A 50,532-nucleotide genomic window follows, 5' to 3' on the forward strand; every position below is an offset into this window, starting at 1 on the left:
ATGAAGCGCTCGATGGAAGCGCTGATCCACCACTTCAAGCTCTACACCGAGGGCTTCAAGACGCCGGAAGGCGAGGTCTACGCCTGTGTCGAGGCCCCCAAGGGCGAGTTCGGCGTGTTCGTGGTCTCGGACGGCACCAACAAGCCGTACCGCTGCAAGATCCGCGCGCCGGGCTTCCCGCACCTGGCGGCCATGGACTGGATGAACCGCGGCCACCAGCTGGCCGACGTCTCGGCCATCCTGGGCTCGCTGGACATCGTGTTCGGGGAGATCGACCGTTGAGCCTGGCTGATATCGCCCAGGCGCAGCTCGACGCCTACAACGCTCAGGATCTGGACGCGCACTGCGTCCACTTCGCCGACGACGTCGTCGTGGGCGGCCTGAACGGCGAAGTGGCGCGCACCGGGATCGAGGCCTATCGCGCCTGGTACGAAAAGGTTTTTTCGGACTTTCCGAAGAATAAGGCCCACCTGCTGAACCGCATCGTGGTCGGCTCGAACGTGATCGATCACGAGCGCGTCGACCGCGGCAATGGCGATCCCGTCTTCGAGGTCGCCGCCATCTACACCTTCAAGGGCGACAAGATCGCCCGCGTGGATTTCGCCCGATGAGCGTACGTCGTCTCGCCAAGGAACAGCCCGCCAGCTTCGCCTTCTCGAAGGAAAGCCAGGCCAAGGCCGACTGGTGGAAAGCCAAGTATCCCGCCGCCCGCAAGCAGTCGGCGGTGATCCCGATGCTGTGGCTCGCCCAGAAGCAGGAAGGGTGGGTGTCCGAGCCCGCGATCCAGGAGATCGCCAAGCAGCTCGAGATGCCGGTCATCCGCGTGCTGGAAGTGGCCACCTTCTACGTGATGTTCCAGCTGCAGCCGGTCGGCAAGGTCGCCTTCGTCCAGCTGTGCGGCACCACGCCGTGCCAGCTGCGCGGCGCGCTGGACCTCAAGGCGGTGCTGAAGGACAAGATCGGCGAAGCCAACCACGTCTCGGCCGACGGCAAGTTCAGCTGGGAAGAGGTCGAGTGCCTAGGCGCGTGCTGCAACGCCCCGATGGCCGCGATCAACGACTACTATTACGAGGACCTGACGCCGGAGAGCCTGGCCCAGATCCTCGACGACTTCGCCGCCGGCAAGGCGCCGAAGCCGGGCAGCTATGACGGCCGCGGCGCGTCGGAGCCGAAGGGCAAGATCCAGACCCTGACGGATCCGAAGCTGTACGACGGCTCGGCCGCCAAGAAGATCAAGATCCCGAACCTGCCCGAGAAGCCGAAGGCTTCGAAGGCCAAATCGGAGCCGGCCGCCTAAGATGACCGCCGACGCCGCCCTCCAGAAGAAGCGCCTGACCGCGATGCTCGTCATCAACGCGGTGTGCTTCGTGCTGGCCGGCGTCGCGATCTACGGCGCGGTGTCGCTTCGGATCGACTGGCTGCGGCTGGTCTTCCTGGGCGCGATCGTCGCCGGCCTGGGCTCGCACGTCTGGTTCATCCTGGGCTGGATGCGCGGTTCGAAGGGCGAGGGGAGTTCGTCGTGACCGACAACGCTCTCGACGCCCGCCGCACGGCTTACTTCCATACGGTCAAGAGCGTGGGCCGCCGCGAGCGCGGCCTGGGTCTCGTGGCCTGCCTTGTCGGCGCACTGCTCCTGATCTGGGGCCGCTCCGTGCAGGGCGCACCGTTTTGGGCGGCTTGGGCCGGCCTCGTCACGATTGGCGTGGGTTGGTCGCTTTTCGCCTATGTCATCCTCCGTCGGACGCGCTATGTGCGCGCCCATCCATTCGATCCGCAAAGCTGAGTCATGGTCGGTATCCTCGAAGACAAGGACCGCATCTTCACGAACCTCTACGGTCTCCAGGATTGGGGCCTCGAGGGCGCGAAGAAGCGCGGCTGCTGGAATGGCACCAAGGACATCCTGGACGCCGGGCGCGACTGGATCATCGACAACATGAAGAACTCCGGCCTGCGCGGCCGGGGCGGCGCCGGTTTCTCGACCGGCCTGAAGTGGTCGTTCATGCCCAAGGAAGTGAAGGAAGGTCGTCCTCACTACCTGGTGGTCAACGCCGACGAATCCGAGCCGGGCACCTGCAAGGACCGGGAGATCATGCGGCATGACCCGCACCTCCTGATCGAGGGCTGCCTGATCGCCTCGCGCGCGATGCTGGCCCACGCTTGCTACATCTACATCCGCGGCGAGTACGTCTACGAACGCGAGATCCTGGAAGCGGCGATCAAGCAGGCCTATGAGGCCAAGCTGATCGGCAAGAACAACGTCCACGGCTGGGACTTCGACCTCTACGTCCACCACGGCGCCGGCGCCTATATCTGTGGCGAGGAGACGGCCCTGCTGGAAAGCCTGGAAGGCAAGAAGGGCCAGCCACGCCTGAAGCCGCCGTTCCCGGCCGGCGCTGGCCTCTACGGCATGCCGACCACGGTCAACAACGTCGAGAGCATCGCCGTCGCCGGCACGATCCTTCGCCGCGGCGCGGCTTGGTTCGCGGGTTTCGGCCGTCCGAACAACGCCGGCACCAAGCTCTTCTGTGTCTCGGGCCACGTGAACCTGCCCTGCAACGTCGAAGAAGCCATGAGCATCCCGTTCCGCCAGCTGATCGAGGATCACTGCGGCGGCATCCGGGGCGGCTGGGGCAACCTGAAGGCCGTCATCCCGGGCGGCTCGTCCGTGCCGATGATCCCGGCCGAGCAGTGCGAAGACCTGCCGATGGACTTCGACGCCCTGCGGAACCTCAAGTCCGGCCTCGGCACCGCCGCGGTCATCGTGATGGACAAGTCGACCGACCTCGTCCGCGCCATCGCCCGCCTCTCGTACTTCTACAAGCACGAGAGCTGCGGCCAGTGCACGCCGTGCCGCGAAGGCACCGGCTGGATGTGGCGCGTCATGGAGCGCATGGCGACCGGCGAGGCCGATCCGAAGGAGATCGACACCCTGCTGGACGTCACGACCCAGGTCGAGGGTCACACCATCTGCGCCCTGGGCGACGCGGCCGCCTGGCCGATCCAGGGCCTGTTCCGCCACTTCCGCCACGAGGTGGAGGAGCGGATCGCTTCCTATCGTAGCGGTCGCCTGCACGTGCAGGGCGCCAAGCTGATCGCGGCGGAGTAACAAGAATGGCTATCGCCAAGGTCAACGGCGTCGAAGTCGAGTTCGAACCCGGCATGACGGTTCTGCAGGTCGCGGAACTGGCCGGCGAGGAGATCCCGCGCTTCTGCTATCACGAACGCCTGTCCATCGCCGGCAACTGCCGGATGTGCCTGGTCGAGGTGAAGCCCGGCCCGCCGAAGCCGCAGGCCTCGTGCGCCCTGCCGGCCGCCGAGGGCCAGGAGATCTTCACCAAGACTCCGATGGTCAAGAAGGCCCGCGAAGGGGTGATGGAGTTCCTGCTCATCAACCACCCGCTGGATTGCCCGATCTGCGACCAGGGCGGCGAGTGCGACCTGCAGGACCAGGCCATGGGCTATGGCCGCGACGACAGCCGCTACGAAGAGAACAAGCGCGCGGTCGAAGAAAAGGCCATGGGCCCGCTGATCAAGACCGTGATGACGCGCTGCATCCAGTGCACGCGCTGCGTCCGCTTTATCACCGAGGTCGCCGGTTCGCCGGAAATCGGTCTGATCTCGCGCGGCGAAGACGTTGAAATCACGACCTATCTGGGCGCGGCGGTGACGTCGGAGCTCAGCGCCAACGTGATCGACCTTTGCCCGGTTGGCGCCCTGACCAGCAAGCCCTACGCCTTCGAAGCCCGTCCGTGGGAGCTGAAGAAGACCGAGAGCGTCGACGTCATGGACGCCCTGGGCTCGTCGATCCGGGTCGACGCTCGCGGCAACGCCGTCCTGCGCGTGCTGCCGCGCGTCAATGACGACGTCAACGAAGAGTGGATCTCGGACAAGACCCGCTACGCGGTCGACGGCCTGCAACGCCAGCGCCTGGACCGTCCGTACGTGCGCGGCGCCGACGGCAAGCTGAAGCCGGCTGCGTGGGCCGAGGCCTTCGCGGCCGTGGCCAGCAAGATCAAGGCGGCCAAGCCTGAGCGTATCGGCGTGATCGCCGGCGACCTGCAGGACGCCGAAAGCCTGAAGGCCACCAAGGACCTGTTCACCGCCCTGGGCGTGAAGAACCTCGACAGCCGCCAGGACGGTACGGCCCTGGGTCAAGGTCCGCGCGAGAGCTGGCTGTTCAACTCGACGATCGCCGGCATCGAGAACGCTGACGTGGTGCTGTTCATCGGCGCCAATCCGCGCCTCGAGGCGCCGGTCCTGAACGCCCGCTTCCGCAAGCAGTGGCTGGCCGGCAAGACCCGCTTCGGCGTGATCGGCGAGCAGGCCGACCTGACCTTTGGCTACGACTATCTGGGCGCCGGCGCTCAGACGCTGTCGGGCCTGGCCAAGAGCAAGAGTGACTTTGTCGCCGCCCTGAAGGCCGCCGAGCGTCCCGCCATCATCATCGGCCAGGGCGCCTTGGCCCGCGCCGACGGCGCGGCGATCCTCAAGGCCGCCGCCGGTCTCGCCAAGACGATGAAGGTCGTTCGTGACGGCTGGAACGGCTGGAACGTCCTGCATACCGCCGCCGCGCGCGTGGCCGGCCTCGACATGGGCTTCGTCCCGGCCGAGGGTGGCCTGTCAACCGCCGACATGCTGAAGCCGGGCGCTCTGGACGTTCTCTTCCTGCTGGGCGCCGACGAGTGCGAGACCGCCGCCACGGGCGCCTTCAAGATCTACCTTGGCACGCACGGCGACGCCGGCGCGCACAAGGCCGACGTGATCCTGCCGGGCGCGGCCTACACCGAGAAGAACGGCCTCTACGTGAACCTGGAAGGCCGCGTTCAGATGGGCAAGCGCGCGGTGTTCCCGAAGGGCGAGGCCAAGGAAGACTGGTCGATCCTGCGGGCGCTGTCCGAAGTCCTCGGCCACAAGCTACCCTATGACAGCCTGGACCAGCTGCGCGCCAAGCTGTTCGCCGACCACCCGACCTTCGGCCAGATCGACTACGCGCCGGGCTCTGTCCCGACCGTGTTCGACGTCGGCGCCCTGGGCGGCGCGGGCGAAGTCTCGGACGCGCCGTTCGAGAGCCCGATCAAGGCCTTCCACCTGACCAACCCCATCGCGCGCGCCAGCGTGACCATGGCCGAATGCGCGGCCGTGGCTTCCGGCGCCGCCAAGATCGCCGCGGAGTAAATCGTGGACTCGACCAATCCGCTTCTCTGGTTTGGCCTGACGACCGGCGGGATTCTGCTGGTCGTGATCTGGGTTCTCTTGAGCCTGGCCTTCCTGCTGCTGGCCGACCGCAAGATCTGGGCCGGCGTCCAGATGCGCAAAGGCCCCAACGTCGTGGGTCCCTTCGGCCTGCTGCAATCCTTCGCCGACTTCTTCAAGTTCGTGCTGAAGGAAATCGTGGTCCCCGCCGGCGCCGACAAGGTCGTGTTCCTGCTGGCGCCGCTGATCAGCCTGATCCTGGCCTTCGTCGGCTGGGCGGTCGTGCCTTTCGCGCCGGGCTGGGTCGTCTCGAACCTCAACGTCGGCATTCTCTACCTGCTGGCGATGAGCTCGCTGGGCGTCTACGGCATCATCATGGGCGGCTGGGCTTCGAACTCGAAGTACCCGTTCCTCGGCGCGCTGCGTTCGGCGGCGCAGATGGTGTCGTACGAAGTCTCGATCGGCCTGATCATCATCACGGTGATCCTGCTGGCCGGCTCGATGAACCTGTCGACCATCGTCGAGAAGCAGTCAGGCTGGATCTGGAACTGGAACGTCTTTGGCGGCGGCGGTCTCAAGAACATCATCCTGTTGCCGGTCATGGTCGTGGCCATGGGCATGTTCTACATCTCGGGCCTCGCCGAGACGAACCGTCCGCCCTTCGACCTTCCCGAAGCCGAATCCGAACTCGTGGCCGGTTACCAGGTCGAGTACAGCTCGACCCCGTACCTGCTGTTCATGGTGGCCGAGTATTCGAACATCGTCCTGATGTGCGCCATGATCAGCGTGCTGTTCTTCGGCGGCTGGAACCCGGGCTTCCCGATCGGCTTCACCGCCGGCTGGCCGCCGTTCCTGGTCAACCTGCTGCTGGCCTTGGTGTTCTACGCCAAGATCGTCTTCTGGTTCTTCATGTTCGCCATGGCGAAGGCCATCGTGCCTCGCTACCGCTACGACCAGCTGATGCGCCTGGGTTGGAAGGTGTTCCTGCCGACCTCGCTGGTGCTGGTGGCCGCGGTCGCCGCCTGGCGCGTGTTCGGCGCGGGGGCTTGATGCACCGGAGCGCGCTGATCGCCCTGGGCCTGAGCGGCCTGACCTTGACGGCCTGCCAGGCCGTCTCGGCGCCGGACCGCTCCTATTCCCTGGGCGACGGGGTCGTCAGTTACGACGACCTGCGGCGCGCGGGCGAGAAGTGCAAGGCTGACGGCGGGGTCATCCAGTCCAAGCAGGACGGCGGTGATCCGGCCCAGTTGTCGAACTACACCTGCGTCATTCCCCGGTCGGGGAAATGAGGCGGGGTCTCTTTGGGATCGTGATGGTCGGCCTGCTGGCCGGCTGTGCGACCTGGGGACCGAATATTCCGCGACCGCCGCAGCGGACGCTGGAGGACAAGGTCGAGGCGCGCCGCAAGGAAGACGCCGAGACTCGTAAGTGCGTCCTCGAGCAGACCCTGCGACGGCAGCAGAAAGAGCAGGGAAGGGACGTCCGTCCCTTCCCCAAGGAAAAGTGTTAGGAGAGCTCTGGTGTTCCAGCGCATCACTCAGGCGGTCAAGGGCGCGGCCCTTCTGGACTTCGCGGGCGCCTTCGGCCTGGCTATGAAGTACATGGTCGCGCCGAAGAAGACCGTGATCTATCCGAACGAGCGCAACCCGCAATCGCCCCGCTTCCGCGGCGAGCACGCCCTGCGTCGCTATCCGTCGGGCGAAGAGCGCTGCATCGCCTGCAAGCTCTGCGAAGCCGTGTGCCCGGCTCAGGCCATCACGATCGAGGCCGAGCCTCGCGAGGACGGCAGCCGCCGGACGACCCGCTACGACATCGACATGGTCAAGTGCATCTACTGTGGTCTGTGCCAGGAGGCCTGCCCGGTCGACGCCATCGTGGAAGGTCCGAACATCGAGTTCGCGACCGAGACCCGCGAAGAGCTCTATTACGACAAGGAACGTCTTCTCGATAACGGCGACCGCTGGGAGCGCCTGATCGCGAAGAATCTGGAGTTGGACGCGCCCTACCGCTAAAGACGGGGCGAATCCGGGGGAGCTTGATAGCCGAAAGTGGTTTGCGGTTTCGGCGGCCATCAAGCTCCAGCTAGACAAACCGGAATTTCCCGGCTCCTAGAGCCGGAAAATTCCACGGGGCGTTGCGCCGTAAGGCGTCGCGCCATTGGACTTTAAGTTTTCAGGGGAGCCCTGGGCCGATGCCCTTGCAGGCGATCGCATTCTATCTGCTGGCTTTTGTGACCATCGCGGCGGGTCTTCTCGTCGTGTCGGCCCGAAACCCGGTGCACTCGGTGCTCTTCCTGATCACCGCCTTCTTCTCGGCCGCCGGCCTCTTCGTCCTCTTGGGCGCGGAGTTCCTCGCGATGCTGCTGATCGTCGTCTATGTGGGCGCGGTCGCGGTGCTGTTCCTGTTCGTCGTCATGATGCTGGACGTGGACTTCGCGGCGCTCCGCCAGGGCTTCGCCCAGTACCTGCCGATCGGCGGTCTGGTCGGCGGGATCCTGACGCTGGAGATGATCTTCGTCGCGGCGACCGTGGCGAGCAACGGCGCGGCCGCCAAGAACGCCCTGCCGAACGCCTCTCCGGGCGGTGTCCCGAACACCGAGGTGATCGGTCGCGTGCTCTACACCGACTACATCTTCTTCTTCCAACTGGCGGGCCTGGTGCTGCTGGTCGCCATGATCGGCGCCATCGTGCTGACCCTGCGCCACAAGCCGGGCGTCAAGCGCCAGGACATCGGCAAGCAGGTCGCCCGCACGCCCAAGACCGGCATGACGCTGGTCCAGATCAAGCCGGGTGAGGGGATCTCCGAATGATCGGCCTTCCGCACTATCTCGTCGTCGCCGCCATCCTGTTCACGATCGGCGTCTTCGGCATCTTCGTGAACCGCAAGAACATCATCGTCATCCTGATGTCGATCGAATTGATCCTGCTGGCGGTGAACGTGAATCTCGTGGCGTTCTCGGCCTATCTGCACGACGTGGCGGGCCAGATCTTCGCCCTGTTCGTGCTGACCGTAGCCGCCGCCGAGGCGGCCGTGGGTCTGGCCATCCTCGTCACCTTCTTCCGCAACCGCGGCGACATCGCGGTTGACGACGCCAGCATGATGAAGGGCTAAGCGACGTCATGCAGACGCTTGTCACCATTCTCGTTTTCGCACCGATCATCGCCGCGGCGATCGCCGGCCTGTTCGGCCGCCGCATCGGCGACGTGGCCTCGCAGTCGGTCACGACCGGCGCGCTGATCCTGTCGTGCGCGCTGTCCTGGTACACGTTCAGCCAGTGGACCTGGGGGCATATGGAGGCCTTCACGGTCAATCTGCTGCCGTTCATCCACATCGGCGACTTCCAGGCCAACTGGTCGATCCGCATCGACGCCCTGTCGGCGACCATGCTGATCGTGGTCACGACGGTCTCGGCCCTCGTGCACATCTATTCCTGGGGCTACATGGCCGAGGACGACAGCAAGCCGCGCTTCTTCGCGTACCTGTCGCTGTTCACCTTCGCCATGCTGTCGCTGGTCACCGCCGCCGACTTCATGCAGCTGTTCTTCGGCTGGGAAGGCGTGGGCCTGGCCTCGTATCTGCTGATCGGCTTCTGGTACAAGAAGCCTTCGGCCAGCGCCGCCGCCATCAAGGCCTTCGTGGTCAACCGCGTCGGCGACTTCGGCTTCGCCCTGGGCATCATGACCACCTACTGGGCGTTCGGCACGATCCAGTTCGCCGAGCTGTTCCCGATGATCGCCAGCCATGCCGGCAAGACCTGGGAATTCGCCGGTCACGTCTGGCCGCTGATGGATATCGCCTGCTTCCTGGTGTTCATCGGCGCGATGGGCAAGTCGGCGCAGTTCTTCCTGCACACCTGGCTACCGGACGCCATGGAAGGCCCGACCCCGGTGTCGGCCCTGATCCACGCGGCCACCATGGTGACCGCCGGCGTCTACATGCTGTGCCTGATGTCGCCGATGTTCGAATACGCGCCCGTCGCCAAGAACATCGTCACGGTGATCGGCGCGGTGACGGCCCTGTTCGCCGCCACGGTCGGCCTGACCCAGAACGACATCAAGCGCGTGATCGCCTACTCGACCTGTTCGCAGCTGGGCTACATGTTCTTCGCGGCCGGCGTCGGCGCCTATCAGGCGGCCATGTTCCACCTGTTCACGCACGCCTTCTTCAAGGCCCTGCTGTTCCTGGGCGCCGGTTCGGTGATCCACGGCATGCACCACGAGCAGGACATGCGAAAGTACGGCGCTCTCGCCAAGCTGCTGCCGATCACCTTCATCGCCATGACGATCGGCACGATCGCGATCACGGGCCTCGGCTTCCCGCCGCTGCACCTGGGCTTCGCCGGCTTCTACTCGAAGGACACCATCATCGAGGCGGCCTTCGCCGCTGGTGGCCACAATTCGATCGCCATGTTCGCCTGGGTGATCGGCGTGCTGGTGGCGGGCCTGACCTCGTTCTACTCGTGGCGCCTGGCGTTCTTCACCTTCAACGGCAAGGCGCGCTGGGGTCATGACGATCACCACGCTCATGACGCTCATGGGCACGACGCCCATGGCCATGACGACCATGCGCACGAAGATCACGGCCACGGCCACGATCACAAGCCGCACGAGAGCCCCGCGGTCATGCTGTTCCCGCTGATCGTGCTGTCGATCGGCGCGATCGCCGCCGGCTTCGTGTTCAACGGCTACTTCGTCGGCCACCACCAGGAAGAGTTCTGGCGCGGCGCGATCTTCACCGCTCCGAGCAACCAAGTGCTGCACCACGCGCACGAGGTGGCCGAGTGGGTGAAGTGGAGCCCGCTGATCGCTTCGCTGATCGGCCTGCTGATCGCGGTCTATGTCTACCTGATCAAGGGCAATGAGCGCCTGGGCCTGAAGCTGGCCGAGCGCAAGGGCCCGCTGTACGTCTTCTTCTACAACAAGTGGTTCTTCGACGAACTCTACGACGCGACCTTCGTGCGCTTCGCCAAGTTCCTCGGGGACCTGTTCTGGAAGGGCGGCGACCAGAAGATCATCGACGGCCTCGGCCCGGATGGCGTCAGCCACGTCTCGTATGAGGTCGGCAAACGCACCGGCAAGCTGCAGACCGGCTATCTCTACCACTACGCGTTTGTCATGCTGCTCGGCGTCGCCGGCCTGCTGACCTTCGCCCTGTACGCCTTCCGTTGAGGGGGACGGAGCTAATGAGCGGCCTTCTCAGCCTTACGACCTTCGCGCCCATCGTCGGCGTCGCGGTGATCCTCGCCGCGCGCGCCCTGCATGGCGCCGGTGAAAAGACCGACACCCTGGCCAAGTGGATCGCGCTCGTGACCACCCTGGTCACGTTCGGCCTGTCGATTGTCCTGACCGTCCAGTTCGACCCGAAGAACCCGGGCTTCCAGTTCGTGGAAGACTTCGCCTGGTTCGCCGGCCTGCACTACCGCATGGGCGTCGACGGCATCTCGGTGCTGTTCGTCCTGCTGACCGCGTTCCTGCTGCCGATCTGCATCATCGCCAGCTGGAAGTCGGTCGAGAAGCGCGTTGTCGAGTACCTGATCGCCTTCCTGGTCCTCGAGACCCTGGTGATCGGCGTGTTCGCCGCGCTGGATCTCGTGCTGTTCTACCTGTTCTTCGAGTTCGGCCTGGTCCCGATGTTCCTGATCATCGGCATCTGGGGCGGCAAGCGTCGCGTCTACGCGGCCTACAAGTTCTTCCTCTACACGCTGCTCGGCTCGGTGCTGATGCTGGCGGCGATCCTGGCGATGATCTCGATCTCGGGCACCTCGTCGATCCCCGACCTGATGCACTACAAGTTCGCGCCGTGGCTCCAGACCTGGCTGTGGCTGGCTTTCTTCGCCTCGTTCGCGGTGAAGATGCCGATGTGGCCGGTGCACACCTGGCTGCCCGACGCGCACGTGGAAGCCCCGACGGCCGGCTCGGTCATCCTGGCGGGCATTCTGCTGAAGATGGGCGGCTATGGCTTCATGCGCTTCAGCCTGCCGATGTTCCCGAACGCGTCGGAGATGTTCCAGCCGCTGGTGTTTGCGATGTCGGCCATCGCCATCGTCTACACCTCGCTGGTCGCCTTCCGTCAGACCGACATCAAGAAGCTGATCGCCTATTCGTCGGTCGCCCACATGGGCTTCGTGACCATGGGCATCTTCTCGGGCAACGCCGCCGGCGAGCAGGGCGCTCTCTTCCAGATGCTGAGCCACGGGGTGATCTCCGGCGCGCTCTTCCTCTGCGTCGGCGTCGTCTACGACCGCATGCACACCCGCGAGATCGCCTTCTACGGCGGCCTGACCAACCGCATGCCGCACTACGCCTTCGTGTTCCTGCTGTTCACGATGGGCAATGTCGGCCTGCCGGGCACTTCGGGCTTCGTCGGTGAAATCCTGACCATGACCGGCGTCTACAAGGCCTCGACCTGGACGGCGCTTGTGGCCGCCACCGGCGTGATCCTGTCGGCCATGTACGCCCTGACGCTGTATCGTCGGGTCATGTACGGCGAGATCACCAATCCCGAGCTGAAGACCATCACGGATCTGGACGCTCGCGAGATCCTGCTGTTCGTTCCGCTCATCATCATGACCCTGGTGCTGGGCATCTATCCCAATCTTGTGTTCAACCTGACCGCGTCTTCCGTCGACGCGTTGGTCGGCGCCTGGCGCGCCGCCCTGGGCGGGTGAGGGGCCTATGACGTTTTTCGCCAACTTCTCGCTCGTGCTGCCTGAGATCGTTCTCGCGGTCGCGGCGCTCGTCCTGCTGGTCGCCGGCGCCTTCCGGGGCAAGGTCGGCGCGATCTTCACCCTCGCGGCCGTCGCCGCGCTGGTGGCGGCCGCCGCCACGGCGGTCCTCGGCCCGCACGGCCGCGCCTTCGGCGGGGTCTACGCGGCCGACGCCGCGGCGACCTACGCCAAGGTCGCCATCTATCTCTCCAGCGCCGTGGCCATCGTGCTCGGCGATCGCTGGCTTGCCCAGCGCGGCGATCAGAAGTTCGAGTTCGCCGTCCTGGTGATCCTGGCCGCCGTCGGCATGGGCGTCACCGCCTCAGCCGGCGACCTGATCAGCCTCTATGTCGGCGTCGAACTGCAGTCGCTGGCCCTGTACGTCCTGGCCGCCATGCGCCGCGACGACGCCAAGTCGTCCGAGGCCGGCCTGAAGTACTTCGTGCTGGGCGCGCTGTCGTCGGGCCTGCTGCTGTACGGCAGCTCCCTGATCTACGGCTTCACCGGCTCGACCCACTTCAGCCAGATCGCTCTGGCCGCCGCCCATGGCGGCACACATGGCGTCGGCCTGCTGTTTGGCCTCGTGTTCCTGATCTGCGGCCTGGCGTTCAAGGTCTCGGCTGCGCCGTTCCACATGTGGACGCCGGACGTCTATGAAGGCGCCCCGACCCCGGTCGTCGGCTTCTTCGCCGCCGCGCCGAAGCTGGCCGCGATGATGATGTTCGCCCGCGTGCTGGGCGACGCCTTCCCGGGCTCTGTCGATCAATGGCGTCAGATCCTGGTGATCGCGGCCCTGCTGTCGGTCTTCGTCGGCGCCTTCGCGGGCCTGGCCCAGACCAACCTCAAGCGCCTGTGGGCCTATTCCTCGATCGCCAACGTCGGCTACGCCCTGCTGGGCGTGGCGGCGGGCGGCGAGGTCGGCCTGCAGTCCATGCTGCTGTTCATGACCCTGTACATGGTCGACGTCACCGGCTTCTTCGCCTGCCTGCAGGCGCTGAACCGCGACGGCAAGCCCATGGAGACGATCGAGGACATGGCGGGCTTGATCAAGGAGCGTCCGGGCGTCGCCATCGCCATGACCGCGTTCTCGCTGTCGGCTCTGGGCCTGCCGCCGTTCTCGGGTTTCTGGTCGAAGTACTATGTCTTCAAGGCCGCCCTGGGCACGGGCGACGTGATGATGCAGTGGGCCGCCGTCCTCGGCCTGGTCGGCTCGGTCGTCGCGGCGTTCTATTACCTGCGCCTGATCAAATCGATGTGGTTCGATGCGCCCGCTGGCGCGGTCGACGCCCCGTCGCCTTCGGCCCGCGCCGTGGGTTACGCCGCCGCGATCTTCTCGTTCCCGATCGTGCTGGTGGCCCTGGTGTGGCTGGATCCGGCCGCCAAGGCTGCCGCGGCCGCCTTTGGTCACGCGTGACGTGACGGGCGTTCCGCCCGTTATCGTCCTCGCCGAAGTCGACTCCACCAACGCCGAGGCCCGTCGTCGGGCCGAGGCGGGCGAGGTTGGCCCCCTGTGGCTGGTCGGCCTGCGCCAGACCGCCGGCCGCGGCCGGCGCGGCCGGGCCTGGGAGACCGGCGAGGGTAACCTCGCCGCGACTTTGCTTTTTCGCACGGACAAGCCGCCGGCCGAGGCTGCGCAAGTCTCGTTCGTCGCGGCCCTGGCCGTCGCGGACATGCTGGCCAAATACGTGCCGGCTTCCCTCATCAGCCTGAAGTGGCCCAACGATCCGCTTCTGGGCGGTCTCAAGGTCAGCGGCATCCTCATCGAGTCCGGCGCCTCGCCGTTGGGCGGTCTGTGGCTGGCCGTCGGGATCGGCGTTAACCTGAAGCGCAAGCCGATCGACTCCGAGCGTCCCGCGACCGCGATCGCCACCTACAGCGAGACCCTGCCGCCGGCTCCGACCGAAGCGATCGAGGTGCTGGCCGAGGCGTTCGATCGCTGGTTCGGCGTCTGGAACACCCTGGGCTTTCCCGCCATCGCCGACGCCTGGACGGCCCGCGCCCACGGTCTGGGCGAGCCTTGCGTCGCTCGGCTTGGCGCCGAAACGGTCGAAGGCGTTGCGGAGGGGCTGGACGGCGACGGCGCGCTGAGGCTCCGTCTGCCCGACGGCCAGTTGCGGCGGATCACCGCCGGCGACGTGTTTTTCGGAGGCGCTTGATGCTGCTCGCGATCGAACAGGGCAACACCAACACCATGTTCGCGATCCACGACGGCCAGTCGTGGGTGGCCCAGTGGCGCTCCGCCACTGAGAGCACCCGCACCGCCGACGAGTACGTGGTGTGGCTGTCGCAGCTGCTGTCGATGCAGGGGCTGGGGTTCCGCGCCATCGACGCGGTGATCATCTCCAGCGTGGTGCCGCAGTCGATCTTCAATCTGCGCAACCTGTCGCGGCGCTATTTCAACGTCGAGCCGCTGGTGATCGGCGAGAACGCCAGGCTGGGCATCGACGTCCGCATCGAGAAGCCTTCGGAGGCCGGCGCCGACCGCCTGGTCAACGCCATCGGCGCGGCCATGATCTATCCGGGGCCGCTGGTCGTGATCGACAGCGGCACGGCCACGACCTTCGACATCGTGGCGGCCGACGGCGCCTTCGAGGGCGGCATCATCTCGCCCGGCATCAATCTATCGATGCAAGCGTTGCACGAAGCGGCGGCGAAGCTGCCCCGCATCGCTATCCAGCGACCGGCCGGTAACAGGATCGTGGGCACCGACACCGTCTCCGCCATGCAATCGGGCGTGTTCTGGGGCTATATCTCGCTGATCGAGGGTCTTGTCTCCCGCATCAAGGCCGAGCGCGGCGAGCCCATGACCGTAATCGCCACCGGCGGCGTCGCCTCCCTGTTCGAGGGCGCCACCGACAGCATCGACCACTTCGACCCGGATCTGACCATCCGGGGCCTCCTAGAAATCTACCGACGAAACACCATTTCCGAGACCTGATGAAAAAATCCAAAGACGACGAACTCGTCTTCCTGCCGCTTGGCGGGTCGAACGAGATCGGCATGAACTTCAACCTGTACGGCTTCGGGCCGGCGCAAGATCGCAAATGGATCGTGGTCGATCTGGGCGTGACGTTTGGCGACCAGACGACGCCGGGCGTCGAGATCATCCTGCCTGATCCCGAGTTCATCGAGCCCTATGCCGACGACATCCTCGGCATCGTCCTCACCCACGCGCACGAAGATCACCTGGGCGCGGTGCACTGGCTGTGGCCGCGCCTGAAGGCGCCGGTGTTCGCCACCCCGTTCACCGCCTTCCTGCTTCGCGAGAAGCTGCGCGACGCGAGCCTGCTCGACGAGGTGCCGATCACTGAGATCCCGCTGGGCGGGACCTTTGAGCTGGGCCCGTTCTCGCTGGAGCTGATCACCCTGACGCATTCGATCCCCGAGCCGAACGGCCTGGCGATCAAGACGCCGCTGGGCACGATCCTGCACACCGGCGACTGGAAGATCGATCCGGAGCCTCAGCTTGGCGCGCCGACCGACGAGGCCGCCATTCGCCGCCTGGGCGACGAAGGCGTGCTGGCCATGGTCTGCGACAGCACCAATGTCTTCGTGGAAGGCACGGCGGGCTCCGAAGCCGACGTGCGCGAAGCCTTGGGCAATCTGATCAAGAGCCTGAAGGGCAAGATCGCCGTCGCCTGCTTCGCCTCGAACGTGGCGCGCATGGACACGGTGATCCGCGCGGCCCAGGCCTGCGGCCGCAAGGTCTGCCTGGCCGGTCGGTCGATGCACCGCATGGCCGCCGCCGCGCGGTCGGTCGGGCTGCTGGAAGGCATCGAGGCGTTCATCAACGACGATCAGGCCAAGCACCTGCCGGAAGACCAGGTTCTGTTCCTCTGCACCGGCAGCCAGGGCGAAGCCCGCGCGGCGTTGTCGCGGATCGCCGACGGCAGCCACCCGCACGTGAAGCTGGGCGCGGGCGACCATGTGATCTTCAGCTCGCGGGTGATCCCGGGCAACGAGATCCCGATCCGCAACCTGCAGAACAAGCTGGCCGATCGGGGCGTGCGCCTGCACACCGAGCGCGACACGCCCGGCATCCACGTCTCGGGCCACCCGTGCCGGGAAGAGCTGCGCCAGATGTACCAATGGGTGCGTCCGCAGATCGCGGTGCCGACCCACGGCGAGCGCCGCCACCTGATCGAGCACGCCGCTTTCGCCAAGGACCTGCAGGTCCCGCAGGCCGTAAGCCCGCGTAACGGCGACATGGTGCGCCTGGCGCCTGGCAAGCCGGAGATCATCGACGAGGTGCCGGCTGGGCGCCTGTATGTCGATGGCGGGGTCGTCACGCCCGAGAATGGCGAGGCGCTGCGCGAGCGTCGCCACGCGGCCTTCAACGGCATGCTGGCCGTGTCGATCGTCCTGGATGGCCGCAACAAGATCGTCTCCGGACCTCAAGTGCGCGGCATCGGCCTGACGGGCGATGACGAATACTCGCTGGACGACGCGCTGGACGATCTCGCCGAAGAGGCCGAGACCGCCTACAAGCGCTTGGACGGCGACGCGCGCGAGATCGACGAGACGATCGAGAGCGCCATCTCGCGGGCGGTCAAGAAGGCCGCGTTCCGGATCTGGGAGCGCAAGCCGGTCGTCGAGACGACCGTCCTGCGGATCTGAAGAAGAGCGCCGCCGCGAAAACGCCGCGGCGGCGCGCTCTTTTCGCGTTGCAGCACTGGTGCTAGGCCATTCGCCAACAACCAGAAAAGCAGCGGGAGTTCCCTTAGATGATCGGCAAGCTCAATCACGTCGGCGTCGCCACGCCCTCCATCGACGAGTCGGTGAAGATGTATCGCGAGCTGCTCGGCGCCACCTCGGTCACCGAGAAGTGGGCGATGCCGGAGCAGGGGGTCTGGGTTTGCTTCGTCAACCTGCCCAACAGCCAGATCGAACTGATCGAGCCTTACGGCGAAAAGTCGCCCATCCACGGGTTCCTCGCCAAGAACCCCAAGGGCGGCCAGCATCACATCTGCTTCGAGGTCGAGAACATCTACGAAGCGCGTGACGCCCTGGTCGCCAAGGGCGCCACCGTGTTGGGCGAGCCCCGCATCGGCGCTCACGGCACGCTGATCATCTTCGTTCACCCCAAGGACATGGGCGGCCTATTGGTCGAGCTCATGGAGACACCCAAGGAAGCGCATCACTGATGAGCCCGATCACCTGGTTCGCGATCTACCTGACCATCTGGTGGACAGTGTTGTTCGCCGTTCTGCCGCTGGGTTCGCGCAGCTTCCATGAGGCCGGCGTCGCGCCGCCGCCGGGCGTCGATCCCGGGGCGCCGATCAACCCGAATCTGAAGCGCAAGTTCATCACCACCACCTGGGTCTCGGCGGTCGTCTTCATCCTTTTCTTCCTCACCGTGCACTTTCACCTGGTGAAGCTTCCGGACCTGCCGGCCGCCGCGTGACGTGCGGTTGCACAAGCCTTGGGCGCACGGCGAGCAATTTGCCGTCAAACGCTTAAGGCTTGGGCGAATGGGCTCATTGTTAGCGCTTCCCATGGATGGCTGTGCCCCAACAGATGTTCGAGCGGTAAAGTGACTTCAGGAGATCGGCCTTGCCGGTCTCGCTCTGTGGCGTCTTCCCCGACGATGACTTCGACAGGCCGCGCGGCGTTCCGCGCGGCCTCTCTTTTTGCCGCAACGGAGCCTTAGTTTAGCCTCGCGCGTTGCCAAGCTGTCGGGGGAGGGGCTATCTCAAGCCCCTCTCGAATTCCCGGAGTTTCCAAGCTGATGCGCTTGTCGCGCTATTTCCTGCCGGTGCTGAAGGAAGCGCCGTCCGACGCCCAGATCGTTTCGCACCAGCTGATGCTCCGCGCCGGCATGATCCGCCAGGAGGCGGCGGGCATCTACGCCTGGCTGCCGCTGGGCCTGCGCGTCCTGAACAAGATCGAGCAGATCGTCCGCGAGGAAATGGATCGCGCCGGCGCCATCGAGCTGCTGATGCCGACGATCCAGCTGGCCGACCTGTGGCGCGAAAGCGGTCGCTATGACGACTATGGCGACGAGATGCTGCGCATCACCGACCGCCACAAGCGCGAGCTGCTGTTCGGTCCCACGGCCGAAGAAGTCGTGACCGACATCTTCCGCGCCTCGATTAAGAGCTACAAGGACCTGCCCAAGAACCTCTACAACATCCAGTGGAAGTTCCGGGACGAGCGTCGCCCGCGCTTCGGCGTGATGCGCGGCCGCGAGTTCTTCATGAAGGACGCCTACAGCTTCGATCTCGACGCCGACGGCGCGCGCAAGTCCTACAACCGCATGTTCGTGGCCTATCTGAACCTGTTCGCGCGGATGGGCCTGAAGGCCGTGCCGATGCGCGCCGACACCGGTCCGATCGGCGGCGACCTGTCCCACGAGTTCATCGTCCTGGCCGAGACTGGCGAAAGCGCCGTCTTCTGCCACAAGGATCTCGTCGAGATGCCGGCTCCGGGGCCGGACCTCGACTGGATCAACGGCGACCTGCAGCCGATCGTGAACCAGCGCACGGCGCTGTACGCCGCGACCGAGGAAATGCACGACGAAGCCGCTTTCAACGCTCTGCCGGAAGCCGACCGCCTGTCGGCCCGCGGCATCGAGGTCGGCCACATCTTCTCGTTCGGCACGAAGTATTCCGAGCCCATGAAGGCCACGGTCCAGGGACCGGACGGCCAGCAGGTGCCGGTGCAGATGGGCAGCTACGGCGTCGGGGTTTCCCGCCTGCTCGGCGCGATCATCGAGGCCAGCCATGACGAGGGCGGCATCATCTGGCCGGAAAGCGTCGCGCCGTTCGACGTCGGCATCGTCAACATGCGCCAGGGCGACGCGGCCTGCGACGCGGCCTGCGAGACCGCCTACAACGCGCTCAAGACCGCCGGCCGCGACGTGCTGTACGATGACACCGACGCCCGCGGCGGCGCCAAGTTCGCGACCATGGACCTGATCGGCCTGCCCTGGCAGCTGATCGTCGGCCCCAAGGGCATCGCCGAGGGCGTCGTCGAGATCAAGAACCGCAAGACCGGCGAGCGCCACACCGCCTCGCTGGAGTCGGTTCTCGACGGCCTGACCAAGAACAAGACCGCCTGATGCCGGACGTCCGCGCCGCCGGTCCTTTCAGCCGCTGGGAGCGCTCGGTCGCTCGCCGGTATCTGTTCGCCAAGCGCAAGAACGGCGGCGTGGCGCTGATCTCCATCATCTCGTTCTGCGCGGTGATGTTGGCGGTCTTCGCCCTCATCACCGTGATGAGCGTGATGAACGGCTTCCGAGCCGAGCTGTTGGGCCGGATCCTGGGTTTCAACGGGCACCTCTACGCCCAGTCGCCGTTGATCAACGGGCCCGACCGCGACACGATCATCCGTCGTATCAAGGCCGCGCCGGGCGTGATCCAGGCCGCGCCGATGGTCGAGGCCCAGGCCATGGTCATCGGCCCGACCCAGGTCACGGGCGCCATCGTGCGCGGCGTGACGACCTCGGACCTGCGGCACATGTCGCTGATCGCCGGCAACATCAAGCAGGGCTCGCTGGCGGGTTTCGGCCAGGGCGAGTACGGCGGCGACACCGTGCTGATCGGCGATCGCATGGCCCAGAGCCTGGGCGTGCGGCCCGGCGACGCCATCACCCTGATCTCGCCTTCGGGCCCGGCCACCGCCTTCGGCAGCTCAACGCGCGAAAAGAACTACATTGTCGGCGGGATCTTCAGCGTCGGCATGAGCCAGTTCGACGAGGCCTTCGTCTACATGCCGCTGGAGCAGGCCCAATTGTTCTTCGGTCGCGACACCTCGATCGACTATGTCGAGATCAAGGTCGACGATCCCGACAAGGCCGTCGACTACAAGCACGCCGTCGAGGTCGCCAGCGGGCCTGGCGCGCTGGTCACCGACTGGGTCGAGAAGAACCAAAGCTACTTCAACGCGCTGCAGGTCGAGCGCAAGGTTATGCGGCTGATCCTGTTCTGCATCGTCGCCATCGCCACCCTGAACATCATCTCCAGCCTCGTGATGCTGGTGAAGAACAAGGGCAAGGATATCGCCATTCTGCGCACCATGGGCGCGGGGCAGGGGGCGATCCTGCGCATCTTCCTGATGGCTGGGGCGTCGATCGGCGTGGCGGGCACACTCAGCGGCCTGGCTCTCGGCGCGCTGTTCTGCACCTACATCACGCCGATCCAGAACTTCGTCGAATGGGCCACCGGCACCGCTGTGTTCAGCGCCGACGTCTACATGCTTTCGCACATCCCGGCGAAGATCGACTGGATCGAGGTCGCCGGCATCGTCACGGCCTCGGCCCTGATGAGCCTCCTGGCGACCCTGCCGCCCGCCTGGCGCGCCTCGCGTCTCGATCCGGTGGAGGCGCTTCGTTATGAGTAATCCGATCTTGGCCCTGCGCGGGGTCGAGCGCGTCTACAAGACCGAGGCCGGCTCGCTGCCGGTGCTGCGCGGCGTCGATCTCGATGTCTATCCCGGCGAAGTGGTCGGGCTGATCGGCCCTTCCGGCTCGGGCAAGTCGTCGCTGCTGCATTCGGCAGGATTGCTGGAGCATCCAGACGCTGGCGCGGTGACGCTGGAGGGGCGTGATTGCACCAAGCTCTCGGAGCGGATTCGCACGCGCATCCGCCTCGGCACGGTAGGCTTCGTCTACCAGTTCCACCACCTCCTGCCTGAGTTCACGGCTCTGGAGAATGTCGCCCTGCCGCTCTCGATCGCCGGCAAGAGCCAGCGCGAGGCCGAGGCGCGCGCCAAGGAACTGCTGGAAGGCCTTGGCCTAGGTCATCGCCTCGCCCACCAGCCGGCTCAGATGTCTGGCGGCGAGCAGCAGCGCGTCGCGATCGCCCGGGCGCTCGCCAATCGTCCCAAGCTGTTGCTGGCCGACGAGCCCACGGGCAATCTTGACCCAGCGACCTCGGCCGCCGTGTTCCAGTCGCTGTACGAGGTCGCGCGCCAAGAGGGCGTCGCCGCCCTGATCGCCACCCACAACATGGAGCTGGCGCGCTATATGGACCGGGTCCTGGCGCTAAAGGACGGCCACCTCGAAGCGCGCAGCCGCCAAGAAGTCTAGAGCAGCGCCTGCTTCATCGCCGCGAAGAAGCCCGCCTGGTCGATCCGTTTGATCACCCGCGCGTTCGGCGGACGGCGCTTGAGCGCCGGGTCGGCGATCTCGATGTCCGGCAGGATCGCGTGCGAGACGCTCAGATAGCCGCGCGTCAGCTCGCCCATGGTCTCGACGTCGACCACGCACTGTTCGCTTTCGAGGATCAGGCTCTCGTCCAGGGCGACGGCGCAGGTCAGGGCGTCAGGGTGCAAGCTGCCGTCCAGGCCTTCGGTTTCACGCGCGAAGGCCAGCGAGGCGCGGTTCACGTCGGTGAAGAACTTGGCTTTGGGCGTACCCAGCGCCTCGAGCTCGGAGAGCCGCGCGCTGGTGAAGAGCCCGTCCTGTAGGGTCTCGGTCCAGGTCACGATCGACATCTCGAAGCCGGCGTTGACGACGATCTTGGCCGCCTCTGGGTCGACATAGAAATTGTACTCGGCCGCCGGCGTGACGTTGCCGACGCCGTTGTCGGTCCCGCCCATGATCCAGAGATGCTTCAGAGCCTTGGCGATCCGCGGTTCGCGCAAAAACGCGAGGGCGATGTTGGTCAGCGGCGCCTGGGCGATCAGGGTGATCTCGCCGGGCGCGGCCATGATGCGGCGGACCAGCTCGTCGACCGCGTGGCCGTCGGCCGGCCGCTGCGCGGTCTTGGCGAAGCCGCTGTCGCTCATGCCGTCGTGGCCGAAGACATAGGCGGCGTCGAGCGGCGCGCGGGTGAAGGGGCGCTCGGCGCCGAGATAGACCGGCACACCCGCCTTGCCGCAACGCTCCAGGGTCACCAAGGCGTTCTCGGCATGCTGCACGAAGCCGACATTGCCGTGGGCGATGGTGATCGCCTCGACCTCCACGCTAGGGCGGGTGAGGGCGAGCATCAGCGAGAAGACGTCGTCGCCGGCGGTGTCGGTGTCCATGATCAGGCGCATGGCGACGATTTGCCGTGATCCGCGCGGCTTGACCATAGGGCGACGTTCCATGCGCTTGCGTTCGCCAGAAAACGCACGAACCGCTACGAGAACATCTTGTGAACGGAACAAAACCGGAATATGGAACAAAACAAGAAATCTGTGGAGGTTCAGATGATCCGTGTGGCGCGTGAGTCTTTGGCCCTTGTGTCTGTCGTCAGCTTCGTCTGGATGATGTGCTCGGTCGCCCGACTGGTGGCCTGAGTCGTGTAGGCGGAGGATCGGTCATGGCGGACGGGGAGGCAGACGGTTTCGTCCACCTGCGGGTCCGCTCGGCCTATTCGCTGCTCGAAGGCGCGATCAAGGCCGACCAGATCGGCAAGTTGGCGGCGGCGGCGGGGATGCCCGCCGCGGGTCTGGCTGATCGCGCCAATCTGTTCGGCGCGCTCGAATATTCGTCCTACGCCAAGGACGCTGGTGTTCAGCCGATCATCGGCTGCGCCATCCCCGTGACAGGCATTGGCGGCGGCCCGACCGAGCGTTGGGCGCGGGCGCCCACCGTGATGCTGCTGGCCCAGAACGAGCAGGGCTATCTCAATCTCTCCGAGCTCTCGTCGATCGCCTATCTGGACAGCGCCGAACTGCCCGAGCCGGTCGTGCCCTGGGCCAAGGTGGCTGAGTACAGCGATGGCCTGATCCTGCTGTCGGGCGGCACGGATGGCCCTGTCGACGCGCTGTTCGCCGCCGGCAAGACCGCCGAGGCGTCGGCGGCGTTGGCCGAGATGCACCGCGTCTTTGGCGACCGCTTCTATGTCGAGCTGCAGCGCCACGGCCTGCCCAAGCAGGCTGCCGCCGAACCGGGTCTTGTCAACTGGGCCTATGAGAACGACGTGCCGCTGGTCGCCACCAACGACGTCTACTTCGCCAAGCCGCAATTCTACGAGGCGCACGACGCGCTGCTCTGCATCGCCGACGGCGCCTTCGTCGGTCAGGACGAGCGGCGGCGGGTCACGCCCGAGCACTGGTTCAAGCCGCCGGCCGACATGCGCAAGCTGTTCGCCGACCTGCCGGAAGCTTGCGACAACACCCTCGACATCGCCCGCCGCTGCGCCTTCATGGTGCACAAGCGCGCGCCGATCCTGCCCAGCTTCCCGACGGGCGACGGCCGCAACGAGGCCGAGGAGCTTCGTCACCAGGCGCGTGAAGGTCTGAAGATGCGCCTCGACGGGCTGACGCTGTCGGCGCCCGAGGAGGACTACTGGAAGCGCCTCGAGTTCGAGCTCGACATCATCGAGAAGATGGGCTTCCCGGGCTATTTCCTGATCGTGTCGGACTTCATCAAGTGGGGTAAGGCGCACGGGATCCCGGTCGGCCCGGGGCGGGGTTCGGGCGCGGGTTCGCTGGTCGCCTGGGTGCTGACCATCACCGACCTCGACCCGCTGCGCTTTGGCCTGCTGTTCGAGCGCTTCCTCAATCCAGAACGGGTTTCGATGCCCGACTTCGACGTCGACTTCTGTCAGGAGCGACGCGAAGAGGTAATCTCCTACGTGCAGGAGAAGTACGGCCGCGACCGCGTGGCCCAGATCATCACCTTCGGCAGCTTGCAGGCCCGCGCCGTGCTGCGCGACGTCGGCCGCGTGATGCAGCTGCCGCTGGGCCTGGTCGACCGCCTCTGCAAGATGGTGCCGAACAACCCGGCCGCGCCGGTGACCCTGGCCCAGGCGATCGACATCGAGCCGCGCCTGAAACAGGCCCGCGACGAAGACCCGAACGTCGCCAACTGCCTGAACGTCGCCCTGCAGCTAGAAGGCCTGTTCCGCAACGCCTCGACGCACGCCGCGGGCGTGGTGATTGGCGACCGGCCGCTGACCCAACTGACCCCGCTCTACAAGGATCCGCGCTCGGATCTCCCCGCCACCCAGTTCAACATGAAATGGGTCGAGAGCGCGGGCCTGGTGAAGTTCGACTTCCTGGGCCTGAAGACCCTCACGGTGCTGGACCGCGCGGTGAAGCACCTGAAGAAGCGCGGCTTCGAGATCGATCTCGGCAAGCTGCCGTTCGACGACGCCAAGACCTATGAGCTGCTCGCCTCAGGCCAGACGGTCGGCGTGTTCCAGCTTGAAAGCCAGGGCATGCGCGACACCCTGCGCAAGATGCGCTGTGGCTCGATCGAGGAGATCACCGCGCTGATCTCGCTGTATCGACCGGGCCCGATGGACAACATCGACACCTTCGTCGACTGCAAGTTCGGCCGCAAACCCGTCGACACCCTGCATCCGTCGCTGGAGACGGTGCTGAAGGAGACTTACGGCGTCATCGTCTACCAGGAACAGGTGATGCAGATCGCCCAGATCCTGGCGGGCTACAGCCTGGGCGAAGCCGACCTTCTGCGCCGGGCCATGGGTAAGAAGAAAAAGGAGGAGATGGATCTCCAGAAGATCCGTTTCGTCTCCGGCGCCAAGGAGAAGAACGTTCCCGAGGAACAGTCGGGCTCGATCTTCGAACTGGTGGCCAAGTTCGCCGGCTACGGCTTCAACAAGTCGCACGCCGCCGCCTACGCCTTCATCTCGTACCAGACCGCTTGGCTGAAGGCGAATACGCCGGTCGAGTTCTTCGCGGCGTCGATGAGCCTTGATCTGTCGAACACCGACAAGCTGGCCGTCTTCCATCAGGACGCCCGTCGCTTCGGGATCACGGTGCGCGCGCCGGACGTAAACCGCTCGGGCGCCGACTTCGAGGTCGAGAACGGCGAAGTGCTGTACGCCCTGGGCGCCATCCGCAACGTCGGTCTCGACGCCATGAAGCATCTGGTGGCGGTGCGCGAAGAAGGCGGGCCGTTCCGCGACATCTTCGACTTCGTCGAGCGGATCGATCCGCGCCAGGTCAACAAGCGGGCGATCGAAAACCTGGCCCGGGCGGGCGCCTTCGACTCGATCCACAAGAACCGAGCCCAGATCGTGGCCTCGGCCGATGTTCTGATCGCTCACGCCCAGAGCTGCCACGCCGACCGCCAGGGCGGGCAGGGCGGCCTGTTCGGCTCGGACTCCGGCGCCAACCGTCCGCGATTGGCCAAGACCGAGAACTGGAACCAGGTCGACCTGCTGGACGAAGAGCTTTCGGCCGTCGGCTTCTATCTGACTGGCCACCCGCTGGAGGACATGGTCGGCATGCTGCGCCGTCGGCGCACGGCCATGCTGGCCGAAGCCATGGTCCAGGCGGAAGCTGGCATGGAAGCCTTCCGGATGTGCGGCATGGTCCGCCGCCGGCAGGAGCGCGCTTCGCAGAGCGGCGAGAAGTTCGCCTTCGTCTCCCTGTCGGATCCGACAGGCGAGTACGAGGTGCTGTTCCCGCCAGAGTCCCTTCGCAAGTGTCGCGACGTGCTGGAGCCGGGCAAGGCGGTGGCCATCAAGGTCCGCGCCAAGGCGCGCGATGGCGAGGTCCGCTTCTTCGGCGACGACGCCGAGCCGATCGAAAAGGCGATCGAGAATGTGGTGGCGGGCCTGCGCGTACACCTGTCGCCCTCCGCCGCCGAGATCGATGCGCTCAAGCGCCGGCTGGAGCCGGCTCAGTCCCAGAAGGGGGGCGAGGTCACCTTCGTCGCGGCGATCAGCGGGGGGCGTGAGATCGAGCTCCGGTTGCCTGGACGCTACAGCCTCGATGCCGCTCTGCGCGGAGCCTTGAAGACCGCGCCGGGCGTTGCGCTGCTGGAGGATGTATAGGAAAATATTCCTATTCTTGTGCAAGGGACGAAGCGGCTGGACGATCGATATGCAGGGTTCGGGTTATGGGCTTGGCTTTTGAGATTCCTGTCAGCGACGCGGGCCAAGAGAGCTCGGTTTTGGATCGCGCGGGCGATCGCGCTGATGTGTTTGTCCGATCATGAAGCCGCCCGCCAGCCATGCGGAGCAAGTGGTCGGTTATGACGACGCGACATTGCTGTTCTATGCCGAGCAGGCTCAAACCTACGCCGCCACCGCGCGCGATGGTCCAAGTCGGCTCCTCGAAGGGTTTCTGAAGCGACTTCACCCCGGCGCACGCATTCTGGAGCTCGGTTGCGGGGACGGCCGCGACAGTGAGGCCATGCTGGCGCTCGGCTTCCACGTGGATCCCACGGATGGCGTAGAGGCTATGGCCCGACAGGCCGAGGCCAGGCTGGGGCGTCCCGTGCGCGTGATGCGCTTCGATCAGTTGGATGATCTGGACGCCTATGATGGTGTGTGGGCCAATGCGAGCCTGCTGCATGCGCCCGGACCGGCGCTTCCCGATATCCTGTCGCGGATCTTCCGGGCCCTGAAACCGGGCGGACTTCACGTTGGGACCTATAAGGCCGGCGATACGGACGGGCGTGACGGCCTAGGCCGCTACTTCAACTATCCATCGGCCGAGGCGCTTGAGGCCGCCTACCGCGCCTCGGCGGATTGGGAGGCCATATCCATTCAGCGCTATGCTGGCGGCGACTATCTGGGCGGACAGCGGCCGTGGCTGGCTGTCACGGCGCGTCGATCCGGCTGAGGACCGGCGTTCTTACCACGCCGCGGCGCGTCCATTCATCAGCCCAGCCCGGAACAGCCGGCGCTCCGCCGCCTTGCCGCCTTTGACGATCACCGGCTTGTCGGCGGCGCGCAGGATGGGCAGGTCGTCCAGGCTGTCGGTATAGGCGTAGGCCCAGCGGGCGCCATGGCCGGCCTCGGCCAAGGCCTGGCACTTGCGTTGGTTGCGGCAGTGGATGTTGGCGATCCAGCCGCCGAGGCCGGGCTTGAGCGAAGTGCCCAGCACGTCCACACGTCGATCCAGCGTGCGCAGCAGCGCGCTAGCGAGGCAGGTCGGCGCGGCCGTGACGACGACGACCCGGTCGCCGGCCGCCACGTGGCCGTCTAGCGCCGCCAAGGCCTGTGGCTTCCAGGCCAGGCCGCAGCGTTTTTGAGCGAAGGCTCGGGCGAAGTCGTCGCAGGAGGCCATCAGTTGTTGTTCCGACAGGCCCGCCGTGGCGATCCAGAGCAGGATCGAAGCGCCCGTGCGGCGCGTGAAGGGCAGGGCCACCATCGGAACCGCCACCGGCGCGACGGCGAGGGTCGCCATCAGGCGCAGCGGCGATCGCTTGGCGCGCTCCCACAGCCACAGGGCCGTGGAGTCGCCGTTCAGCAGCGTGCCGTCCATGTCGAACACCGCGAGCATCGCCATTCCCCGTCTCACCTCCGTCAGTGAGCCACGGCGAAGTGGAAGATTTGCGACAACGTCCTATGTCCCTGTGGACAAGAACGCCCCCGCCGCGGGCTCCTGACTTCAGGACGACGTCGACGAGCGACCGCCTCAAGCCCTGGGCGATCATATTTCACCTGGACCCAAGTGATGCGCGGGCTTGCTTTTTCACTCCGCAGCGACTATTTGCGCGGCCATTCCACACGTGGACGTTCGGCAGCGCCGGGGAGACATCCCGACGACGCCGTTCCGGTCCCGCCTTCAGAATGGTCTGAAGCGGGGGTGTCCACGGAGGTTCAACCGGAAGAAGGATCAAAGGCCCAATGGCTCTTCCCGAATTCTCCATGCGTCAGCTCCTGGAAGCCGGCGCTCACTTCGGTCACCAGACGCACCGCTGGAACCCGAAGATGGACCGCTACATCTTCGGTTCGCGCTCGAACATCCACATCATCGACCTGTCGCAGACGATCCCGCTGCTGCACCAAGCCCTGGTGAAGGTCCGTGAAGTCGCCGCCGCCGGCGGTCGCGTGCTGTTCGTCGGCACCAAGCGCCAAGCCAGCGACCCGGTCGCCACGGCCGCCAAGCGCTGCGCCCAGTACTACGTGAACCACCGCTGGCTCGGCGGCACCCTGACCAACTGGCGCACCGTCTCGGGCTCGATCGCCCGCCTGCGCGAGCTGGAAGGCGTCCTGGCCGGCGAAGCCCAAGGCCGTTCCAAGAAGGAACTGCTGCAGCTGACCCGCGAGCGCGACAAGCTGGAACTGTCGCTGGGCGGCATCAAGGACATGGGCGGCATCCCCGACATCATGTTCGTGATCGACACTAACAAGGAAGCGATCGCGATCCTGGAAGCCCGCAAGCTGAACATCCCGGTCGTCGCCATCCTCGACACCAACTGCGATCCGGACGGCATCACCTATCCGATCCCGGGCAACGACGACGCCGCCCGCGCTCTGCAGCTGTACTGCGACCTGATCGCCGACGCCGTCCTGGACGGCCTGGCCGCCGGTCAAGCCGCCGCTGGCGTGGACCTGGGCGCCTCGGTCGCTCCGGTCGAGCCGGCCCTGGCCCGCGAACTGGCTCCGGAAGCTCCGGCCGCCGAAGCGGCTCCGGAATCGGCCGAAGGCTGATTTCCAACGTGTTCCCGGCCGGGCGGTCGCCCGGCGCGGGGACCGTCGCGACCCTGACACGGGACCGAGCTAATAAGCTCGGTCCCTACTCGTTATCGATTTGGCGGGCTAAAAGCCCGGTCGCTAACCGTTTGAATCTGGAGATATTCGATGGCTGAGATCACCGCCGCCCTCGTCAAGGAACTGCGCGAAAAGTCCGGCGTCGGCATGATGGACTGCAAGAAGGCGCTGGCTGAGAACAACGGCGACATCGAAGCCTCCATCGATTGGCTGCGCGCCAAGGGTCTGTCCAAGGCCGCCAAGAAGGCCGACCGCGCCGCCGCTGAAGGTCTGGTGGCCATCGCGACCGCCGAGCAAGGCGCTGGCGAAACCGCCACGGCCGTCGAAGTGAACGCCGAAACCGACTTCGTGTCGCGTAACGACCTGTTCCAGACCGCCGCCCGTCAGATCGCCGGCGCCGCCATCGGCACTGACGGCTCGGTCGACGCCATCACCGCCGCCAAGCTGGCCGGTGGCGAGACCGTGCAGGACCACCTGACCAACCTGATCGCCACGATCGGCGAGAACATGATGGTGCGTCGCGCCGCTAAGTGGACCGTCGAGAGCGGCGTCGTCGCCTCGTACATCCACAACGCCACCGCGCCGGACCTCGGCCGCATCGGCGTGCTGGTCGCCATCGAGTCGACCGGCGACAAGGCCGCCCTGCGCGAGCTGGGCCGCAAGATCGCCATGCACGTCGCCGCGACCTCGCCGCTGTCGCTGTCGCCGGACGATCTGGACCCGGCCGCCATCGAGCGTGAAAAGGCCGTGTTCACCGAACAGGCTCTGGAGTCGGGCAAGCCGCCGGCGGTCGTCGAGAAGATGATCGAAGGCCGCATCCGCAAGTTCCTGGAAGAAGTCGTGCTGCTGAAGCAAGCCTTCGTCATGAACCCGGACCAGACGGTCGAGCAGCTGGTCGCCGAGACCGCCAAGACCCTCGGCGCCCCGGTCGCGGTGAAGGGCTTCACCCGCCTCGCCCTGGGCGAAGGCGTCGAAAAGAAGCAAGACGACTTCGCCGCCGAAGTCGCTTCGATGACCGGCCAAGGCTAAGGCTGCCGTCGGACGCCGCTCGGCGCCCGACAGACATTCAGGGCGCGGCGCGTCTAGACGCGCGCCGCGCCCTTTTTGCGCCCGCCGACCTGGCTCGCTAGGCCGGTTGGCAAAACACATCTCAGTTCTGTACAACGCACGTAATGTGCGTGCCGACGACTCAGGAATAGCGGTCCATGTCCGATACCAGCGCGCCCCAGAAATATCGTCGCATCCTGCTCAAGGTGTCCGGCGAGGTCCTGATGGGCGAGACGCCGTACGGCATCGATACCAACACCGTCCAATCCGTCGCTGAAGATGTCGCCGAGATCGTGCGCTCGGGCGTCGAGCTGTGCCTGGTGATCGGCGGCGGCAACATCTTCCGCGGCATGGCCGGCGCGGCCAAGGGCATGGAGCGCTCCAGCGCCGACTATATGGGCATGCTGGCCACGGTGATGAACGCCCTGGCCATGCAGGACGCTCTTGAGCGGATCGGCGTCCAGACGCGCGTGCAGTCGGCCATCCCGATGGCTACGGTCTGCGAGCCCTATATCCGCCGCCGCGCCCAGCGCCACCTCGAGAAGGGCCGTGTGGTGATCTTCGCCGCCGGCACCGGCAACCCGTTCTTCACCACCGACACCGCCGCCGCCCTCCGCGCGGCCGAGATGCAGTGTGACGCCCTGTTCAAGGGCACCAGCGTCGATGGCGTCTACACGGCCGATCCCAAGAAGGATCCGAAGGCCGAACGCTATGACCGCCTGACCTATATGGACGTCCTGGCCAAGGACCTGCGGGTCATGGACGCCTCGGCCGTGGCGCTCATGCGCGACAGCAACATTCCGATCGTGGTCTTCTCGATCAAGGGACGCGGCAACCTGCTGAACGTCCTGCGAGGCGAGGGCACCCACACCGTGGTCGCCAGCGACCGCGCCGCCGCCTAGATTTCGAAAAAGCGAGGAGAGCCTCATGGCCGCCGCCGAAAAACCCGTCCTGTCGCGCTATCGCGATCGCATGGACAAGGCCGTCGCCGCTCTGAAGGAAGAGTTCGGCAGCCTGCGCACCGGCCGCGCCTCGGCCAGCATTCTGGATCAGGTGATGGTCGAGACCTACGGCTCGACGACCCCGCTGAATGCGGTGGCTTCGGTCAGCGTGCCCGAGCCGCGGCAGATCAATGTCAGTGTCTGGGATCGCGGCGTCGTGGTCTCGGTGGAGAAGGCGATCCGCGCCTCGGGCCTGGGCCTAAACCCGGTCGTCGAAGGTCAGAATCTGCGCATCCCGATCCCGCCGCTGACCGAGGAGCGCCGCAAGGATCTCCAGAAGATCGCCGGCAAGTACGCCGAGCAGCAGAAGATCGCCGTCCGCAACGTCCGTCGCGACGCCAACGACGACCTGAAGAAGGCCGAGAAGGACGGCGCGATCGCCGAGGACGAGCGCAAGAAGATGGAAACCGAGGTCCAGAAGCTGACCGACGAGGCCATCAAGCGCATCGACGAGGCCTTGAAAATCAAAGAGCAAGAGATCATGCAGGTCTGATCGCCCTTCCCATCGCGTAGGGAGAGGACGAGGGAAGGTTGAAGCGGATGTCGCCGACCACCGGCTTGCAGGACGTTTCGGCGCGCGCCGGGGGAGGCGCGCCCGAGCAACGGCTGCACGTAGCCATTATCATGGATGGCAATGGCCGCTGGGCGAAGCAGCGGGGCATGCCGCGCGTCCTCGGCCATCGGGCCGGGGTCAACGCTCTGAAGCGCACCGTCGAGGGCGCTCAGGAGCAGAACGTCGGTGTGCTGACGGTCTTTGGTTTCTCGACCGAGAACTGGCGTCGCCCCGCCCAGGAAGTGTCCGAGCTGATGGGCCTGCTGAAGGCCTATGTGGAATCGGACCTCGAGCGGCTCGCCCGCGCGGGGGTCAGGGTCCGCATCATCGGTCGTCGGACCGGTCTGTCCGCCGACATCGCCGAGGTCATCGAGCGGGCCGAGAAGCGCACCGCGAACAACACCGAGTTCGTGCTCCAGGTGGCTTTCAACTATGGCGGTCAGGCCGACATCACCGATGCGGCGCGCGCCTTCGCCGAGAAGGTGGCGCGGGGGGAGGCCAAGCCCGAGGACCTGACCGAGGAGACCTTTAGTCAGCTGTTGTCGACGGCGGCCGCGCCGCCGCCGGATTTGATTGTCCGCACCAGCGGCGAACGCCGCATTTCCAACTTCCTGCTCTGGGACTGCGCCTACGCCGAACTCGTGTTCCAGGACGTGCTTTGGCCCGACTACGGGCCTGAAGCCCTGGCGGCCGCCATCGCCGAATATCGCCGTCGGGATCGACGCTATGGAGGGGTCGCGGCCGATGACGTCGCCGTCGCCGGCTAAGCGCTTCAACTGGGGCAATCTTCGAATGCGTGTGGTCTCGGCCACCGTGCTCGTGCCTACGGTCGTGGCGGCCGTATGGCTGGGCGGCCCGTGGATTCTGGCCTTGGCCCTGATCTGTGTGGCGCTGCTGGCCCGGGAATGGGGCAAGATCAGCGCGCCCAAGGCCCCCCGCGCCGTGGGCGCCGTCGTCGGCGTCTTCTGCGCCGTCGCGGTGATCGGCGCCTTTCTGCATCAATTCTTCATCGCCTGGGCGGTCGTCGCGGTCGGCGCCTTCCTGGCCGGGCTGATCGCGCGCGGCGCCGTCGAGCGCCGCGCGGACGCGGCTTACGGCGTAGTCTACATCGCGCCCGCCGTCATCGCCCTGGTCTGGGTGCGCTCGCTGCCGGACGGCCTGTGGTGGACGCTGCTGCTGTTCGTGGTCACATGGTTCGCCGACATCTTCGCCTATGTGGCCGGCAGCATCCTGAAGGGGCCCAAGCTGTGGCCCCAGATTTCGCCCAACAAAACCTGGTCGGGCTTCGTCGGCGGGCTGGTGGCGGCGACGATCGGCGCCGTGCTGGTCGCCTATTTCGCCCAGCTGAAGCTCGTCTGGCCGGCGGCGGCGTTGGTGGGCTTTCTGGGGGGGCTGGCGACCATGGCCGGCGACCTTTGGGAATCGATGCTCAAGCGTCGCTTTGGCGTGAAGGACAGCGGCGACATCATTCCGGGCCACGGCGGTCTTCTGGACCGCGTCGATGGCCTGATGTTCGCGGCGATCGTCATCGCCGCCGTGCGTCTCGTCGATCACTGGGGATGGGCGCATTGACCTCGCCCCGCAAGGTGGTGGTTCTAGGTTCGACCGGATCGATCGGCCTTTCGACCTTGAGCCTTTTTGAAGAGTCCGGCGCGCCGGTCGAAGTCCTGGCGCTGACGGCCGGGGGCAACGTGGGCCGCCTGATTGAGCAGGCGCTGCGCTGGCGACCGCAGGTCGCGGTGATTCAAGACGAAACCAAGCTTGAAGCCCTTCGAGCGGGCCTGGTCGGAAGCGGCGTCCGCGCCGCCGCCGGTTCGGCCGCGATCATCGAAGCCGCGGCCATGGGCGCGGACTGGGTGATGTCGGCGATCGTCGGGGCGGCCGGCTTGGCGCCGACCCTGGCCGCCGCGCGAACCGGGGCGGTCATCGCCCTGGCGAACAAGGAGAGCCTCGTCTGCGCCGGACCGGCGCTTCTCGCCATCGCCAAGGCTGCGGGCGGCTCCGTGATCCCGGTTGATTCGGAGCATTCGGCGATCTTCCAGGTGCTTCAGCCGGACTGCGCCCACCGCGTCGCCAGGCTGATCCTCACCGCCTCGGGCGGCCCGTTCCGCACCTGGGACAAGGCGGCCATGGCGCTCGCGACGCCAGAGCAGGCCGTGGCCCATCCCAACTGGTCGATGGGCGCCAAGATTTCGGTCGATTCCGCCACGATGATGAACAAGGGGCTCGAGATGATCGAAGCCTCCTACCTGTTCGGAACCCCGGAAGACCGCGTCGACGTCGTGATCCACCCGCAGTCCGTGATCCATAGCCTGGTGGAGTATGCCGACGGCTCCACCTTGGCCCAGCTGGGCCCGCCGGACATGCGCAGCCCGATCGCCTGCGCCTTTTCCTGGCCCGACCGGTTGCCGTGGCCGGCGCCGCGCCTGGATCTGGCCGCCTACGGCCAGCTGACCTTCGAATCGCCGGACCTCGACCGCTTCCCGTCGATCGGCATCGCCCGTGAGGCGCTGCGTCTCGGCGGCGGCGCGCCGACGGCCATGAACGCGGCCAATGAGATCGCGGTCGCCGCTTTCCTTGACCGGAAGATTGGCTTTCTCGATATTGCCGCCGCGGTGGCGGGAACCCTCGAGCGTATGAACAGTCTGGGTGGGCTCTCCGTGGCGGAAGGTGACGCCGTCGATAATGCGATGATGATCGACGCCAGCGCTCGCCGCATTGCGGCCGAGGTTGTCGCGCAAAAGCATCGGCGCTGATCGGGAGACCCGGCCATTTCATGACCGACGTGCTGTTTTACATCGTTCCCACGATCTTCGTGCTGTCCATCGTGGTGACGATCCACGAGCTGGGCCATTTCTGGGTGGCGCGCGCCTGTGGGGTCGCGATCGACTGCTTCTCGATCGGTTTCGGTCGAGCTCTGTTCTCTTGGCGAGACAAGCAGGGCGTCGAGTGGCGTATCGCCGCCATTCCGCTGGGCGGCTATGTCCGCTTCTCGGGCGACGAGAACGCCGCCAGCGTGCCCGACCAGAATGATCTCTCGGCGATGAAGCGCGCCATTGTGGCCCGTGAGGGCGAGGCCGCCGTCAACCGCTACTTCCATTTCAAGCCGGTCTGGCAACGGGCGTTGATTGCCGTCGCTGGGCCCATGGCCAATTTCATCCTGGCCATCCTGATCATGGCCGCCTTCCTGGTCGTCATCGGCAATCCGCGCGGCCAAGCGACCGTGCGCGAGGTGCAGCCGAACTCTCCGGCCGCCCAGGCGGGCTTGCTGCCGGGCGACATCCTGCTGAAGGCGGACAAGACGCCGATCCGCGGCGCGGGCGACGTCAGCGCTTATGTCTCCTTGCGCGCCAGGATGCCGATCGACCTGACGATTGAGCGGGCAGGGCGCGTTCAGCACGTCACCGTCACCCCCGCCCTGGCTGAAAGCCGCGACGACATTCGCGGCCGGATCAAGGAAGGCCGCATGGGCGTGGTGCTGGGCAGCGTCTCGCGCCTTGAGAAGTCCAGCGTCCTGACCGCCATTCCCGACGCCACGGTCGAGGTCTGGGGCATGATCAAGACGATCGGCTTCTATCTCGGCCGCCTGGTCACTGGGCAACTGCCTGCCGATCAGATCAGCGGCATCATTGGCATCGGCCACACCGCCGGCGCGGTGACCAAGGCCAGCGCCGCCGGCGCGCCGGATATGGCGACCATGGCGCTGCGGGTCTTCGTCTCGTCCATGCTGCTGATCGCCAGCCTGTCGGTCAGCATTGGCTTCATGAACCTGCTGCCGATCCCCGTCCTCGATGGCGGCCACCTGCTGATGTACGCCTATGAAGCCGTGGCCCGGCGGCCGCTGCGAGCGGACTTTCAGGCGGCCGGTTTCCGTGCGGGGCTTGCCTTGATCCTGGGTTTCATGCTGTTCGCGGCGTGGAACGACCTCAACCGCTACGACGTGTTCAAATTCATCGGCGGCCTGTTCACGTGAACGCCCGCCCTCCGTCCATGATTGGTCACATGAACAGATTCCGCGCCCAAAGCGCCGCGTTCGCCACGGGTATGGCGCTGCTCCTCGGTTCGACGGCCTTGGTGGCTCCGCATCAAGCCTTCGCGCAGGCCGCCCAAACCGGGGTGGTGCAGCGCATCGTCGTGCAGGGCAACGAACGGATCGAACAGGGCACCGTCCTGTCCTACCTGCCGATCCAACCGGGTGACACGGTCGACTCCCAGCGCCTCGACTTGGCTCTGAAGACCCTGGCGCGCACCGACCTGTTCGCGGACGTGAAGATTGAGATGCAGGGCGGCGACCTCGTCGTGAAAGTCGTCGAGAACCCGATCATCAACCAGGTGGTTTTCGAGGGGAATTCGTCCCTCAAGGAAGACAAGCTGAAGGACGAAGTGCAGATCCGCCCGCGCGGCATCTTCACCCGCGCCAAGGTGCAGGCCGACGTCCAGCGCATCATCGAGCTCTATCGCCGTTCGGGCCGCATCTCGGCGACCGTGACGCCGAAGGTCGTCGAGCTGCCGCAGAAGCGCGTCGATCTGGTGTTCGAAATCAGCGAAGGCCCCAAAAGCGGGGTTCTTGGCATCAATTTCCTGGGCAATTCCGAGTTCTCGGACAACGACCTGCGCGATGTCATCGTGACCAAGGAAAGCCGCTGGTACAAGTTCCTGACCAGCAACGACAACTACGACCCCGACCGGATCGAGTATGACCGCGAGCAACTGCGGAAGTTCTACCGCAACCGCGGCTATTTTGATTTCCGCGTTATCTCGTCGGTGGCCGAATTGGCGCCGGACAAGAACGGCTTCGCCGTCACCTATACCCTGGACGAAGGTCCGAAGTACAAGTTCGGCAAGGTCACGGTCGAGACTGAGCTCAAGAAGCTGGACGGCAACCTGCTGGCCCAGATCCTGCCGATCCGCGCCGGTCAGCTCTACGAGGACGAGCGCATCGAGCAGGCGACCGACGCCCTGACCTTCGCGGCGGGCGCGGCCGGCTTCGCCTTCGTGGACGTGCGCCCGCGCTACGTGCCGAACCGCGAGACCAGGACCGTGGACGTCGTGTTCTCGGTTCGCGAAGGGCCGCGCGTCTATGTCGATCGCATCGACATCGTGGGTAACACGCGCACGCTCGACTATGTCCTGCGCCGCGAGCTGGAGGTCGCCGAGGGCGACGCCTACAACCGTGTGCTGGTCGATCGTTCGAAGAACAACATCCGCCGCCTGGGCTTCTTCAAGGAAGTCGATATCGACGACACGCCCGGTTCGGCGCCGGACCGCACGAACCTGCGGGTCAAGGTCGAAGAGCAGCCCACGGGCGAGCTGTCGTTCAGCGCCGGCTATAGCTCGGTCGACAAGCTGGTGCTGGACGTCGGCATCACGGAGCGTAACTTCCGCGGCCGTGGTCAGAACTTCCGGGCTCGCGCCTCGGTCGGTTCGCTGCGCCAGCAGATCGATTTCGGCTTCTCCGAGCCGCGCTTCCTCGGCCGCAATCTCGTGGCCGGCGTGAACCTCTATACATTCCGCTACAACCTGTCGGACTACGCCGCGTACGATACCAAGTCGGTCGGCGGCGACGTGCGCTTCGGCTTCCCGCTGACGAACGACGCGTCGATGAGCCTGCGCTACACGGTTCGGCAGGACGACGTCAGCGTCGCCGACAGCCTCTGCACCAGCGGCTCGGTTTCGCAGATCCTCTGCCTGCAGCGCGGCGCGTACATCACCTCGATGATTGGCTATGGCCTGCGGATCGACAAGCGCAACGATCCGATCAACCCGACCCGCGGTTGGTTCGCCGACCTGAACCAGGACCTGGCCGGTCTGGGCGGCGACGTGAAGTACCTGAAGACCGAAGCTGACGCCGGCTGGTACTGGGGTTTCACCAAGGACCTCGTGTTCAGCGCTACGGGTTCGTTCGGCTACATCCAGGGCTGGGGCGGCGACAACGTCCGGATCAACGACCGCTTCTATCGCGGCGGCACCTCGTTCCGCGGCTTCGAGATCGCCGGCATCGGTCCGCGCGACATCTCGAGCACGAACAACTCGATGGGCGCGAAGCTTTACGCCATCAGCACCTTCGAGCTCACCGTTCCGACCTTCCTGCCCGAGCAGTACGGCATCAAGGCCGCGCTGTTCAGCGACGTGGGTACGGCCGGTCTGCTGGACGATGTGGATCGTCAGAAGTCGCCTGGCGTCTTCGATCCGAACATCAAGGATAACCTCGGCCTGCGTGCCTCGGCCGGTATCTCGATCGACTGGAAATCCCCCATGGGCCCCATTCGGTTCGATATCAGCCGCATTTTGGCCAAGGAAAGCTACGACCGAACCGAAACGTTCCGGTTCTCCACCTCCACAAGGTTCCAATAAACATGTCCAAGTTCCTGTCCGCGGCCGCTTCCAGCGTTGTCGCCCTCGCTATCGCGACCAGCGCTTCGGCCCAGACGGCTCCGGCCGCGCCGGCCGCCGCTCCCGCGGCTCCGGCCGTCACGCACGGTCCGGCCCTGCCGGGCGTCTGCATCTTCTCCGACAAGCGCGCGGTTGGTCAGTCGCTGGTCGGCAAGGCCGTCGACGCCCGCCTGAAGACCATCGCTCAGCAGGTGAACGCCGAGCTGACCGGCGAGCGCACGGCGCTCGAGAACGAAGCCAAGGGTCTCGACGCCAAGAAGGCCACCCTGGCTCAGGACGCCCAGGAGCAGCAGGCCGCCGCCCTGCAGGTCAAGGCCAACGCCTGGCAGCGTAAGGCGCAGCTGCGTCAGCGCGAAGTCGAGGCGACCGAGCAGAAGGCGCTGTCGCGCGTCTACCAAGAGCTGGATACGCCGATCCGTCAGGTTTACCAGGCTCAGAAGTGCAGCATCCTGTTCGACCGCGACTCCGTGATGCTGGCCAACCCGGCCATGGACATCACCGATGCCGTCGTCGTCGCCCTGGACGCCCGCATCAAGACGCTGACCTTCGATCGCGAACGTCTGGACCAACAGGTCTCGGGCGCTCAAGCTCTGCAGCCGACCAATAAGTAAGCGAATCGTCTCCTTTGGGGTTACCTAAGGGAATTGTATTCGCCGTGAGGAGCCATGCCGGACCCGCGTTTCTTCGATAGCCTGGGTCCGGCATCGCTTTCCGAGTTGGCCCGGGCCGGCGCCGCCGAGTTGGCCGACGCGGCCTTGGGCGACCGCCAGATCGCCCATGTCGCGCCGCTGGACGCCGCCGACGCCGAGGCGATCACCTTCTTCTCGGACGCCAAGCGCAAGGACGCCGCCGCCGCGACGCGCGCCGGCGCATGTTTCGTGCGTCCGGAGCATCGCGACTTCCTGCCGGCGACCTGCGCCGCCCTGATCACCAAGCATCCTCAGGCCGCGTGGGCCGCGGCGGCCGCGCGTCTCCACGCGCCGCGTCGACACGAGCCGGCGTCCAGCGCCGTCCACGCCGAGGCGGACCTTGAGGAGGGCGTCCTGCTATCCCCATCCGCGGCGATCGGGCCGGGGGCTCGCGTCGGGCGCGGGACGCGGATCGGGCCGGGCGCCGTGATCGGTCCCGGCGTCATCATCGGCCGCGACTGCTTGATCGGGCCCAACGCCGTGATCGGCTTTGCGCTGATCGGCGACCGCGTCTCCATTTCGGCGGGCGCGGTGATCGGCGAGGCCGGTTTCGGCGCCGCCGCCGGACCGCGCGGCATGGTCGACCTGCCTCAACTGGGGCGGGTCGTGATCCAGGACAACGTGACGATCGGCGCCAACAGCTGCGTGGATCGGGGCGCTTTCGCCGACACCACGATCGGCGAGAACACCAAGATCGACAATCTTGTGCACGTCGCCCACAACGTCCGTATCGGGCGTAATTGCGTGTTGGCGGCGTTTACCGGCATTTCCGGCAGCACGACGGTGGGCGACGGCGTCGCCTTCGGCGGCAAGGCCGGGGTGGCCGACCATTTGAACATCGGTTCGGGCGCGAGCGTCGGGGCAGCCGCCTCGGTGTTCAAGGACGTTCCGAAAGGTGAAACATGGACGGGATTCCCGGCGCGGCCGCTGAAGCGGTGGCTCCGGGAGACCGCCTGGCTGTCGCGAAGAGCAGGCAGCCGAGTGACGAGGGGCGACGAATGAGCCAGACCACCGAACAAGCGGCGTCGACCGATATCGACATCGCCGAGATCCTGGCGCGCATCCCGCACCGCTATCCGTTCCTGCTGGTCGACCGCGCCGAGGACTACAACGCGCACAAATCGATCGTCGGCATTAAGTGCGTGACGGTCAACGAGCCGTTCTTCCAGGGCCACTTCCCCGGCAATCCGGTCATGCCGGGCGTGCTGATCATCGAGGCCCTGGCCCAGACGGGCGCGGTGCTGATGAGCAAGTCCCTGGAAGTCGACACCGAGGGCAAGACCATCTTCTTCATGTCGGTCGACAACGCCCGCTTCCGCACGCCCGTCCGTCCCGGCGACGTGCTGCGCATGGAAGTCGAGGTGCTGCGCGCCCGCTCGTCGATCTTCAAGTTCAAGGGCGTCGCCAAGGTCGGCGACAAGGTCGCCGCCGAGGTCGAGTTCGCCGCCATGGTGGTCGAGACGGGGCCCAAGGCATGACGATCCATCCCACCGCCCTGGTCGCGCCCGAGGCCAAGATCGCCTCGGACGTCGAGATCGGTCCCTACAGCATCGTCGGTCCCGACGTGACGCTGAGCGCCGGGGTGCGGCTGCTGTCGCACGTGGTCGTGGAGGGCGCGACGACGCTCGGCGAGGGTTGCGTCGTCCATCCCTTCGCCAATCTGGGCGGTCCGCCTCAGCACCTGGGCCACAAGGGCGAGCGCACCGAGCTGGTCATCGGCCCTCGGAACATCATCCGCGAGCATGTAACGATGCATACGGGCACGGCCTCGGGGAAGGGTGTGACCACCATCGGTTCGGACGGCCTCTACATGGTCGGCTCGCACGTCGCCCACGACTGCACGGTCGGCGACTTCGTGGTGCTGGCCAAGGGGGCGACGCTGGGCGGCCATGTCGCGATCGGCGACTATGTCTTCATGGGCGGCCTGGCGGCCGCGCACCAGTTCTCGCGCATCGGCCGCTACAGCTTCATCGGCGGCCTGGCGGCGGTGACCAAGGACGTCATCCCCTACGGTTCGGTCTGGGGCAACCACGCCCACCTCGAGGGCCTGAACCTGGTCGGCCTCAAGCGCCGAGGCTTCTCGCGCGAGACGATCAACGCCCTGCGCGCCGCCTACCGCCTGATGTTCGCCGACGAGGGCACTTTCCAGGAACGCCTGGAGGACGTGGCCGAGATCCACTCAGGCAATCCCGAGGTCATGGAAATCGTCGACTTCATCCGCGCCGACGCCAACCGCCCCCTGTGCCTGCCCGAGCGGGAAGTCTAGGCTCAAGTCATGCGTAAGCTGGGTCTGATCGCTGGCGGCGGGGCGCTGCCCGTCGAGCTCGCCGCCCGTTGCGAGGCGGCGGGGCGGTCGTTCGCGGTCATGCGATTGAAAAGTTTCGCCGACCCCGCCTTGGCGCGCTATCCGGGCGTCGACGTGGGCCTTGGCGAGTTCGGCAAGGTGTTCAAGGCGCTGAAGGCGGAGGGCTGCGAGGTGGTCTGCTTCGCGGGCAATGTGAAGCGTCCGGACTTTGCCGCCCTGATGCCCGACGCCCGTGGCCTGAAGGTCGTGCCGGGCCTGATCATGGCCGCGCGTCAGGGCGACGACGCCCTGCTGCGGCGTGTGCTCGACGAGTTCGAAAAGGAAGGCTTCGAGATCGAGGGTGCGCACGAGGTGGTCGGCGAGATGACCCTGCCTCTGGGGCGCCTCGGCCGCTTCTATCCCGCCGCCGAGCACATGGCCGACATCGACAAGGCGCTGATGGTGGCGCGCGAGATCGGCCGGCTGGACGTGGGGCAGGGCGCCGTGGTCTGCGACGGCTTGGTGCTGGCCGTGGAGGCCCAGGAAGGCACCGACGCCATGCTCCGTCGGGTCGCGGACCTGCCACAGGCTATCCGGGGCTCGGCCGAACGCCCGCGCGGGGTGCTGGCCAAGGCGCCCAAGCCTATCCAGGAAACCAAGGTCGACCTGCCGACGATCGGCGTCGCCACGCTGCAGCGCGCGGCGCGCGCTGGGCTGGCCGGCGTCGTCGGCGAGGCTGGTCGACTGCTGGTGGTCGACCGCGAGGCGGTGATCGCGGCCGCCGACGAACTAGGTCTCTTCGTGCTGGGGGTCGATCCGCGAGGCGACGGTTGAGCGCGCCCCTGAAGGTCATGCTGGTCGCGGCCGAGGCTTCCGGCGACGCGCTGGGCGCGTCCCTGGCCAAGGCGTTGCGAGCCAGGCTCGGCGATCGGGTGACCTTCGTGGGCGTCGGCGGCGTGAAGATGGCCGAGCAGGGGATCCAGAGCCCCTTCGACATCGCCCAACTGTCCATCCTGGGCATCTGGGAGGGGCTAAAGGCCTATCCGACAGTCAAGGCGCGGCTGGCCGACACCGTCGCGCTGGCGGTGCGCGAGAAGCCGGACGTCGCCGTGCTGATCGACAGCTGGGGCTTCAACATCCGACTGGCCAAGGCCCTGCGGAAGGCCAATCCCGACATCGCGCTGGTGAAATACGTGGCCCCGCAAGTCTGGGCCTATCACCCCGCGCGCGCCCACACCTTGGCCAAGGCGGTCGATCTGCTGCTGTCGATCCAGCCGATGGACAAGGCCTATTTCGACGAGGCAGGGCTCAAGAACGTCTTCGTCGGCAATTCCGCCCTGGCCAAGCGGTTCGACCAAGCTGACGCCCATCGTCTGCGCGCCGCCATCGGCGTGGAGGCCGAGAAGCCGATGCTGCTGGTCCTGCCGGGCAGCCGTCCATCCGAGATCGAGCGGGTGATGCCGGCTTTCGAAGACGCCGTGCACCGGCTGAAGGCCGATCGCCCGGAATTGGTGGTGGTCGTGCCCGCCGCCTACACCGTCGTCGAAGCCGTCAAGGCCAGGGTCGCGGGCTGGCCCTTCCGGGCGCATGTGATCGAGGACGAGCAGCTGAAGGACGACGCCTTCCTCGCCGGCGATGTCGCCCTGGCCTGCAGCGGCACTGTCACCACTGAGTTGGCCCTGGCCGGGCGTCCGATGGTGGTCGGCTACAAGACCGGCGCGATCACCTACGCCATTCTCAAGCGCCTGATGAAGCCGCGCTGGATCACGCTGTTCAACATCGCCGCCGGCCGGGCTGTCGCGCCCGAGTTCATTCAACATGACTGCGAGGGCGAAGCGCTGGCGAAGGCGGTTGGCGACCTGCTCGACGATCCCCAACGCCGAGCGCGGCAGACGGCCGAGCAGTACGAGGCGCTCGATAAGATGGGGCGGGGCATGCCCGACCCCTCCGAGGCGGCGGCGACCGCGACGATCGATTTCCTGACGGCGCGCGGCGCACTGCAAGGTTAACCGGCGGTTTACGTCCGAGTCTTAACCTCTGGATAACGTCCCTCGCGGAGCCGTCGTCGTGGCCATAGACCCGACCGCGCCCCTGACTCCGGTGACTCCTGCCGCGCCGGCTGGGAGCCAGCCGAATTCGGCCGTTCTGCAAGCCATGGCCCGCGCCGCCTTGGCCAATGTCACCAATACGCTGGGCGAGCTTGTCGGAAAGCCCTCGGCCGACGCGGCCAAGCCTCACCACAATGTGGAGCAGGCCGACAAGGCCTCGACCCAGGACGCCGGACGCGCGGCGGTGTCGTCCTCATCGGGCGGCGGCGCATCCAGCGCCTCGTCGCCGCGACCGCCGCCGCAGGAAACCCGCCTGATGCGCGCGGTGCGCCTTGCCGCTGCCGATGCGGTGCCGCGTCAGGCGGGTCTTGCGCCGTTGATGGCGGACGTCGGCGCGGTCCTGGAGCGCCCGGATACGCCACCGGAAGTGCGGCGCGCCGCCGAGGCCCTGATGGCCCGCCTGCCGCGCGTCTTCGAGATGTCCACGCCCCGGGGTCTGAAAAAGGCGGTCGCACAGTCCGGCGTCTTTCTGGAGGCTCGGCTGGCGCGGAGCGGGCCGTCCATGACGGGAGGCGCGGCTCCGCTTGCATCCCCCGACACCGATCTGAAGGCGGCCTTGCTGGTCTTCAAGGGCGCTCTGAGCGCCTGGCTCGCGCGGACGACACCGGCTCCGATAGAGGAGTTGGTGCACCGGCAGGACGCGGACATCGCGGCTGACCAGCCCGCAGAGGCAGCCGACGTCGATCATCCCGTCAAGACGCCAATGTCAGGGACGCCGTCTTTGCCGGAACAGGAAGGTGTCGCGGCGGAAGACGCGCGCTTGTCGCCGCCGGCGAGTTCGGAAGCCGCGCCGGACGAGCCGCCGCACGCGTCGGCCGCGCCGAAACCGCAACCGCCCGTGACGGCGGAAGAGGAGGCTGCGCCCTCGGTTGCGCACGCCGCCGGCCAGTCGCGGGAGCCCCCCGACGACGCCGTCGAACCGCGTTTCGCCGCTTTCCTGGCGCCTTCGAAGTCGACTCCTTCGACGCCGCCGACCAAGCCCGCTCAGACGGTTCTTGGGCTGCTGGACCTAGACGACGCTTCGATCGCCACGGATGAAGGCCGTCCTCCGGCGCCGGTAGCGACCGCGCCGCTGGCCGCGCGGGGCTATGGCGGGTTGGTCGCCGACTCCCGAAAGCCGGGGACGCCTCCGCCGCCTTTCGCAGATGGGCCGATGGCCGGACAGCGCCCTTCGGTCTCCGCCTTGCCTGCCCAGGCCGCGCCCGACGAGATCGTCCGTCGCTTGCTGAAAGGCGCTAGCGCGGCGCTCGCCCGGCAAGACCTGATGCAGATTGCCTCGCTGCGGGAGGTCCACCACGATCCCGAGACCGGCGAGGCTCGTCCACAGCCCGCGCGTCTGAACCTGGACGTGCCGTTCGTGACGCCGCAGGGCGTGGCGGTGGCGCAGTTTGAGATCACCCGTGACGGCGGCTGGGGCGGGGCCATGGTTGGACCGGTCGAACGGACCTATCGCGTGCGCTTTTCAATCGATGTCGAACCGCTGGGGCCCGTGCACGCCCTGGTCACCCTGACCGGCGCCCGGGCGCGGGTTTCACTGTGGGCCGAACGCGCCGAGACCATCGCGCGCCTGCGCGCGGGCGAAGAGGCTCTCGGCGCGGCGTTGCGGCAGGCCGAGCTGACGCCGGAGGTCGCCGTCCACTCCGGCCCGCCGCCGGTCAAGGATGCTCGGGCGCTGGGCCATTTCGTGGACCAGGCCTCATGAGCGGAATTTCGGGCCCCACGGCGCGGCCGCGCATCGCGGTCGCTCTGCTGCACGACGAGACCAGCGCGCCCCGCGTCGTCGCCTCCGGCCAGGGCTGGGTGGGCGAGAAGATCATCGAGACCGCGCGCGAGCATGGGGTGCCGATCGAGGAAGATCCGGTGCTGGCCCAGGCGCTCTCGACGATCGAGATCGACGAGGAGATCCCCGAGACCCTCTATCGCGCCGTCGCCGAGGTGCTGGGTTTCCTGCTCAATCGTTGAGCCGTCGGATCCTAGAACGAAAAAGGCCCCGCCGAAGCGGGGCCTGATCCTTGGTCCTGTCGAGGCGCTTAGCGCTTCTCGACCGGGACGTAGTCGCGCTGCGTGGCGCCGGTGTAGAGCTGACGCGGACGACCGATCTTGCGGGTCGGATCCTCGAACATTTCCTTCCACTGGCTGATCCAGCCCACGGTGCGGGCCAGAGCGAACAGCACGGTGAACATGTTAGTCGGGAAGCCCATCGCGCGCAGGGTGATGCCCGAATAGAAGTCGATGTTCGGGTACAGCTTGCGGTCGACGAAGTACGGGTCGTTCAGGGCGACCTTTTCCAGTTCCTGGGCGACGTTCAGCAGCGGGTCGTTGTTGTGGCCCAGCTGACCCAGAACCTCGTGCGCGGTCTTCTGCATGACCTTCGCGCGCGGGTCGAAGTTCTTGTACACGCGGTGGCCGAAGCCCATCAACTTGTACTTCCGGTCCTTCACGCCTTGGACGTAGTCCTTGATGTTGTCGACCGAACCGATGGTCTCCAGCATTTCCAGGGCTTCCTGGTTGGCGCCGCCGTGCGACGGGCCCCACAGGCAGGCGATGCCGGCGGCGATGCAGGCGAACGGGTGCGCGCCCGACGAGCCGGCCAGGCGGACGGTCGAGGTCGAGGCGTTCTGCTCGTGGTCGGCGTGCAGGATGAAGATCCGGTCCATGGCGCGGGTCAGCACCGGGTTCGGCTTCCAGTCCTCGGCCGGCACGGCGAAGCACATGCGCAGGAAGTTTTCCGAGTACGACAGGTCGTTGCGCGGCGACACGAACGGTTGGCCGACCGTGTACTTGTAAGCCCGGGCGGCGATCGTCGGCATCTTGGCGATCAGGCGGTGGGCGCTGATCTCGCGCTCACGAGCGTCGTCGACGTTCATGCTGTCGGCGTAGAAGGCCGACAGGGCACCGACGGCGCCGGTCATCACCGCCATCGGGTGGGCGTCGCGGCGGAAGCCCTCGAAGAACCGGTCGAACTGCGCGTGCAGCATCGTGTGGTAGGTGATGTTGTTCTCGAACTTGGCGAACTCGTCGGCCTTGGGCAGTTCGCCGTTTAGCAGCAGGTAGCAGACCTCGAGGAACGACGAGTTCTCGGCCAGCTGGTCGATCGGATAGCCGCGGTGCAGCAAAACACCGGCGTCGCCGTCGATATAGGTGATCTTGCTCTCGCAAGACGCCGTCGAGGTGAAGCCAGGATCGAAGGTGAAGTGGTCGCTTTCGCCGTAGATCTTGCGGACGTCGAGGACGTCCGGACCCGTGCTGCCCTTGAGGATCGGCAGGTCGTAGCTCTTGTCGCCGATCGTCAGCGTGGCTTTATCGGTCATACTTAGACCCCTTCATAAATTGGCCCCCTTCATAAATGGAATGGGCAGTCCAACTTTCGTTTTCGCGGGTGCGTTATAGCGCCTCATGCGCGCGGCGCTAGGGCGTCGTCAAGTCGCCCCAAACTCTCTTCGCGGGAGAGAGCGGCCATCGTCTTGTTCAGATCCGGCGCCGGCGCGCCGCCAGTCAGGATGCCGCGCAGGGCAGGGCCGAACTTGCCGAAGCCGACGCCTTCCGATTCCGCGAACGATTTCAACACGGTCTCGAGCGTGGCGGCGTCGAAGGCCGGCGCGGCGGCCAGCTGGTCGCGCAAGCGCTTGAGGCGCTCGACGGTTTCATCCGTCAGCTGCTTCTGCGTCTTTTCGTCCAGGGTCAGTGGGCGGGTCTTCAGCGCGAACGCACAGTGATCCACCAGCTCCAGGATGGTTTTGGCGCCTTCCTTCACTTCCGGGACCGTGCGGGCGATGCGTTCGCGGGCGTCGGCGGGCAGGGGCTCGTCGCGCTTCTCGGCGGCGGCGAGCGCCAGCGCGGTCAGGCGGACGTCGTCGGCCTTGCGCAGGTGCTGGGCGTTGATGTGGTTCAGCTTGGCCCAGTCCAGGCGCGCGGGCGCCTTGACCACGTCGGCCACGTCGAACCAGCTGATCGCCTGCTCGTCGTTGAAGACCTCGTCGTCGCCGTGACCCCAGCCGAGACGCGCCAGGTAGTTGCGCATGCCTTCGGGGATGTAGCCGAGGTCGGCGAACTCGCCGACCGCTTGGGCGCCGTGGCGCTTGGAGAGCTTGGCGCCATCCGGCCCATGGATCAGCGGGATATGGGCGAAGGCCGGCACGGCCCAGTCCATCGCCTGATAGATCAGGGTCTGGCGAGCGGCGTTGTTCAGGTGGTCGTCGCCCCGGATGACGTGGGTGACGCCCATGTCGTGGTCGTCGACCACCACGGCGAGGTTGTAGGTCGGGGCGCCGTCGGCGCGCAGCAGGACGAGGTCGTCCAGCTCGATGTTGCGGAAGGTCACCGGACCCTTGACCATGTCGTCGACCAGGGTCTCGCCGTCCAGCGGACCCTTGAAGCGGATCACGTGCGGGACTGACAGGTCGCCTTCGGGCGCGTCGCGCCACGGCGAGCGGATCGCCTTGCCCTCGGCGCGGGCCTTTTCCCGGGCGACCTCAAGTTCTTCGACCGTCATCCAGCAGCGATAGGCGCGGCCCTTGGCCAGCAGCTCGTGCACCACCTCGACGTGGCGCGGCGCGCGGGTGTGCTGGAAGATTACCTCTTCGTCGGATTTCAGGCCCAGCCAGTCGAGGCCCTCGAAGATCGCGGCCACGGCGGCCTCGGTCGAGCGTTCGCGATCGGTGTCCTCGACGCGAATAAGGAACTTCCCTCCCGTATGACGTGCATATAACCAGTTGAACAGCGCCGTGCGAGCGCCGCCGATATGCAGGAAACCGGTGGGCGACGGAGCGAAGCGCGTGACGACGCCCGTGGGATTTGGGCCAGTGGATGAGGGGTTCGACATGGACTTCAAGGCTGCAAGGCTGGACGCCAGGGCGGCGTCGAAAAACGCGAGCCGCGACGCGGCTTGGGCGGGGCGTCTTAGCATGGCGGTTCGCGCGAGGCCTAGCGGTTTCGCGCGCTGCGGCGAAGTTGGCCAAGCTGTCAAAAACCCCGTGGTTTCCGCGTGTTAGGGGCGGAAGCTGTCGATCTTCCGCCTCGGATGGCGGTCAAGCGGCCCTCCTTTGGCGCGCTGGCGGCCCTCGGGCTCGCGGAACTGCGCGCCAACGAGGTGCGATCTTTTCTCTGGGCGCCGGTCGCCTTCGGGCTGGGGGCGGCCGCCTATCTGGAAGCAGGGCGCGAACCCTCCTTGATGGTGTTGGCCGCCGTCGCGGCGGCGCTCGCCGGCGTCTGGTGGCTGCTTCGCGCGCGAGGCGCGACGGCCTTGATCGTCGCCCTGGCGAGCCTGGCAGCCTTTGGCGCGGCGGGCGCTCTCGCCGCGAAGGTGCGGAGTGATCGCGTGGCGGCGCCGATCATGACGGGCGAGCGCGCGGTGCGGCGGGTGGACGGCTTCGTCGTCGATATCGTAAGTCCCGGCGCAGGCGGGCCGCGTTTGCTGATCGCGCCGGTCTCGATCTCCGGCTTGCCGCCGGAGCGAACGCCCAGACGGATTCGCGTGACGATTGGTGGGAACGAAACGCCAGCGCCGGGCGACGCGATCGGCTTCAAGGCCATGCTCGGCCAGCCTCCGCCGCCGGCCGCGCCGGGGTCTTACGACTTCGCCCGTGACGCGTGGTTCGACTCGATCGGCGGCGTCGGCTTCACGATCGGAGAATTGAAGGCGGCGCGTCTCGACCCGCCGCCGCTTCGACTGCGCGTCGTCATGGCGATCAACGCCTTTCGATGGAGCCTCGCCCAGCGGATCCTGGCGCGGATGGGACCGGACAGCGGCGGGATCGGCGCGGCCATGGTGACCGGCCACGAGGCCTGGATCACGCAGGAACAGACCGACGCCATGCGCGCCTCGGGCCTGGCGCACATCCTGTCGATCTCGGGGCTGCACATGGCGATCGTCGGCGGCTTCGTGTTCGGCGCGGTGCGTCTGGGCGTCGCCGCATGGCCTTGGTTGGCGCTTCGCGCGCCGGGCAAGAAGATCGCGGCGGGCGCTGGGCTCGTCGCGGTGCTCGGCTATCTGGTGATCTCCGGCGCGCCCCCGCCGGCCGAGCGCGCGGCGATCACGGCCAGCGTCGCCTTCCTGGCCATCCTGTTCGATCGGCGCGCCATCACGCTCCACGGCTTGGCGGTCGCGGCCCTCCTGATCTTGGCTTTGAAGCCCGAGACCGCTGGCGAGCCGGGCTTCCAGATGTCGTTCGCGGCGACCGCGGCCCTGGTCGCCTTGGCGGAGGGCTGGCCGCGGCCGGTCAAGGAGATTTCCACGCCTTGGTGGATCGGCTGGCCGCAGGCCGGGATCACCTGGCTGGCCGCCAGCGTCGCCGCCAGCCTCGTGGCGGGCCTCGCCACCGCGCCGTTCGCCATGCAGCACTTCAATCGAGTCGCCGTCTGGGGCCTGCCGGCCAATCTGGCTGTCGCGCCGCTATCCTCATTCGTGATCATGCCGTTCCTGGCGATCGGGACGCTTCTCGAGCCCTTCGGCCTGGGCGCGCCGTTCCTGGCGGCGGCCGGCTGGGGCGTCGAGGCCATGCTCGCGATCGCCAACGGCTTCGCCGACGCGCATGGCGCGCAGCAGATCGTCGCCAGCGCGCCGCCCCAGGTGCTGGTCATCGCCTTTCTGGGTCTGATGCTCCTGTGCTTGTGGAAGGGGCGGCTGCGCTGGATCGGCGCGCCGATGGCGCTGGCCGTGGCGCTCTGGCCCAGACCCGCGCCGCCCGACGCCTGGATCGCCGCCGACGGGGCGACGGCTGCCGTACGCTCTGGCGACGCCGCCGTGCTGCTGCGCACGGACGCTAAGCGATTTGGCGCGGAGCTGTGGGCCCGTCGGCGCGGCTTGATACCCGCGACGTGGAGCCTCTACGCCTGCGAAAAGCGGGTCTGCGCGCCGGCCTTGGGTGCGCCGGTGCGGCTGTCGCTCGCCTGGAGCCGCAAGGCGCCAGACGCCGAGACCTTGTCGGGCCTGTGCGTCAACAGCGAGATCGTGGTGATCCGGGCGCCCGCGCCGGAGCGCATCCCGCCGCTCTGCGCCGATACCGTGCTGCTGACGGCCGAGGATTTTGCGCACGGCGGCGCGGCCGAGCTCTATCATCGCGCCGATGGCTGGCGGATCGTCTGGGCGCAGCCCTTGCGCGGCGATCGCCCGTGGAGCCGACTGCTGACAGCGGATGACGTCGAAGGCCGCTAGGTGTCGACGGAAAGCCTGGAGGTCTCGCCATGTCCAACCCGTTCGCCGCCCGTCGCGCCGCGTTTCGCGCCCTGCACGCCGGGGGCTGCTTCGCCCTGCCCAATCCTTGGGATGCGGGCGGCGCGCGTCGCCTGGAGAAGCTGGGCTTCAAGGCCCTGGCCTCGACCAGCGCTGGGGCGGCCTGGTCCTTGGGCAAGGACGACGGACAGATCACCCGCGATGAGGTTATCGGCCACCTTCGCATGCTGTGCGCCGCGACCGACCTGCCCGTGAATGCCGACTTCGAGAACGGCTTTTCCGACACCGTTGAAGGCGTCGTCGAGAGTGTGACCCTTGCGATCAACACCGGCGTCGCGGGTCTGTCGATCGAGGACTGGTCGGGTTCGGCCCTATACGACCTTCCGACGGCCGTGGAGCGCCTCAAGGCGGCGCGGCGGGCGATCGACGCCTTGGGCCAGGACGTGATGCTCGTCGGGCGCGCCGAAGGCTACCTGCGCGGGGTGCGCGATTTGGGGCAGATCCTGGAGCGCCTGAAAGCCTATGCCGAGGCCGGCGCGGATTGCCTCTATGCGCCCGCGGTGACCGATCCGGAGGAGATCAAGGCCATTGTCCAGGGCGTGGCGCCCAAGCCGGTGAATGTCCTGCTATGGGGACCGGAGATGACGGTCGACAGTCTGGCCGCTCTGGGCGTTCGCCGGGTCAGCACGGGCGGCGCTCTCGCGGCGGCCGCCTGGAAAGGTTTCGACGCCGCCGCCAAGCGGTTGGCGGAGGAGGGGCGGCTCTAGACCCCCCAACGAAAAGGCCCCGATCCTCGCCTGAGGTCGGGGCCTGGTATTCGAGAGGTCTTGGTGTTCCTGCCGAAGCCCTAGTGATACCGGCGGATCAGGCCCACCAGCTTGCCCTGCACCTCGACCTGGTCGGGGCCGAAGATGCGGGTCTCGTACTTGGGGTTGGCCGCCTCCAGGGCGATCGAGCCGCCCTTCTTGCGCAGGCGCTTGAGGGTGGCTTCCTCGCCGACCAGGGCGACGACGATCTCGCCCGAGGTGGCGGTGTCGC

General features: G+C 66.7%; 50 protein-coding genes and 2 pseudogenes. 47 read left to right on the forward strand and 5 right to left on the reverse strand.

The window, feature by feature from the left end:
* The 25 genes and pseudogenes from Q0379_RS19575 to Q0379_RS19695 form a co-directional block, all read left to right on the forward strand.
* A pseudogene (locus Q0379_RS19575) lies at positions 1-282 on the forward strand (NADH-quinone oxidoreductase subunit D); the annotation flags it as partial.
* Positions 279-611: a nuclear transport factor 2 family protein gene (locus Q0379_RS19580; RefSeq protein ID WP_299015616.1), complete on the forward strand. Its 333-nt coding sequence runs from the start codon at positions 279-281 to the stop codon at positions 609-611. The pseudogene Q0379_RS19575 and the gene Q0379_RS19580, both read left to right, overlap by 4 nt.
* Positions 608-1,297 (forward strand): NADH-quinone oxidoreductase subunit NuoE, encoded by a 690-nt coding sequence (gene nuoE / locus Q0379_RS19585; RefSeq protein WP_066683459.1) that lies wholly within the window; start codon positions 608-610, stop codon positions 1,295-1,297. Before Q0379_RS19580 ends, nuoE begins: the two co-directional genes overlap by 4 nt.
* Position 1,298: 1 nt before the next feature.
* A complete protein-coding gene (locus tag Q0379_RS19590) occupies positions 1,299-1,523 on the forward strand; it encodes a hypothetical protein (RefSeq protein WP_299015621.1) in 225 nt (74 codons plus the stop codon).
* Positions 1,520-1,783, forward strand: coding sequence for a hypothetical protein (locus Q0379_RS19595; protein WP_299015624.1), 264 nt, complete (start codon positions 1,520-1,522; stop codon positions 1,781-1,783). The genes Q0379_RS19590 and Q0379_RS19595 overlap by 4 nt, the downstream gene beginning before the upstream one ends.
* A gap of 3 nt (positions 1,784-1,786) precedes the next feature.
* Positions 1,787-3,106 carry an NADH-quinone oxidoreductase subunit NuoF gene (nuoF, locus tag Q0379_RS19600; protein WP_299015626.1) on the forward strand — a complete coding sequence of 440 codons (1,320 nt, stop codon included), beginning with the start codon at positions 1,787-1,789 and terminating at the stop codon, positions 3,104-3,106.
* Between the two features lie 5 nt (positions 3,107-3,111).
* On the forward strand, positions 3,112-5,175 hold the full coding sequence (gene nuoG / locus Q0379_RS19605; RefSeq protein WP_299015629.1) for an NADH-quinone oxidoreductase subunit NuoG: 2,064 nt from the start codon (positions 3,112-3,114) through the stop codon (positions 5,173-5,175).
* Complete coding sequence (gene nuoH, locus Q0379_RS19610) at positions 5,176-6,243, forward strand: NADH-quinone oxidoreductase subunit NuoH (RefSeq protein ID WP_299015748.1); 1,068 nt, start codon at positions 5,176-5,178, stop codon at positions 6,241-6,243.
* A complete protein-coding gene (locus Q0379_RS19615; RefSeq protein ID WP_299015632.1) occupies positions 6,243-6,482 on the forward strand; it encodes a hypothetical protein in 240 nt (79 codons plus the stop codon). The genes nuoH and Q0379_RS19615 overlap by 1 nt, the downstream gene beginning before the upstream one ends.
* Positions 6,479-6,703: a hypothetical protein gene (locus tag Q0379_RS19620; RefSeq protein ID WP_299015635.1), complete on the forward strand. Its 225-nt coding sequence runs from the start codon at positions 6,479-6,481 to the stop codon at positions 6,701-6,703. Before Q0379_RS19615 ends, Q0379_RS19620 begins: the two co-directional genes overlap by 4 nt.
* Before the next feature lie 10 nt (positions 6,704-6,713).
* Positions 6,714-7,205 (forward strand): NADH-quinone oxidoreductase subunit NuoI, encoded by a 492-nt coding sequence (nuoI, locus tag Q0379_RS19625; RefSeq protein WP_013079346.1) that lies wholly within the window; start codon positions 6,714-6,716, stop codon positions 7,203-7,205.
* A gap of 179 nt (positions 7,206-7,384) precedes the next feature.
* Positions 7,385-8,002: an NADH-quinone oxidoreductase subunit J gene (locus Q0379_RS19630; protein ID WP_299015642.1), complete on the forward strand. Its 618-nt coding sequence runs from the start codon at positions 7,385-7,387 to the stop codon at positions 8,000-8,002.
* Entirely contained in the window at positions 7,999-8,304 is a 306-nt protein-coding gene (nuoK, locus tag Q0379_RS19635) for an NADH-quinone oxidoreductase subunit NuoK (RefSeq protein ID WP_299015647.1), read from the forward strand. The genes Q0379_RS19630 and nuoK overlap by 4 nt, the downstream gene beginning before the upstream one ends.
* 8 nt (positions 8,305-8,312) lie before the next feature.
* Positions 8,313-10,361 carry an NADH-quinone oxidoreductase subunit L gene (gene nuoL / locus Q0379_RS19640; RefSeq protein ID WP_299015649.1) on the forward strand — a complete coding sequence of 683 codons (2,049 nt, stop codon included), beginning with the start codon at positions 8,313-8,315 and terminating at the stop codon, positions 10,359-10,361.
* Complete coding sequence (locus Q0379_RS19645) at positions 10,358-11,860, forward strand: NADH-quinone oxidoreductase subunit M (RefSeq protein WP_299015652.1); 1,503 nt, start codon at positions 10,358-10,360, stop codon at positions 11,858-11,860. The genes nuoL and Q0379_RS19645 overlap by 4 nt, the downstream gene beginning before the upstream one ends.
* A 7-nt stretch (positions 11,861-11,867) precedes the next feature.
* Complete coding sequence (nuoN, locus tag Q0379_RS19650) at positions 11,868-13,313, forward strand: NADH-quinone oxidoreductase subunit NuoN (RefSeq protein ID WP_299015655.1); 1,446 nt, start codon at positions 11,868-11,870, stop codon at positions 13,311-13,313.
* On the forward strand, positions 13,300-14,055 hold the full coding sequence (locus tag Q0379_RS19655) for a biotin--[acetyl-CoA-carboxylase] ligase (protein ID WP_299015658.1): 756 nt from the start codon (positions 13,300-13,302) through the stop codon (positions 14,053-14,055). Before nuoN ends, Q0379_RS19655 begins: the two co-directional genes overlap by 14 nt.
* Positions 14,052-14,837 (forward strand): type III pantothenate kinase, encoded by a 786-nt coding sequence (locus Q0379_RS19660; RefSeq protein WP_299015661.1) that lies wholly within the window; start codon positions 14,052-14,054, stop codon positions 14,835-14,837. The genes Q0379_RS19655 and Q0379_RS19660 overlap by 4 nt, the downstream gene beginning before the upstream one ends.
* Positions 14,837-16,516: a ribonuclease J gene (locus Q0379_RS19665; RefSeq protein WP_299015664.1), complete on the forward strand. Its 1,680-nt coding sequence runs from the start codon at positions 14,837-14,839 to the stop codon at positions 16,514-16,516. The genes Q0379_RS19660 and Q0379_RS19665 overlap by 1 nt, the downstream gene beginning before the upstream one ends.
* A 107-nt stretch (positions 16,517-16,623) precedes the next feature.
* Positions 16,624-17,043: a methylmalonyl-CoA epimerase gene (gene mce, locus Q0379_RS19670; RefSeq protein WP_299015667.1), complete on the forward strand. Its 420-nt coding sequence runs from the start codon at positions 16,624-16,626 to the stop codon at positions 17,041-17,043.
* Complete coding sequence (locus Q0379_RS19675) at positions 17,043-17,303, forward strand: DUF1467 family protein (RefSeq protein ID WP_299015670.1); 261 nt, start codon at positions 17,043-17,045, stop codon at positions 17,301-17,303. The genes mce and Q0379_RS19675 overlap by 1 nt, the downstream gene beginning before the upstream one ends.
* 18 nt (positions 17,304-17,321) lie before the next feature.
* Positions 17,322-17,628, forward strand: a pseudogene (locus Q0379_RS19680) (hypothetical protein).
* The gene (gene proS / locus Q0379_RS19685; RefSeq protein WP_299015673.1) at positions 17,628-18,959 is read left to right on the forward strand and encodes a proline--tRNA ligase; all 1,332 of its coding nucleotides are present in this window, start codon (positions 17,628-17,630) and stop codon (positions 18,957-18,959) included. Before Q0379_RS19680 ends, proS begins: the two are co-directional and overlap by 1 nt.
* On the forward strand, positions 18,959-20,239 hold the full coding sequence (locus Q0379_RS19690; RefSeq protein WP_299015676.1) for a lipoprotein-releasing ABC transporter permease subunit: 1,281 nt from the start codon (positions 18,959-18,961) through the stop codon (positions 20,237-20,239). Before proS ends, Q0379_RS19690 begins: the two co-directional genes overlap by 1 nt.
* Positions 20,232-20,927: an ABC transporter ATP-binding protein gene (locus Q0379_RS19695; RefSeq protein ID WP_299015679.1), complete on the forward strand. Its 696-nt coding sequence runs from the start codon at positions 20,232-20,234 to the stop codon at positions 20,925-20,927. The genes Q0379_RS19690 and Q0379_RS19695 overlap by 8 nt, the downstream gene beginning before the upstream one ends.
* On the opposite strand, the gene Q0379_RS19700 is transcribed toward Q0379_RS19695, so the two are convergent.
* Complete coding sequence (locus tag Q0379_RS19700) at positions 20,924-21,880, reverse strand: nucleoside hydrolase (protein ID WP_299015751.1); 957 nt, start codon at positions 21,878-21,880, stop codon at positions 20,924-20,926. The two genes, Q0379_RS19695 and Q0379_RS19700, sit on opposite strands and share 4 nt — an antisense overlap.
* A gap of 153 nt (positions 21,881-22,033) precedes the next feature.
* On the opposite strand from Q0379_RS19700, the gene sidA reads away from it, so the two are divergent.
* From sidA to Q0379_RS19715, 3 genes are all read left to right on the forward strand, one after another.
* The gene (sidA, locus tag Q0379_RS19705; RefSeq protein ID WP_299015754.1) at positions 22,034-22,123 is read left to right on the forward strand and encodes a cell division inhibitor SidA; all 90 of its coding nucleotides are present in this window, start codon (positions 22,034-22,036) and stop codon (positions 22,121-22,123) included.
* Positions 22,124-22,146: 23 nt separating this feature from the next.
* Positions 22,147-25,578, forward strand: a complete 3,432-nt coding sequence (dnaE, locus tag Q0379_RS19710; RefSeq protein WP_299015682.1) for a DNA polymerase III subunit alpha — start codon at positions 22,147-22,149, stop codon at positions 25,576-25,578.
* A 160-nt stretch (positions 25,579-25,738) separates the two neighbouring features.
* Positions 25,739-26,371 carry a class I SAM-dependent methyltransferase gene (locus tag Q0379_RS19715; RefSeq protein ID WP_299015685.1) on the forward strand — a complete coding sequence of 211 codons (633 nt, stop codon included), beginning with the start codon at positions 25,739-25,741 and terminating at the stop codon, positions 26,369-26,371.
* 12 nt (positions 26,372-26,383) lie between these two features.
* On the opposite strand, the gene Q0379_RS19720 is transcribed toward Q0379_RS19715, so the two are convergent.
* Positions 26,384-27,034: a haloacid dehalogenase-like hydrolase gene (locus Q0379_RS19720; protein WP_299015757.1), complete on the reverse strand. Its 651-nt coding sequence runs from the start codon at positions 27,032-27,034 to the stop codon at positions 26,384-26,386.
* Positions 27,035-27,381: 347 nt separating this feature from the next.
* Here Q0379_RS19720 and rpsB point away from each other — a divergent pair, with 347 nt between their 5' ends.
* The 17 genes from rpsB to Q0379_RS19805 all read left to right on the forward strand — a co-directional run bounded on the left by rpsB (position 27,382) and on the right by Q0379_RS19805 (position 44,285).
* Positions 27,382-28,188, forward strand: coding sequence for a 30S ribosomal protein S2 (gene rpsB, locus Q0379_RS19725; protein WP_066683419.1), 807 nt, complete (start codon positions 27,382-27,384; stop codon positions 28,186-28,188).
* 150 nt (positions 28,189-28,338) lie between these two features.
* A complete protein-coding gene (gene tsf, locus Q0379_RS19730) occupies positions 28,339-29,277 on the forward strand; it encodes a translation elongation factor Ts (protein WP_299015689.1) in 939 nt (312 codons plus the stop codon).
* Positions 29,278-29,453: 176 nt separating this feature from the next.
* On the forward strand, positions 29,454-30,197 hold the full coding sequence (pyrH, locus tag Q0379_RS19735) for a UMP kinase (RefSeq protein ID WP_099535705.1): 744 nt from the start codon (positions 29,454-29,456) through the stop codon (positions 30,195-30,197).
* A gap of 25 nt (positions 30,198-30,222) precedes the next feature.
* Positions 30,223-30,789: a ribosome recycling factor gene (gene frr / locus Q0379_RS19740; protein WP_299015700.1), complete on the forward strand. Its 567-nt coding sequence runs from the start codon at positions 30,223-30,225 to the stop codon at positions 30,787-30,789.
* 47 nt (positions 30,790-30,836) lie between these two features.
* Complete coding sequence (gene uppS, locus Q0379_RS19745; RefSeq protein WP_299015703.1) at positions 30,837-31,616, forward strand: polyprenyl diphosphate synthase; 780 nt, start codon at positions 30,837-30,839, stop codon at positions 31,614-31,616.
* Positions 31,576-32,421, forward strand: coding sequence for a phosphatidate cytidylyltransferase (locus Q0379_RS19750; RefSeq protein WP_299015706.1), 846 nt, complete (start codon positions 31,576-31,578; stop codon positions 32,419-32,421). The genes uppS and Q0379_RS19750 overlap by 41 nt, the downstream gene beginning before the upstream one ends.
* Positions 32,409-33,605, forward strand: coding sequence for a 1-deoxy-D-xylulose-5-phosphate reductoisomerase (gene dxr / locus Q0379_RS19755; protein ID WP_299015708.1), 1,197 nt, complete (start codon positions 32,409-32,411; stop codon positions 33,603-33,605). The genes Q0379_RS19750 and dxr overlap by 13 nt, the downstream gene beginning before the upstream one ends.
* 20 nt (positions 33,606-33,625) lie before the next feature.
* On the forward strand, positions 33,626-34,822 hold the full coding sequence (locus Q0379_RS19760) for a M50 family metallopeptidase (protein ID WP_299015710.1): 1,197 nt from the start codon (positions 33,626-33,628) through the stop codon (positions 34,820-34,822).
* Positions 34,823-34,839: 17 nt separating this feature from the next.
* The gene (gene bamA, locus Q0379_RS19765) at positions 34,840-37,203 is read left to right on the forward strand and encodes an outer membrane protein assembly factor BamA (protein ID WP_299015713.1); all 2,364 of its coding nucleotides are present in this window, start codon (positions 34,840-34,842) and stop codon (positions 37,201-37,203) included.
* Positions 37,204-37,205: 2 nt separating this feature from the next.
* Positions 37,206-37,853 (forward strand): OmpH family outer membrane protein, encoded by a 648-nt coding sequence (locus Q0379_RS19770; protein ID WP_299015716.1) that lies wholly within the window; start codon positions 37,206-37,208, stop codon positions 37,851-37,853.
* Between the two features lie 54 nt (positions 37,854-37,907).
* Positions 37,908-38,933, forward strand: a complete 1,026-nt coding sequence (gene lpxD, locus Q0379_RS19775; RefSeq protein ID WP_299015719.1) for a UDP-3-O-(3-hydroxymyristoyl)glucosamine N-acyltransferase — start codon at positions 37,908-37,910, stop codon at positions 38,931-38,933.
* Positions 38,930-39,409, forward strand: a complete 480-nt coding sequence (gene fabZ / locus Q0379_RS19780) for a 3-hydroxyacyl-ACP dehydratase FabZ (RefSeq protein WP_066683397.1) — start codon at positions 38,930-38,932, stop codon at positions 39,407-39,409. The genes lpxD and fabZ overlap by 4 nt, the downstream gene beginning before the upstream one ends.
* On the forward strand, positions 39,406-40,197 hold the full coding sequence (gene lpxA / locus Q0379_RS19785) for an acyl-ACP--UDP-N-acetylglucosamine O-acyltransferase (RefSeq protein WP_299015725.1): 792 nt from the start codon (positions 39,406-39,408) through the stop codon (positions 40,195-40,197). The genes fabZ and lpxA overlap by 4 nt, the downstream gene beginning before the upstream one ends.
* A gap of 9 nt (positions 40,198-40,206) precedes the next feature.
* Positions 40,207-41,049, forward strand: a complete 843-nt coding sequence (locus Q0379_RS19790; protein WP_299015727.1) for an LpxI family protein — start codon at positions 40,207-40,209, stop codon at positions 41,047-41,049.
* Positions 41,046-42,224: a lipid-A-disaccharide synthase gene (gene lpxB, locus Q0379_RS19795; RefSeq protein WP_299015729.1), complete on the forward strand. Its 1,179-nt coding sequence runs from the start codon at positions 41,046-41,048 to the stop codon at positions 42,222-42,224. Before Q0379_RS19790 ends, lpxB begins: the two co-directional genes overlap by 4 nt.
* 58 nt (positions 42,225-42,282) lie before the next feature.
* On the forward strand, positions 42,283-44,025 hold the full coding sequence (locus Q0379_RS19800) for a flagellar hook-length control protein FliK (protein WP_299015731.1): 1,743 nt from the start codon (positions 42,283-42,285) through the stop codon (positions 44,023-44,025).
* Positions 44,022-44,285, forward strand: coding sequence for an EscU/YscU/HrcU family type III secretion system export apparatus switch protein (locus Q0379_RS19805; RefSeq protein WP_299015734.1), 264 nt, complete (start codon positions 44,022-44,024; stop codon positions 44,283-44,285). Before Q0379_RS19800 ends, Q0379_RS19805 begins: the two co-directional genes overlap by 4 nt.
* A gap of 68 nt (positions 44,286-44,353) precedes the next feature.
* On the opposite strand, the gene gltA is transcribed toward Q0379_RS19805, so the two are convergent.
* Positions 44,354-45,634: a citrate synthase gene (gene gltA, locus Q0379_RS19810; RefSeq protein ID WP_299015737.1), complete on the reverse strand. Its 1,281-nt coding sequence runs from the start codon at positions 45,632-45,634 to the stop codon at positions 44,354-44,356.
* A gap of 83 nt (positions 45,635-45,717) precedes the next feature.
* Entirely contained in the window at positions 45,718-47,145 is a 1,428-nt protein-coding gene (gene gltX, locus Q0379_RS19815) for a glutamate--tRNA ligase (RefSeq protein ID WP_299015759.1), read from the reverse strand.
* A gap of 198 nt (positions 47,146-47,343) precedes the next feature.
* On the opposite strand from gltX, the gene Q0379_RS19820 reads away from it, so the two are divergent.
* Positions 47,344-49,476: a ComEC/Rec2 family competence protein gene (locus Q0379_RS19820; protein WP_299015741.1), complete on the forward strand. Its 2,133-nt coding sequence runs from the start codon at positions 47,344-47,346 to the stop codon at positions 49,474-49,476.
* 29 nt (positions 49,477-49,505) lie between these two features.
* Positions 49,506-50,261: an isocitrate lyase/phosphoenolpyruvate mutase family protein gene (locus tag Q0379_RS19825; protein WP_299015744.1), complete on the forward strand. Its 756-nt coding sequence runs from the start codon at positions 49,506-49,508 to the stop codon at positions 50,259-50,261.
* A gap of 80 nt (positions 50,262-50,341) precedes the next feature.
* Here the strand turns inward: Q0379_RS19825 and Q0379_RS19830 are convergent.
* Positions 50,342-50,532, reverse strand: a 191-nt coding sequence (locus tag Q0379_RS19830; protein WP_299015746.1) for a S24 family peptidase, incomplete at its 5' end; no start/stop codon positions are given.

This window comes from uncultured Caulobacter sp. (assembly GCF_937900395.1).
Classification (GTDB): domain Bacteria; phylum Pseudomonadota; class Alphaproteobacteria; order Caulobacterales; family Caulobacteraceae; genus Caulobacter.

Bases quoted from the DNA above. Each gene is read 5' to 3' on its own strand.
- nuoE (WP_066683459.1), top strand. From the start codon at position 608: ATGAGCGTACGTCGTCTCGCCAAGGAACAGCCCGCCAGCTTCGCCTTC.
- Q0379_RS19590 (WP_299015621.1), top strand. From the start codon at position 1,299: ATGACCGCCGACGCCGCCCTCCAGAAGAAGCGCCTGACCGCGATGCTC.
- nuoF (WP_299015626.1), top strand. From the start codon at position 1,787: ATGGTCGGTATCCTCGAAGACAAGGACCGCATCTTCACGAACCTCTAC.
- nuoG (WP_299015629.1), top strand. From the start codon at position 3,112: ATGGCTATCGCCAAGGTCAACGGCGTCGAAGTCGAGTTCGAACCCGGC.
- Q0379_RS19615 (WP_299015632.1), top strand. From the start codon at position 6,243: ATGCACCGGAGCGCGCTGATCGCCCTGGGCCTGAGCGGCCTGACCTTG.
- Q0379_RS19620 (WP_299015635.1), top strand. From the start codon at position 6,479: ATGAGGCGGGGTCTCTTTGGGATCGTGATGGTCGGCCTGCTGGCCGGC.
- Q0379_RS19630 (WP_299015642.1), top strand. From the start codon at position 7,385: ATGCCCTTGCAGGCGATCGCATTCTATCTGCTGGCTTTTGTGACCATC.
- nuoK (WP_299015647.1), top strand. From the start codon at position 7,999: ATGATCGGCCTTCCGCACTATCTCGTCGTCGCCGCCATCCTGTTCACG.
- nuoL (WP_299015649.1), top strand. From the start codon at position 8,313: ATGCAGACGCTTGTCACCATTCTCGTTTTCGCACCGATCATCGCCGCG.
- nuoN (WP_299015655.1), top strand. From the start codon at position 11,868: ATGACGTTTTTCGCCAACTTCTCGCTCGTGCTGCCTGAGATCGTTCTC.
- Q0379_RS19665 (WP_299015664.1), top strand. From the start codon at position 14,837: ATGAAAAAATCCAAAGACGACGAACTCGTCTTCCTGCCGCTTGGCGGG.
- mce (WP_299015667.1), top strand. From the start codon at position 16,624: ATGATCGGCAAGCTCAATCACGTCGGCGTCGCCACGCCCTCCATCGAC.
- Q0379_RS19675 (WP_299015670.1), top strand. From the start codon at position 17,043: ATGAGCCCGATCACCTGGTTCGCGATCTACCTGACCATCTGGTGGACA.
- proS (WP_299015673.1), top strand. From the start codon at position 17,628: ATGCGCTTGTCGCGCTATTTCCTGCCGGTGCTGAAGGAAGCGCCGTCC.
- Q0379_RS19690 (WP_299015676.1), top strand. From the start codon at position 18,959: ATGCCGGACGTCCGCGCCGCCGGTCCTTTCAGCCGCTGGGAGCGCTCG.
- Q0379_RS19695 (WP_299015679.1), top strand. From the start codon at position 20,232: ATGAGTAATCCGATCTTGGCCCTGCGCGGGGTCGAGCGCGTCTACAAG.
- Q0379_RS19700 (WP_299015751.1), bottom strand. From the start codon at position 21,880: ATGCGCCTGATCATGGACACCGACACCGCCGGCGACGACGTCTTCTCG.
- sidA (WP_299015754.1), top strand. From the start codon at position 22,034: ATGATCCGTGTGGCGCGTGAGTCTTTGGCCCTTGTGTCTGTCGTCAGC.
- dnaE (WP_299015682.1), top strand. From the start codon at position 22,147: ATGGCGGACGGGGAGGCAGACGGTTTCGTCCACCTGCGGGTCCGCTCG.
- Q0379_RS19715 (WP_299015685.1), top strand. From the start codon at position 25,739: ATGAAGCCGCCCGCCAGCCATGCGGAGCAAGTGGTCGGTTATGACGAC.
- Q0379_RS19720 (WP_299015757.1), bottom strand. From the start codon at position 27,034: ATGCTCGCGGTGTTCGACATGGACGGCACGCTGCTGAACGGCGACTCC.
- rpsB (WP_066683419.1), top strand. From the start codon at position 27,382: ATGGCTCTTCCCGAATTCTCCATGCGTCAGCTCCTGGAAGCCGGCGCT.
- tsf (WP_299015689.1), top strand. From the start codon at position 28,339: ATGGCTGAGATCACCGCCGCCCTCGTCAAGGAACTGCGCGAAAAGTCC.
- pyrH (WP_099535705.1), top strand. From the start codon at position 29,454: ATGTCCGATACCAGCGCGCCCCAGAAATATCGTCGCATCCTGCTCAAG.
- frr (WP_299015700.1), top strand. From the start codon at position 30,223: ATGGCCGCCGCCGAAAAACCCGTCCTGTCGCGCTATCGCGATCGCATG.
- uppS (WP_299015703.1), top strand. From the start codon at position 30,837: ATGTCGCCGACCACCGGCTTGCAGGACGTTTCGGCGCGCGCCGGGGGA.
- Q0379_RS19750 (WP_299015706.1), top strand. From the start codon at position 31,576: ATGGAGGGGTCGCGGCCGATGACGTCGCCGTCGCCGGCTAAGCGCTTC.
- dxr (WP_299015708.1), top strand. From the start codon at position 32,409: ATGGGCGCATTGACCTCGCCCCGCAAGGTGGTGGTTCTAGGTTCGACC.
- Q0379_RS19760 (WP_299015710.1), top strand. From the start codon at position 33,626: ATGACCGACGTGCTGTTTTACATCGTTCCCACGATCTTCGTGCTGTCC.
- bamA (WP_299015713.1), top strand. From the start codon at position 34,840: ATGATTGGTCACATGAACAGATTCCGCGCCCAAAGCGCCGCGTTCGCC.
- Q0379_RS19770 (WP_299015716.1), top strand. From the start codon at position 37,206: ATGTCCAAGTTCCTGTCCGCGGCCGCTTCCAGCGTTGTCGCCCTCGCT.
- lpxD (WP_299015719.1), top strand. From the start codon at position 37,908: ATGCCGGACCCGCGTTTCTTCGATAGCCTGGGTCCGGCATCGCTTTCC.
- fabZ (WP_066683397.1), top strand. From the start codon at position 38,930: ATGAGCCAGACCACCGAACAAGCGGCGTCGACCGATATCGACATCGCC.
- lpxA (WP_299015725.1), top strand. From the start codon at position 39,406: ATGACGATCCATCCCACCGCCCTGGTCGCGCCCGAGGCCAAGATCGCC.
- Q0379_RS19790 (WP_299015727.1), top strand. From the start codon at position 40,207: ATGCGTAAGCTGGGTCTGATCGCTGGCGGCGGGGCGCTGCCCGTCGAG.
- Q0379_RS19805 (WP_299015734.1), top strand. From the start codon at position 44,022: ATGAGCGGAATTTCGGGCCCCACGGCGCGGCCGCGCATCGCGGTCGCT.
- gltA (WP_299015737.1), bottom strand. From the start codon at position 45,634: ATGACCGATAAAGCCACGCTGACGATCGGCGACAAGAGCTACGACCTG.
- gltX (WP_299015759.1), bottom strand. From the start codon at position 47,145: ATGTCGAACCCCTCATCCACTGGCCCAAATCCCACGGGCGTCGTCACG.
- Q0379_RS19820 (WP_299015741.1), top strand. From the start codon at position 47,344: ATGGCGGTCAAGCGGCCCTCCTTTGGCGCGCTGGCGGCCCTCGGGCTC.
- Q0379_RS19825 (WP_299015744.1), top strand. From the start codon at position 49,506: ATGTCCAACCCGTTCGCCGCCCGTCGCGCCGCGTTTCGCGCCCTGCAC.